At 71.9% G+C, this 48,915-nt stretch carries 47 protein-coding genes and 1 pseudogene; 15 read left to right on the top strand and 33 right to left on the bottom strand.

What is annotated here, in order from left to right; translation table 11 throughout:
• The 4 genes from EP26_RS20195 to EP26_RS20180 form a co-directional block, all read left to right on the top strand.
• Window positions 1-275 (top strand): transposase (locus EP26_RS20195; RefSeq protein ID WP_043341292.1); only part of this gene is annotated, 275 nt, incomplete at its 5' end.
• Window positions 276-493: 218 nt separating this feature from the next.
• Complete coding sequence (locus tag EP26_RS20190) at window positions 494-3,109, top strand: glycosyltransferase (protein ID WP_169747434.1); 2,616 nt, start codon at window positions 494-496, stop codon at window positions 3,107-3,109.
• The gene (locus EP26_RS20185) at window positions 3,106-5,151 is read left to right on the top strand and encodes a DUF6212 domain-containing protein (protein WP_157033639.1); all 2,046 of its coding nucleotides are present in this window, start codon (window positions 3,106-3,108) and stop codon (window positions 5,149-5,151) included. The genes EP26_RS20190 and EP26_RS20185 overlap by 4 nt, the downstream gene beginning before the upstream one ends.
• 67 nt (window positions 5,152-5,218) lie before the next feature.
• A complete protein-coding gene (locus EP26_RS20180) occupies window positions 5,219-6,520 on the top strand; it encodes an NAD(P)/FAD-dependent oxidoreductase (protein ID WP_043341287.1) in 1,302 nt (433 codons plus the stop codon).
• On the opposite strand, the gene EP26_RS20175 is transcribed toward EP26_RS20180, so the two are convergent.
• Both EP26_RS20175 and EP26_RS35020 read right to left on the bottom strand, forming a co-directional pair.
• Window positions 6,521-7,510, bottom strand: coding sequence for an alpha/beta fold hydrolase (locus EP26_RS20175; RefSeq protein WP_043341286.1), 990 nt, complete (start codon window positions 7,508-7,510; stop codon window positions 6,521-6,523).
• The gene (locus EP26_RS35020; protein WP_043341283.1) at window positions 7,507-7,707 is read right to left on the bottom strand and encodes a hypothetical protein; all 201 of its coding nucleotides are present in this window, start codon (window positions 7,705-7,707) and stop codon (window positions 7,507-7,509) included. The genes EP26_RS20175 and EP26_RS35020 overlap by 4 nt, the downstream gene beginning before the upstream one ends.
• A 118-nt stretch (window positions 7,708-7,825) precedes the next feature.
• Here EP26_RS35020 and EP26_RS20165 point away from each other — a divergent pair, with 118 nt between their 5' ends.
• Window positions 7,826-8,203 (top strand): hypothetical protein, encoded by a 378-nt coding sequence (locus EP26_RS20165; RefSeq protein WP_043341282.1) that lies wholly within the window; start codon window positions 7,826-7,828, stop codon window positions 8,201-8,203.
• Here the strand turns inward: EP26_RS20165 and EP26_RS20160 are convergent.
• The 15 genes from EP26_RS20160 to EP26_RS20090 all read right to left on the bottom strand — a co-directional run bounded on the left by EP26_RS20160 (window position 8,200) and on the right by EP26_RS20090 (window position 20,817).
• Window positions 8,200-9,042: a hypothetical protein gene (locus EP26_RS20160; protein ID WP_043341280.1), complete on the bottom strand. Its 843-nt coding sequence runs from the start codon at window positions 9,040-9,042 to the stop codon at window positions 8,200-8,202. The genes EP26_RS20165 and EP26_RS20160 overlap by 4 nt on opposite strands.
• 147 nt (window positions 9,043-9,189) lie before the next feature.
• Window positions 9,190-9,732, bottom strand: a complete 543-nt coding sequence (locus EP26_RS20155) for a bactofilin family protein (protein WP_052389423.1) — start codon at window positions 9,730-9,732, stop codon at window positions 9,190-9,192.
• Between the two features lie 271 nt (window positions 9,733-10,003).
• Window positions 10,004-10,729 carry a 3-oxoacyl-ACP reductase FabG gene (gene fabG, locus EP26_RS20150; RefSeq protein ID WP_043341278.1) on the bottom strand — a complete coding sequence of 242 codons (726 nt, stop codon included), beginning with the start codon at window positions 10,727-10,729 and terminating at the stop codon, window positions 10,004-10,006.
• Window positions 10,726-11,145 carry a hypothetical protein gene (locus tag EP26_RS20145; RefSeq protein ID WP_043341277.1) on the bottom strand — a complete coding sequence of 140 codons (420 nt, stop codon included), beginning with the start codon at window positions 11,143-11,145 and terminating at the stop codon, window positions 10,726-10,728. The genes fabG and EP26_RS20145 overlap by 4 nt, the downstream gene beginning before the upstream one ends.
• Window positions 11,139-11,930 carry a beta-ketoacyl synthase chain length factor gene (locus EP26_RS20140; RefSeq protein WP_211259489.1) on the bottom strand — a complete coding sequence of 264 codons (792 nt, stop codon included), beginning with the start codon at window positions 11,928-11,930 and terminating at the stop codon, window positions 11,139-11,141. The genes EP26_RS20145 and EP26_RS20140 overlap by 7 nt, the downstream gene beginning before the upstream one ends.
• On the bottom strand, window positions 11,927-13,135 hold the full coding sequence (locus tag EP26_RS20135; protein WP_043341275.1) for a beta-ketoacyl-[acyl-carrier-protein] synthase family protein: 1,209 nt from the start codon (window positions 13,133-13,135) through the stop codon (window positions 11,927-11,929). The genes EP26_RS20140 and EP26_RS20135 overlap by 4 nt, the downstream gene beginning before the upstream one ends.
• The gene (locus EP26_RS20130) at window positions 13,128-15,428 is read right to left on the bottom strand and encodes an MMPL family transporter (protein WP_043341273.1); all 2,301 of its coding nucleotides are present in this window, start codon (window positions 15,426-15,428) and stop codon (window positions 13,128-13,130) included. Before EP26_RS20130 ends, EP26_RS20135 begins: the two co-directional genes overlap by 8 nt.
• Window positions 15,425-15,985: a LolA-related protein gene (locus EP26_RS20125; protein ID WP_084112686.1), complete on the bottom strand. Its 561-nt coding sequence runs from the start codon at window positions 15,983-15,985 to the stop codon at window positions 15,425-15,427. The genes EP26_RS20130 and EP26_RS20125 overlap by 4 nt, the downstream gene beginning before the upstream one ends.
• On the bottom strand, window positions 15,982-16,893 hold the full coding sequence (locus tag EP26_RS20120) for an LpxL/LpxP family acyltransferase (protein ID WP_043341270.1): 912 nt from the start codon (window positions 16,891-16,893) through the stop codon (window positions 15,982-15,984). Before EP26_RS20120 ends, EP26_RS20125 begins: the two co-directional genes overlap by 4 nt.
• Entirely contained in the window at window positions 16,875-17,156 is a 282-nt protein-coding gene (locus EP26_RS20115; RefSeq protein ID WP_043341269.1) for a 3-hydroxyacyl-ACP dehydratase FabZ family protein, read from the bottom strand. Before EP26_RS20115 ends, EP26_RS20120 begins: the two co-directional genes overlap by 19 nt.
• Window positions 17,153-18,460, bottom strand: a complete 1,308-nt coding sequence (locus tag EP26_RS20110) for an AMP-binding protein (protein WP_052389422.1) — start codon at window positions 18,458-18,460, stop codon at window positions 17,153-17,155. Before EP26_RS20110 ends, EP26_RS20115 begins: the two co-directional genes overlap by 4 nt.
• Before the next feature lie 7 nt (window positions 18,461-18,467).
• Complete coding sequence (locus EP26_RS20105; RefSeq protein WP_043341266.1) at window positions 18,468-18,923, bottom strand: hypothetical protein; 456 nt, start codon at window positions 18,921-18,923, stop codon at window positions 18,468-18,470.
• A gap of 4 nt (window positions 18,924-18,927) precedes the next feature.
• On the bottom strand, window positions 18,928-19,227 hold the full coding sequence (locus EP26_RS20100; protein WP_245624460.1) for a phosphopantetheine-binding protein: 300 nt from the start codon (window positions 19,225-19,227) through the stop codon (window positions 18,928-18,930).
• Between the two features lie 136 nt (window positions 19,228-19,363).
• Window positions 19,364-20,005 (bottom strand): class I SAM-dependent methyltransferase, encoded by a 642-nt coding sequence (locus EP26_RS32165; RefSeq protein WP_052389420.1) that lies wholly within the window; start codon window positions 20,003-20,005, stop codon window positions 19,364-19,366.
• Window positions 20,002-20,817 carry a class I SAM-dependent methyltransferase gene (locus tag EP26_RS20090; protein ID WP_084112685.1) on the bottom strand — a complete coding sequence of 272 codons (816 nt, stop codon included), beginning with the start codon at window positions 20,815-20,817 and terminating at the stop codon, window positions 20,002-20,004. Before EP26_RS20090 ends, EP26_RS32165 begins: the two co-directional genes overlap by 4 nt.
• A 70-nt stretch (window positions 20,818-20,887) precedes the next feature.
• Here EP26_RS20090 and EP26_RS20085 point away from each other — a divergent pair, with 70 nt between their 5' ends.
• The gene (locus EP26_RS20085) at window positions 20,888-21,679 is read left to right on the top strand and encodes a lysophospholipid acyltransferase family protein (protein ID WP_052389419.1); all 792 of its coding nucleotides are present in this window, start codon (window positions 20,888-20,890) and stop codon (window positions 21,677-21,679) included.
• The gene (locus EP26_RS20080) at window positions 21,679-22,464 is read left to right on the top strand and encodes a glycosyltransferase family 2 protein (RefSeq protein ID WP_043341264.1); all 786 of its coding nucleotides are present in this window, start codon (window positions 21,679-21,681) and stop codon (window positions 22,462-22,464) included. Before EP26_RS20085 ends, EP26_RS20080 begins: the two co-directional genes overlap by 1 nt.
• On the opposite strand, the gene EP26_RS20075 is transcribed toward EP26_RS20080, so the two are convergent.
• From EP26_RS20075 to EP26_RS20025, 11 genes are all read right to left on the bottom strand, one after another.
• Window positions 22,352-23,257, bottom strand: coding sequence for a polysaccharide deacetylase family protein (locus EP26_RS20075; protein WP_043341263.1), 906 nt, complete (start codon window positions 23,255-23,257; stop codon window positions 22,352-22,354). The two genes, EP26_RS20080 and EP26_RS20075, sit on opposite strands and share 113 nt — an antisense overlap.
• Before the next feature lie 61 nt (window positions 23,258-23,318).
• Entirely contained in the window at window positions 23,319-23,837 is a 519-nt protein-coding gene (locus tag EP26_RS20070) for a hypothetical protein (RefSeq protein WP_043341262.1), read from the bottom strand.
• Window positions 23,838-23,962: 125 nt separating this feature from the next.
• Window positions 23,963-25,759, bottom strand: a complete 1,797-nt coding sequence (gene mutL, locus EP26_RS20065) for a DNA mismatch repair endonuclease MutL (protein WP_043341260.1) — start codon at window positions 25,757-25,759, stop codon at window positions 23,963-23,965.
• A gap of 93 nt (window positions 25,760-25,852) precedes the next feature.
• A complete protein-coding gene (locus EP26_RS20060) occupies window positions 25,853-26,602 on the bottom strand; it encodes a metallophosphoesterase family protein (RefSeq protein WP_043341258.1) in 750 nt (249 codons plus the stop codon).
• Window position 26,603: 1 nt separating this feature from the next.
• Window positions 26,604-28,238 (bottom strand): glucose-6-phosphate isomerase, encoded by a 1,635-nt coding sequence (pgi, locus tag EP26_RS20055; RefSeq protein WP_052389418.1) that lies wholly within the window; start codon window positions 28,236-28,238, stop codon window positions 26,604-26,606.
• A gap of 68 nt (window positions 28,239-28,306) precedes the next feature.
• Window positions 28,307-29,566, bottom strand: coding sequence for a M16 family metallopeptidase (locus EP26_RS20050; protein WP_043341257.1), 1,260 nt, complete (start codon window positions 29,564-29,566; stop codon window positions 28,307-28,309).
• Complete coding sequence (locus EP26_RS20045; protein WP_043341298.1) at window positions 29,563-30,957, bottom strand: M16 family metallopeptidase; 1,395 nt, start codon at window positions 30,955-30,957, stop codon at window positions 29,563-29,565. Before EP26_RS20045 ends, EP26_RS20050 begins: the two co-directional genes overlap by 4 nt.
• Before the next feature lie 105 nt (window positions 30,958-31,062).
• Entirely contained in the window at window positions 31,063-31,647 is a 585-nt protein-coding gene (locus tag EP26_RS20040) for a DUF3035 domain-containing protein (RefSeq protein ID WP_043341255.1), read from the bottom strand.
• A 2-nt stretch (window positions 31,648-31,649) separates the two neighbouring features.
• On the bottom strand, window positions 31,650-32,141 hold the full coding sequence (lspA, locus tag EP26_RS20035; RefSeq protein WP_043341254.1) for a signal peptidase II: 492 nt from the start codon (window positions 32,139-32,141) through the stop codon (window positions 31,650-31,652).
• A complete protein-coding gene (ileS, locus tag EP26_RS20030; RefSeq protein WP_043341252.1) occupies window positions 32,141-34,948 on the bottom strand; it encodes an isoleucine--tRNA ligase in 2,808 nt (935 codons plus the stop codon). The genes lspA and ileS overlap by 1 nt, the downstream gene beginning before the upstream one ends.
• A gap of 153 nt (window positions 34,949-35,101) precedes the next feature.
• On the bottom strand, window positions 35,102-36,040 hold the full coding sequence (locus EP26_RS20025) for a bifunctional riboflavin kinase/FAD synthetase (protein WP_043341251.1): 939 nt from the start codon (window positions 36,038-36,040) through the stop codon (window positions 35,102-35,104).
• A gap of 86 nt (window positions 36,041-36,126) precedes the next feature.
• Between EP26_RS20025 and EP26_RS20020 the strand changes: the two genes are divergently transcribed.
• The 5 genes from EP26_RS20020 to EP26_RS20000 all read left to right on the top strand — a co-directional run bounded on the left by EP26_RS20020 (window position 36,127) and on the right by EP26_RS20000 (window position 39,626).
• The gene (locus EP26_RS20020; RefSeq protein ID WP_043341249.1) at window positions 36,127-37,257 is read left to right on the top strand and encodes a M20 family metallopeptidase; all 1,131 of its coding nucleotides are present in this window, start codon (window positions 36,127-36,129) and stop codon (window positions 37,255-37,257) included.
• 12 nt (window positions 37,258-37,269) lie between these two features.
• Window positions 37,270-37,938 carry an SDR family NAD(P)-dependent oxidoreductase gene (locus EP26_RS20015; protein ID WP_043341247.1) on the top strand — a complete coding sequence of 223 codons (669 nt, stop codon included), beginning with the start codon at window positions 37,270-37,272 and terminating at the stop codon, window positions 37,936-37,938.
• 229 nt (window positions 37,939-38,167) lie between these two features.
• Entirely contained in the window at window positions 38,168-38,398 is a 231-nt protein-coding gene (locus EP26_RS20010; RefSeq protein WP_043341245.1) for a hypothetical protein, read from the top strand.
• Between the two features lie 246 nt (window positions 38,399-38,644).
• A complete protein-coding gene (locus tag EP26_RS20005; RefSeq protein ID WP_157033638.1) occupies window positions 38,645-39,010 on the top strand; it encodes a hypothetical protein in 366 nt (121 codons plus the stop codon).
• A gap of 82 nt (window positions 39,011-39,092) precedes the next feature.
• Complete coding sequence (locus EP26_RS20000; RefSeq protein ID WP_052389415.1) at window positions 39,093-39,626, top strand: YciE/YciF ferroxidase family protein; 534 nt, start codon at window positions 39,093-39,095, stop codon at window positions 39,624-39,626.
• 7 nt (window positions 39,627-39,633) lie between these two features.
• On the opposite strand, the gene EP26_RS19995 is transcribed toward EP26_RS20000, so the two are convergent.
• A complete protein-coding gene (locus tag EP26_RS19995) occupies window positions 39,634-40,947 on the bottom strand; it encodes an NAD(P)/FAD-dependent oxidoreductase (protein ID WP_052389414.1) in 1,314 nt (437 codons plus the stop codon).
• Window positions 40,948-41,080: 133 nt separating this feature from the next.
• Between EP26_RS19995 and EP26_RS19990 the strand changes: the two genes are divergently transcribed.
• On the top strand, window positions 41,081-44,317 hold the full coding sequence (locus EP26_RS19990; RefSeq protein WP_052389413.1) for a DEAD/DEAH box helicase: 3,237 nt from the start codon (window positions 41,081-41,083) through the stop codon (window positions 44,315-44,317).
• Here EP26_RS19990 and EP26_RS38495 read toward each other — a convergent pair.
• Window positions 44,256-44,813, bottom strand: a complete 558-nt coding sequence (locus EP26_RS38495) for an SLC13 family permease (protein WP_342669117.1) — start codon at window positions 44,811-44,813, stop codon at window positions 44,256-44,258. The genes EP26_RS19990 and EP26_RS38495 overlap by 62 nt on opposite strands.
• 384 nt (window positions 44,814-45,197) lie before the next feature.
• Window positions 45,198-46,079: pseudogene (locus EP26_RS38490) on the bottom strand (SLC13 family permease); the annotation flags it as partial.
• Window positions 46,080-46,141: 62 nt separating this feature from the next.
• On the opposite strand from EP26_RS38490, the gene EP26_RS19980 reads away from it, so the two are divergent.
• Window positions 46,142-46,501 (top strand): HPF/RaiA family ribosome-associated protein, encoded by a 360-nt coding sequence (locus EP26_RS19980; RefSeq protein ID WP_052389412.1) that lies wholly within the window; start codon window positions 46,142-46,144, stop codon window positions 46,499-46,501.
• 3 nt (window positions 46,502-46,504) lie between these two features.
• On the top strand, window positions 46,505-47,416 hold the full coding sequence (locus EP26_RS19975) for a cation diffusion facilitator family transporter (protein WP_043341244.1): 912 nt from the start codon (window positions 46,505-46,507) through the stop codon (window positions 47,414-47,416).
• Between the two features lie 215 nt (window positions 47,417-47,631).
• On the opposite strand, the gene EP26_RS35015 is transcribed toward EP26_RS19975, so the two are convergent.
• Both EP26_RS35015 and EP26_RS19970 read right to left on the bottom strand, forming a co-directional pair.
• Window positions 47,632-47,781, bottom strand: coding sequence for a hypothetical protein (locus tag EP26_RS35015; protein WP_157033637.1), 150 nt, complete (start codon window positions 47,779-47,781; stop codon window positions 47,632-47,634).
• 99 nt (window positions 47,782-47,880) lie between these two features.
• Window positions 47,881-48,417, bottom strand: a complete 537-nt coding sequence (locus EP26_RS19970; RefSeq protein WP_043341243.1) for a hypothetical protein — start codon at window positions 48,415-48,417, stop codon at window positions 47,881-47,883.
• Between the last annotated feature and the right edge of the window lie 498 nt (window positions 48,418-48,915).

The raw sequence follows: 48,915 nt of genomic DNA, 5'->3' as shown, positions 1-48,915 counted from the left end.
AGCTCTACGCCGATGGCGGGTACCAGGGCGCCAACTTCCAGGCCGGGCTGCGCGCGACCTGCCGCCACATCAACCTGGAGATCGTCAAGCGATCCGAGTTACGCAAGTTCGTCGTGCTGCCGAAGCGCTGGATCGTCGAGCGCACCATCGCCTGGCTCAACCGCTGCCGACGATTGGCCAAGGATTGGGAGTGCCTGAACCGTCGCGCGCTTGCCTTCCTGCAATGGGCCTCCGTCCGACGTATGCTTCGAAGGCTATGTCAGAGAACAGAATGATCCCGGATGGACTCTAAGCTTGACGACTCACGCGTCCGTGATATTAAGCAAAGCGACGAATTTAGCCCTCCGGGTCGATGCGGCTGAAGCGTGTGCAACGAATTACGGCACACAGCAGATGCTCAGCCGCTACTTCATGCTCCTGCGTAGTCTTCCCGCAAGGCATGGACGATACGGTTCAAGCTGAAACGACTTAACGCGGACGCTGACCGATGCAGATGATGCGGACCGTCCAGAAACCCGTCGAGGCGAACTGGACCGCCGCCGTCGAGGTCGCCGTCGTCATCCCCGCCTATCGCCAGCCGGGCCTGCTGCCGGAAGCCATCCTTTCCGTCCTCGACCAACAGGGCGGGCCGCCCGCCGCCGTGATCGTCGTCGATGACGGCTGCCCATTCCCTGAAACCTCGGAGACCGCCCTCGCCTTCGCCAGGCTGCATCCCGGCCGCGTCTTCCTGCTGCGCCGGGCTAATGGCGGGCTGTCCGCTGCGCGCAATGCCGGCATCGACTTCGTCCTCGGCGCCCTGCCCGGCTGCCGGGCGCTGCACTTCCTCGATGCCGACAACCGCCTGCACCCGCATTACTTGGCCCGTGCGCTGGCGGCACTGGCCTCGGCGCCGGCGGAGGTTGGTTGGGTCTACCCGGATATCGACGAATTCGGCGGGCATGAGCACTGGACGACAGGCGGCGCCTTCTCGCTGCTGCAATTGCTGACCTGCAACTACTGCGAAGCCGGCAGCGTCATCCGTCGCGAGATGGTCGAAGGTGGCCTCCGCTTCGACGAGACGATGCGGGACGGCTTCGAGGACTGGGATTTCTGGCTCTCCGCATCCGCCCGCGGCTGGCGCGGCCAGCATCTGCCGCATGCCGGCTTCCGCTACCGGCGCCGTCCGGAGAGCATGCTGTCCTCCTCCGAGCGGCTGCGACCGCTGCTGCTCGGCCAGATGCAGCGCAAGCATGCGGCGCTGTTCGCACCGAAGCGGCTGCTGGCGGCGGAGGCGCAGGAAGCTCCGCGCTTCGCCCTGCACATGCCGGATGAGGGCCAAGTCCGCTTGGTGGTCGATCCGGCGGCCGAGGGCATCGGCCTGACCCCCAACCAGGCCCGCGAGGGGATGCTGGCGGCGATGGAGCAGCCGAGCGCCTGCCACCATCCGGACATCCTCTGCTTCACCGAGGCACCGGTACTCGACCTGCTGGCGCGGACCGGCGTGCTCCACATGGTCTTCTGGTGGGCCGAGCGGATGCTGCGCGACGCGCATGTCGTCGCGCTCGAGATCGTCCCGACCGAGCAGCCGATGCTGGCCCTGGAGCGCCCGGGCCCGACCTGCGGGCAGGTGGCGACGGCGCCGCTGGTCTTCGTCCGCAGCCAGGTGATGTGGGCGGCGGCCGGCGATCCTTCTCCGGTCTGGATCGAAAGCCTGCTGGGGCCGGCGCCGCAGCCCATCACCGCGCTGCTGCGGCTGCGGCTGCCGGTGCCCGGCTCGCTCGCCAGCCCCTTGCCGCTACGGCTGCTGCTGCTGGAGGTGGCGGCGCTCGCCCGCCTGCGTCGCCGGCGGAGCACCCTGCCCACCGGCTGGAAGCGGGAGTATCGCCCGCCGCGCAGCCGCATCGCCCAGGATGCCGAGGCCACCATCGGCATCGGCCGCATCCTGCCGCGCCTGCCGCGGCCGGGGATGCGGGACATCGGCTTCCTGCTGCCGCTCTTCGCCTTTGCGGGGCTGGAGAAGGTGATCCTCAACCAGGCCGCCGTGCTGCGACGGCGGGGCTGGCGGACGCATCTGGTCGTGCTCGGCCAGGGGCGGATCGACCATGGCGTGGAATTCGCCGGAGCCTTCGATTCCGTCATGCTGCTCGAAGGCCTGGGCGAGACGGCGGTCGCCTGGGAGGGCGGCTATTTCGGCGCCGGCGTCTCGCATTTCGGCGGCTCCCAGGCGTCGCGGGACGTGCTCGGCGTGCTGGCGGGGCTCGACGTGGTGGTCAATGTCCACTCGCTCGCGGGCCAGGCGCTGATGGCGCCGCTGCGCCGGCTCGGCATCCGCGTCTTCGGCGGGCTGCACCTGATCGAGCACGGGCCGCATGGCGAGCCGCGCGGCACGCCGCATGTCCAGGCTGCCTATGAGCATGCCTATGACGGGATCATGGTGATCTCCCGCCAGCTGCGCGACTGGTGCATCGGCGCCGGCATCCCGGCCCGGAAGATTCATCTGGTGGAGAATGCGCCGGGCTATGCGACGCGGCGATCGCGCGTTGCCGGCGTGCTCGCCGCCCGGCAGCGGCAGCGGCGGCGACCGCTCCAGGTGCTCTTCCTCGGCCGGATGGACTGGCAGAAGGGGCTGGACCGGCTGGCCGCCATCATCGGCCGCAGCGCGCCGCTCGGCCTGCGCTGGCGGGTGGTGGGGCGGGCGGTGCTGGCCGATGCCGCACAGCCGGAGCTCGGCGTGCCGATCGAGCCGCCGGCCTTCGAGCCGGCGGCGCTGGATGATCTCTATGCTTGGGCCGATGTGCTCGTCCTGCCCTCGCGCTTCGAGGGCGTGCCGCTGGTGGTGCTGGAGGCTCAGCGCATGGGCTGCGCCGTCATCGCCACCGATGTCGGCGCCGTGCCGGAGGCGATCCGGCATGGGGAGGATGGCTTCCTCATCCCGCATCGCCAGACGGATGAGGCGGTCATCACCGGCTTCATCGAGACCCTGGCGCTGCTCTCCACCGACCGGGCGCTGCTGGCCGGCGTCGCCAGCGCCGCCGCGGCGCGGTTGGCCAAGGCCACCTGGCCGGCGCGGATGCAGGAATTCCTCGACCATCTCGACCGGCTGGTGCCGGTGCAAGGGCTGCCCGGATGACAGTGCTGATCGCGCCGGCCGAACTCACGGAACTCTATGACGGCAGCCCCCTGCTGCTGGCGCTGGAGGGGGTGGAGCTCGCCCCTTTCGCTTTGCCCGGCCTCTCCGCCTGGCAGGTGACAATGCGAGGCGGCGACCTTCGCCTGCAGCGCCCGGGCGCGGCGGCGGAGGCTGCGACGCAGCCGGTCCCGGTGCCGCCGGCCCAGGTGCTTGCCCTGCTGACGCCCAATGCGGCGGCGGCCGCGCCGCTGCTCGCCTGGTGGTCCGCCACCGGGCCGGATCTGCCGCCGGTTATCGAGGCGGCGGAGGCCACGACGGCGATGCCCGAACTCGTCCGCCTTGCCCTCGGCGCGCTGGGCCGGCAGGTCACGGCGACCGCCGTGCTGCATCGCGCCCTCGTCGCTGCCCGGCAGGAGGCCGAGGAAAGCCGCGAGGCCATGGTCTCGCTGATCCAGCATGGCAGCCGCCAGGGCGCGCCGGCACCGCTCAGCCAGGTGCTGGCGCTGGACCCCGCACCGGCCGGTGAGGCGGCATCGGCCGAGGAGGGACGCTTGGCAGCCGTCCAGGTGCTCGGCCTGCGGTTGGAGGGGATCGCGAGCCTCGCCCTGCACGTGCAGGAGGCCCATGTCGGCCCGGCCGGCTTGCTCCGCCTGCGGCTCTACGGGGCGGAGAGCGGACGCGTTCATGGCGCCTGGCTGGTCCCGGGCGAGGCGCTGCAGCCGGGCTGGCTGGTGCTCGACCTGCCAAGCCCTGTCGGTCCGGTGCGGGAGACTGCCTGCCTCGACATCGCGGTGGAAGTGGAGGCAGGCGACAACCTCGCCCTCTCCCTCGATGCCGGTGTGACGGCGCCGGAGCAGGCGCTGGCGGTGAAGGGCGGGCGGGCGCCGGAGCGCGGCCTTGCGCTGCGGCTCTGGACGGCGCCCTTCGGCCGGCGCTTCACCGTGCCGCCGCATTGGGATGCCGAGGCGATCGGGCTCGACCTCGGCTGGCCCGGCGTGCCGATGCGGCTGCCGGCGCAGGTCTGGGAGGCGGCGCGCTTTCCGGTCGGGCAGGTGGAATGGGTGGCGCTCGGCAGCGAGGCGCCGCGTCTGCTGGCGAGCTTCGGCCCGGGCAAGCGGCTGGCCATCGTCCTGCCGACGGTGCCACTGAACGGGCTCGATCTGTTGCAGGCGGAGGTCGCGGTCGCCCGCGGCGATGCCGGGCTGCTCGAGGCCGCGCTCTGGCTGCAGCCGGAAGGCGCGCCGCTGGCGCTCGAGAGCGACTTGGTGCTGGATGCGCCCGAGACGCGCTGGAGCGGCTGGCGGAAGGCGCCGCTGGAAGGCGGGCCGCTGCTGTTGCCCATCGCCCTGCCGCTCGACGGCCAGCGCAATGCGGCGGTGGTGCTGGTGCTGCGCCATGCCGGCAAGCCGCCGGGCCAGCCGCTGCGGGTGGAGTGGTCCGAGTTGCTTGGCTTCCGCACCCTCGGTGCCGCGCCGCGGCCGGAGCCGGCCAATCCCTTGCCGGCCCCACCACCGGTGGAGCCGGTGCAGGCCGCGCCCGTCCCACTCCGCCGTGCCGCCACCACCGCCCAGGCTACCCCGCTGATGACGATGGCCGGGCCGCATGCCGCGCTCGTCCGCCTGCAGGAGTATTTCGCCACACCGGATGGCGGCTATCGCCACCTCGATATCTGGCTGGAGGAGGCCAGCGACGGGCCCTGGAGCTGGCCCGTGCTGCGCTTCAAGCTGGCGCAACGGGGCGATGGGCCGGTACTGGAATTCCGCAACCGCGACGGCTGGCCGAGCCTCTTCTCCACCTGGCCGGGGACGGATGCGGATGGTTGGGGCCCGTATCTGCTGGTGCGGGAGTCGGATCTCGCCGGCGAGATGCTCGACCGCCTGCCGCAGGAGCGCGACCGCCGCATGCTGACCGTCCTGGTGCAGTTGCTGCCCGAGGTGGTCGCCCGCGCCGTACGGGAATCGCCCGAGGCGGCAGCCCAGGACAGGCTGTGGCTCGATCTCGCCCACCGGCTGGCCGGAGCGTTGAAGGTGCCGGCCGGGTAGCGTGCCGGCCAGGCGTTATCATCGGGCGGCTTGACGCTGGCCGCCCGGCTTTGGAAATCTCGTCCGCATGCAAAACACCTTCGAACCCGATGTCCTCGTGATCGGCGGCGGCCCCGCCGGCTCCACCGCCGCCGCGCTGCTCGCCCAGCAAGGCCGCGAGGTCACGCTGGTCGAAAAGGAAAGCCACCCCCGCTTCCATATCGGCGAGAGCCTGCTGCCGCGGAACCTCGACATCCTTGAGCGCCTCGGCGTGCTGGAGCAGGTGCGCGGCATCGGCGTCCACAAGCCGGGCGCCGAATTCGTCTCCGACCGCACGGGGCGGAGCTGCGCCTTCCCCTTCGCCCAGGCGCTCGACCGCAACCGGACCCATGCCTGGCAGGTGCGGCGCTCGGAATTCGACCGGCTGCTCTTCGCCAATGCGGCGCGGCTGGGTGCTGCGACGATGGAGCGCACACGCGTCACCGACATCCAGTTCGCCGCCCCCGGCGAGCGGGCAACGGTGACGGCCGAAGGGCCGGAGGGTGAGGCGCTCACCTTCCGCCCGCGCTACCTGCTGGACGCCTCGGGCCGCGACACCTTCCTCGCCGGCCGGCTGAAGGTGAAGACCAGCAACAAGTACAACAACACCGCCGCCTGCTACGCACACTTCCGCAATGTCGAGCGGCGCGAGGGCGAGCTGGACGGCTATATCAGCATCCACCTCGCCGAGGATGGCTGGTTCTGGCTGATCCCGCTGCCGGGCGACGTGATGAGCGTCGGCTTCGTCGGCAACCAGTCGGCCTGGAAGGGGCGGCAGGGCAGCGCGCAGGATCTTTTCCTCCAGCGTATCGCCTCCAGCCCGACGGTCGCGGCGCGGATGCGCAATGCCGAGATCGCTTCCGAGATTTACGCCACGGCCAACTACAGCTACCGGGCGCGGCAGGGAAATGGCCAGGGTTACCTGATGATCGGTGACGCCTATGGCTTCGTCGACCCGATGTTCTCGACCGGCGTGCTGATGGCGATGACCGCCGGCGAGCTCGGCGCGAAGACCGCCCATTGCTGGCTCGACGACCCGGTGCGCGGCCAGCGCCTGGCGGACCGCACCAACCGCGAGCTCGCACGGGCGATGGACCGCATCTCCTGGCTGATCTACCGGGTGAACGACCCGGTGCTGCGTTCGCTCTTCATGGCACCGAAGAACACGCTCTGGATGCGCGACGGCATCATCAACATGCTCGCCGGCAACCTGCGCGGCTCCTGGCGGGCAGCGGTGCCGATCCTGAGCTTCAAGGCCGTCTACCATATGTTCTCGGCCCTGCACCGCGTCGGGCTCGGGCCGAGGATGCCGGAAGAGGGCCCGCCGCCCGCCCTCGCCCCGGCGGAGTAGTCAGCCCGCTTTCGTCAGCCAGGCTCGCCCGGCCGTCTCCGCTCCCGAGGGCAACGGCTCGGCCGGCGCCTCCATCCAGGCGGCGATGTCGCGGGCGACCACGGCGCGTTCCTTGTCGCGTAGCAGCAAGTGATGCCCCTTCGGATAGAAGCCGAGACGGACCGGCGCCGCCGGGCCGAAGGCGGCGAGCAGCCGCCGCACCGGGCCTTCGGACACGATGCGGTCCTCGCCGCCATAGAGCAGCAGCGTCGGCGTGCGGAGGCGCGGCGCCGCCTCCAGCGCGCGGTCCATCAGCTCGACGAGACCATAGACGAGATCGACCCGGAAGGTGCGGAGCGTCAGCGGATCGCGCCCCCAGCGCCGCATCGCCTCCTCGTTGTCGGTTGGCGTGAAGCCGGGGGCGGAGCCGCTGAAGCCGACCGCAGGGATCGCATGCGCCGCGACCTCGAGCGTCTGCCGCGCGAAGGCACCCATGGAGGCCCGGCCGCGCACCCCGGGCGCCAACAGGATCAGCCCGGCGACCGGTGGCGGATCGGCGACGGTCATCGTCACCAGCGCGACGGCTGCGCCCATGCTCTCGCCGGTGAGAAAGACGGGCACGTCCGGGTAGCGCGCCGCCAGCAGCCGGGCGATGGCGGCGGCATCGGCGATCAGCGTCGCCGTCCCCGGCCAGTAGCCGCGATGCGGCGCCGCGCCGAAGCCGCGCTGGTCATAGGCGAAGACGCCGATGTCCATCTCGGTGAAGAGCGGCGCCGGGATGTCGAAGAAGTTGAAGGAATAGTCGCCGAAGCCATGCAGGGCGAGGAGGATCGCCCGTGGCCGCCCTGGCGGCAGCCAGGAGGCATAGGGCAGCCGCGCCCCATCGGCGGTGACGAAGGTCTTCTCGGCGATGGCGGGGTCGCGCTCGGCCAGGCCGGCCGGCATCACCACCGGCGTGCAGCCCGCGGCCCCGAGCAGGCCGAGCAGGCAGAGTCGGCGGGAGAGGCTCACTCCGTGCGCCGCTGCATCCAGGTGCCGGCGCGCTCCAGCGCATTGCCGGTGGAATTCGCCGCACGGCCCAGGGCTCGGCCGGTCTGGGTGCCGGCGCGGTCGATCGACTCGCCGGCCCGCGTCGCCGGCTGGCGGCTCTGGCAGGCGGCCATGCCGATCAGGCAAAGCGCGAGCAGCGTGCGGAGGAGGGCGGACATCGGTTCGGCGGCTCCGTTCGGCAACGATCATGGGATATGGCGCGCCCCGCCCAGTGGCAAGGCCGCTGCGGTTGCGCTAGCTTCCTGTAACGGTAGGAAACACAGGAGACAGCCTCCCATGATCCAGCGTCGCCTGATGGCCTTCGGCGCCATCCTCGCCCTCGCCGCCTGCGCACGCCCGGCGCCGCTTCAGGAAGGCAGCGGCGAGTTCATCGGCCGCGGCACTCTCTCGCAGCGCGCCGCGGAGATCAGGCGGGCCGGCGCCGGGCTCGGCTGGGTGATGCAGGAGCAGGGGCCTGGCCTGATGCGCGGCACGCTCAACGTCCGCAGCCACCAGGCGGTGGTCGACATTCCCTACGACACGCGGCGCTTCAGCATCCGCTACGTCACCAGCACCAATCTCGACTACAACGGCGGCACCATCCACCGGAACTACAACAACTGGGTGCGCAACCTGCAGAACGCCATCGTCGTGCAGTCGGGCGCACAAAGCTAGGCTTGGTCGATCAGGCTGTCCTGCCCGGTATAGGGCTCGGTCGCCAGGGTCTCCGGCTCGATGATCTCGCCATGGTTGGGGCGCGGCAGCAGAGCCAGCCGCGCATCGAGCTGGCCGTAGATGAGCTGGCGGAAGGCCGTCTTCGACACCTTACCGGTCTCCGGCACCTGCTCGAGGAAGGCCTGGAACACCGCGCGGTAGCGCGCCGCCTGGCGGACGAAGCGCTCGTCGATGTCGTATTTCGCCATCTCCTTCGGCGTCACCGGCAGGATGCGGAGGATGTGCAGCGGCAATTCCTCCGGCGGCGGCAGGGACGAATAGCGCGCCTCCGCCCCCGGCTCCGTCCAGCCATGGATCAGCCGCCACATGGCGACGAGGATGCCGCCCAACTCGCTGACGACGAGATTCCACTCGGCAGTCAGCCGCAGCAGCCGCGTCTCCTGGAACAGCAGCTGCGTCATGCGCCGCTCCGTCACCCGGTCGGCGGCGGCGGTGCGCAGCTGCTCCTGCATCAGCGCCGATTGCGCCCGCACTTCCTCCACCAGCGTCTCGGACAGGGCGCGCTGGTTGCAGAAGATGGTGGTCTGGCGCAGCAGGTTGTCGGTCAGCGTTCCGAGCTCGATGCGCTGCGTCAGCCAGGTGAAGATCAGCATCAGCAGGCAGGGCGGCAGGAAGAGCGCGGCCAGCATGATCGAGAGGTGCAAGGGCGGCAGGGCGAGGAAGGCCTCCGGCCCCTGCAGCCGCATCAGGACGAAGCCGGCGGCCGGCACGAAGAGGCTGGCTAGCACCGTCACGCCCCAGGCGGCGACATGCATCATCTTGCCGGTGGTGCTGGTCATCCGAAGCTCTCGTCGCGGCGTGGGAAACGGGGCGATGACCGAAGGATAGGAAACGCCGGGGCGGCAACGCGCCGGCCCGGTGGAGGTGGGCGAGGCGGAAGCGCGCCCACCTTGCCTGGCATGGGTTTGACGCGCCTATCAGGTGGTTCAGCCGCCGGCCTGAACCGCCGGCTCCGGATGGAAGGCGCGCTTGGCCGGTGCCTCGCCGATCATCTCCATCTGCGCCGTGAGCTGCCCGCCTTCCTCGACCGAGAGGCGATGGCAGCGCGCGGTGCCGGTGACGATGCCGGTCTCGCGGATGACGAGGCGCTTGCGCGCGGTGATCGAGCCCTCGAAGCGACCGGCGACATGCGCGACGTCGACGGTGATCTCGCCGCGGAAGGTGCCGCCGGCGGTGACCATCAACTCGGTCGCTTCCATCCTGGCATCCACCGTGCCCTCGACGACCAGGCGCTCCGCATCGGCGACGGTGCCTTGCAGACGGATGCCGCGGCCCACGACGAGGGTTCGCAGGTCGATCGGTTCCGGCACGATGGCCGGAGTGGTCGCGTCGGGGTGGACGGAGGCGTTCGGCGGCTTGTTGCCGGCCGGGCGGAAGACCGGGATAGCGGCGTCGGCCTCGCGCGGCTTCGCTGCCGGCTCCGGCATGGGGTTGGCATCTTTCGTGCGGTTCAGAATGCCGAATGACACAGGGATTTTCCCTTCCTTTGCATATATAACAACAACAAATCGAGAGCCGCGCTGTCCATCAAAATCACGGGCAGGGGATGAGCCTGGCCCGGCGCGTTGCGCCGCAGACGCACTCACCCCGACAGGCTCGCGCCGCGCGATTGTTAATTCCTTAATCAAAACGAAACTAGGTCTGAATTCCAGGCAGGTGACATCGTGCGGTCGCAAGCATTCGCTTGACCGGCCAACAGGTTAGAGCGGGCTCCGTGAGCCAGTATGAACCGATGCCGCCTTAACCAAGCCCGCCCGAGATGGCGATCGCCTGACCGGTGATGTAGCCGGCCTGGTCCGATGCAAGGAAGCCGACGAGATCGGCCACTTCCTCCGGCCGCCCGGCGCGCTTCGCCGGCACGATCTGGGCGATGCGCTCGCGCGGCATGGCCGCCGCCACGGCCGGACTCTCGATGATGCCAGGTGCTACCGCATTCGCGGTCACGCCGCGCGAGGCGTATTCGAGCGAGAGCGTTTTCACCGCCCCGATCAGCCCCGCCTTGGCTGCAGCGTAGTTGGCCTGCCCGCGATTGCCCATGATCCCGCTGATCGAGGAGATGGCGATGATCCGCCCCCAGCGCGTGCCGATCATCGGCAGGATCAGCGGGCGCAGCGCGGCGTAGAAGCCGTTCAGCGAGACATCGACGACGCTGCGCCATTGCTGCTCGCTCATGCCGGCGAGCGGCGCGTCGTCATGGGTGCCGGCATTGTGGATGAGGATCTGGATCGGCCCAACCGCCAGCAGCGCCTCCACCGCCACGGCCGTCGCCGGCATGTCGGTGAGGTCGGCGGCAAAGGCGCTGGCACGATGGCCCGCGCCGCCAAGCTCCGCCGCCAGCGCCTCGGCGCGGCCGAGCCCGGCATGGGCGTGGATCAGCACCTCATGCCCCTCGCCCGCGAGGCGACGGGAGATGGCGGCGCCGAGCGGGCTCGCTCCACCGGTGACGAGGGCGCGCCGCTGGTTCATGGCAGGATCACCGCCGCCTGTCCGGCGAGCAGGCTCCGCCCCTCGCCGGCGATGTCGAAGCGGTAGATGAAGCCGGACTCTTCGGCGACCAGCGCCACCGCCTCGATCCGGAGCGGCCCGGCGACGGTGTCGAGCCGCCCGGTTGTCATCCTCACATCGCGCAGGCTGCTGACGAAGCCGGCCCGCTGCGGAACCCCGCCGGCCGAGAGCGCGCCGTGCAGCGCCATGGCCTGGAGGGCGAATTCGAGGCCGCAGACCGCCGGCAGCATCCCGTCCCGCCGCAGCGGGTTGCCGGGCGCGGCATGGCTCTCCGCCTCGCAGAGGATGCGCCTGGCATCCCATTCCAGCGCGCGGTCGAGCAGGCACATCGCCCCTTGATGCGGCACGAGGGCGACGATCGCCTCGCGGTTCAGCACGGGTCCAGCTCCAGGGCGAGATGGGTGTCGGCAGTGAGCGGCAGGCCGATCCGCGCCAGGCGCCGCGCCGCCAGCGCCCGCAGCAGCGGCAGGGCGCGGGCGGCGGGGTTGCCCTCGGCGAGTGCGTCGAGCGCATCGCTTGGCGGCGCGGCGGGTGCCGGCTCCGCCACATGCCGGAGCGAGAGCCGCGCCATTGCTCCCGCGACAGGCTCCGGCCGCAGCACCAGCGCAGTGGCGAAGCCGGGTCCAGTCGGTCGCACCGCAGCGAGCGGCACCGGCAGCGGCAGGTCATAGGCGCACAGCAGCACCGAGGTTCCGCGCGTTGCAACGGCCATCACCGCCGCCAGCAGCCCCGTGGCGAAGCTGCCGTCATGCCCGCCGAGGCTGATCGAGGGCGCCGTCGAGCCGACCGCGATATGCCAGTAGCCGGCGGCGGAGTTATGCACCGAGTTGTGGAACTGCGTCGGCGAGAGCGCGATGCCGGCCGGGTCGTGCAGCGCCTCCAGGATGCCGCCGACCACCGCGCCATCGCCATTGCTGCTAGCGAAGACGGTCTCAAGCGCCGCCCGGTCCTCGATCCCCGCCGTCGCCTCCGCCGCGACGGCGAGCGCCAGCCGCACCGCCGGGCTGGTCCGGCGCCGCTCGGTCGGCGGCAGCAGGGCAGGGGGCGGCGGCACCACGTCGCCCATGCACCAGGGCGCGGTGCCGGCCAGGGCCGCCTCGCCCGCCGTCCAGCCCGGCAGGCCGGCGCCGAGGACCGCGACCCCCGCTATCCAGCACTTCACGCGGCCTGGCCGATCAGCAGGCAGCAATTGCTGCCCCCGAAGCCGAAGGAGTTGCTGGCGATGCGCCGCACCGGCCGCGCCTGATTGGCGATGGCGATGGCGCTGCGGAATTCAGGGTCGCGCTCGGCGACGCCGAGGCAGCCGGGCACCAGCCCATCCTCGAGGCAGAGCATGGCGATGACCGCCTCCACCGCCCCCGAGGCGCCAAGCGCATGCCCCGTCCAGCCTTTGGTCGAGCTGCAGGGCACGTCATCGCCGAACATGTGGTGGACGGCGCGGTCTTCCATGGCGTCATTGGCGCGGGTGCCGGTTCCATGGAGGTTGACATAGTCGACCTCCCCCGGCGTCAACCCCGCCGCGTCCAGCGCCGCCCGCATGGCGCTGACGGCGCCGAGACCCTCCGGGTGCGGCGAGGACATGTGGTGCCCGTCGCTGCTGGCGCCGGCGCCGAGCAGCAGCGGTGCGCCGGGCGGCGCATGCTCCGGCCGGGTCAACAGGACGAGGCCGGCCGCCTCGCCGATGGAGATGCCGTCGCGGTCGGCGGCGCAGGGCCGCGTCGGCCGCCCGCGGCTGAGCAGTTCGAGCGAGGCGAAGCCGTGCAGCGTCAGGCGGCAGAGGCTGTCGACGCCCCCCGCCACCACCGCATCGGCAAGCCCCGAAGCGATCAGCGAGGCCGCCTCCAGCATCGACCGCGCACCAGAGGTGCAGGCGGTGGAGACGGCGAAGGCCGGCCCGCGCAGGCCGAGCCGCGCCCGCACATAGGCTGGCAGGCTTTGCAGGTCATGCGACCCGGCATAGTCGAAGCTGGCCGGCAGGGCGCCCGCGCCATCTCGGCGGCTGTAGGCCTGCTCCGTCTCCTCGATCCCCGCCGTGCTGGTGCCGAGGACGACGGCAACGCGCTCCGGCCCATGCCGCGCCACGGCGGCGGCGACCGCCTCGGCGAAGCCATCGCTGGCGAGCGCCATCTCCGCCAGGCGGTTGTTGCGGCAGGCGAAGCGGGCGAGGCCGGGCGGCAGCTCCACCGCCTCCACCCCCGGCACCTGTCCGACCCAGATATCCTCCGGCCCGCCAGGGAATTCGCTCGGCCGCAGCCCGCCCTCCCGCGCATGCAGCGCCCGCCGCAGCGGCGCGATGCCGGCGCCGAGGGCGGTGACGGTGGTGGCGGCCGCGAGGCTCAGCGGCCAGAGGGGGGAGCGGTCAGGCATGGAGAAGGGGCCTCGGAGCCATGGCGCAGGCGAGGAGGAAGGCGCTTGCCACGCCGATCGAGACCGTCAGCCCAATCCCGTGCAGCACCGGCGTTCCACAGAAGGCGAGCAGCCCGAAGGTGAGCAGGGTGGAGACGGCGCAGTTCAAGATGGCTCCCATCGTGTCGTCGGTCGCGTCACCGGCGAGGAAAAGAGAATAGTCAATCGCCAGCCCCGCGAGCAACAGCAGCGAGGCGAGGTGGAAGAGCGTCAGCGCCTCGCCGAGCGCCGTGAGCGCCGCCAGGGTGACGAGCAGCGCCCCACCGATCGGCCCGGCCACGCGGAAGGTCCGTCTTACCCCGCCGAGGCCGAGCGCGAGCAGGCCGAGCACCAGCCCGGCCCCGGCCAGCGCCCAGAGCAGCGTCGCACGGCTATAGGCATCGAGCAGCCCCTCCGTCTCCGCCTTCACATCGATGAAGAGGATGCGCGGGTCACCGAGCCGCTGCGCCATCGCGGCCAGGGCGGCCGGATCCCGCACCCCTTGGGCGAGGGCAACGCCCTGCGCCGCTTCGCCCCGCCGGAAGAGCAGCGGCGAGAGCCGGGCCGCGAGGGTCGGCGCCTCGGCGGCAAGGGCAGCGGCGGTGAGTGGCGCCAGGGCACGGCTCTCGCCGAGAGCGGCGAGAAATGGGGCAAAGGCGGTCGGGCGGAAGGGCAGGCCCGCCATGGCCTCGGCAAGCGCGGCCTGCGCCATCCCGGCGGCAGGGAGGGCGGCCTGCCGGGTGCGTTGCGTCGCCTCGCTCGGCAGGTAGCGGCTCGGCAGGTCGATCCCTTGCAGCGCTTGGCCGAGCAGCGGCGCCACCGCCTCGGCCAGCCGCTCGGACGCCGCCAGCACCTCCGCCTCCGTCCCCGGGCCGAGGGCGAAGAGCACGCGCACATCCGGCGCACCGAGTTGGCGGCGCAGCTCGCCGTCGAGGGCCTGCGCCTCGCGCGGCACCGGGCTCAGCGCCGCCAGGTCGCGCTGCCAGGCCGGCCCGCCAAGCGCCAGCAGCAGCAGCCCGGCGCCGAGCACCACCCCGCCCGCCAGCCGCCTCCGCCCCCGCAGCATGCCGAGCCCGGCCCGGATGGGCCCGGGCAGCGGCCGTGCCGCGATCCGCGCCTCTGGCAGCAGCCAGGGCAACACCCAGCGCGTCGTGGCCGCGGCCACCAGCAGCCCCGTCCCGGCGAAGACGCCGAGCTGGACGAGGCCGGGGAAGCCGGAGCCGAGCATCGCCGCCAGCCCCGTCGCGGCCGAGGCGGCGGCAAGGCGGAGCGTCGGCCAGATGCGCCGAGCCGCCGCCGCCAACCCCTCCTCCGGCCGGCGCAGGCTCGCCAGCAGGATCGGATAATCAACGGTCACGCCCAGCATCGTCATCCCGAAGCCGAAGGCGATGCCCTGCACCTTCCCGCCGAAGACCAGCGCCGTCACCGCGAAGCCGGCGATCGTCCCCGCCGCCAGCGGCACCGCGACCAGGCCGAGCAGCATGAGCGAGCGGTAGCGCCAGAGCAGGAAGGCCGCGAGCAGCCCACCCGAGGCCAGGGTGATGAGCCGCACATCGGCCCGGATCGATGCCGCTGCCTCGCTGGCGAAGACGCCCGGCCCGCTCAGCAGCAGCTGCGCCGGGCCAGGCTTCGCGGCCTCGAAAGCGGCGCGGAAGGCGGCGATCGCCTGCCTCTGGGCCTCCGCATCCAGCCCCGCCCCGCTGCGGGCGCGGGCAATCAGGAGGGCGCGCGGCGGTCCCTCGGCGGCGAACCAGGCGCCATCCCGCACCTCCAGCCGGCTCTCGGCGAGGAAGGCGTGGGCCAGGCCGAGGAAGGCCCCGGTCGGGTCGGTGAAGCCGAAGCGCGCCAGCAGCGGCGAGGCGGCGCTGCGCAGCCCCTCAAGCAGCGCCTCCAGCTTCGGCCGCAGAGCGGCGGCGGTGAAGGCTTCGGGCCGCGTCTCGGGCGAGAGCAGGTAGCGGTAGCGGAAAAGCAGCGCCTGCTCGCCCTCGCCGAGTGTCACCGTCCCGTCGCCGACGAAATCGAACAGGCCGGAGGCGCGCAATCCCGCCGCTGTTTCCCGTGAAACCCTCGCAAGCTCCGCCGGCTCGGCGCCCTCCATCCCGGCGAGCAGGAGCGTCGTCGCCGCGCCACTCTGCAACTCGCGGAACAGGAAGGTGCTGGCCGGGCTGCGGCCGGTCGGCAGGAACTCGGCGAGGTCGGCCCTGACGCCGACCAGCGCCCCAAGCCCCCCGCCCAGCGCCGCCAGCAGCAGCAGCGCCGCGAGGAGGCGCCTCACGGGCTGATCTGCATACGCGTCACGCCGCCGCCGCCTTCGGTCTCGATGCTCCGCACCTGCGCGCCGCGGCCGCTGACGGTGATGCGCTGCACCGCCGCCCGCAGGCGGATGGACAGTGGGCTCAGCACCATCCGCCAGGGCGTCCCGGCACCTTCCGGGGTGAAGCCGATCTCGTAGTAGCGGTGCAGCGTGGCCAGGTCGCCGGCCAGCGTGCCGCGCACCGCCTCGACCAGTGCCCGCATCTCTGGCTGCTCTTCCAGGCCGAATTCGCGGCGGATGCCCCGGTCGGGCCGCTCATAGAGCAGCCGCCCTCCCTCGACCCGCAGCATCTCGTCGATGGGGGAGGTGGTGTGCTTCTCCAGCCGGTCCGGCGCCTGCCAGCGCAGCAGGCCTTGGCTCGGCAATGGCAGGTCGAGCTCGGGGATGACCTTATCCTCAGTGAAGCGGGCCTCGGAGCGCGGCTGGGCGGCGAAGCCCTGCATCAGGCGCAGCAGTGCCGGATCCTCCGCCCGCGCCGGCATCGCAAGCGCGAGGAGCAGCAGCAGGGCCCATCTCAACGCCCGCACTCCTGCCAGAAATCATAGAAGTTGAACCAGTTGTACGGGTGCCGCCGACAGACCGCCTCGATCCTTGCGGCGTAGCGGCGGACGCGCTCCTCAACCAGCGCCTGCCGTCCGGCGCGGCCGGGCGGCGTGGCATCAGCGAAGGGCTCGAACCTCACCTCGTAATGCCTCGGTCCGCGCCAGAGGCCGAAGGCGAGCATCACCGGCGCGCCGAGCACGGCGGCCAGCACATGCGGCCCGGTCGGCAGCGGCGCCTCCTGCCCAAGGAAGGGGACGGGCTGCATCCGCTCGCCCCGCGGCGCCCGGTCGGCCAGCAGCCCGACCAGCCCGCCGCGCTCCAGCACCTCGCGCGCGCGGAGCATGGCATCGGTGGTGCCGAGGGGGATCACCACTTCCTGCCGCTTCGCCCCGCCGAGCGCGTCGAACACCGCCTTCAGCCGCGCCGCATTCGCCTCATGCATGAGGACGGCGACCTCGACCGGGCTGCCGGCATCGGCGACGGCCCGCAACGCCTCGAAGCTGCCCATATGCGCACCCAGCAGCAGGCAGCCACGGCCCTCGGCGATGCGGGCCTTGAGCGCCTCCAGCCCGTGCACCTCGATGTGGTAGTGCGCGGTGCGCCCTGTCACCAGGAAAGCGCGGTCGAGGATGGTGGAGGCGAAAGCGAAATAGAGCCGGAAGACATCGCCGAACCCCGCCTTGCGCCCCAGCGCCCGGCCGAGAAAGCGCCGCGCCACCCGCCGCTGCCGGGGCGAGAAGAGCATGAAGTAGAAGGCGATCGGGTAGAGCAGCGCATGGCCCGGCCACCAGCCGATGGTATGCACCAGCCAGACCATGAAGCGGGCGAGGCGCACGCTGCCCCGCTCTGGCGCATCGACCCATTCTAGGGCGCCGGTGCGCATGCCAACTCCCCGGAGAGCACCGTCCTGCCCCCGCTCACGCAGGTGAAGCCGACCCGTCCGCCGGCGCGCGGGGCGAGGCTGATCTCGACCGCATCCCCCGGCAGGACGGGCGCGATGAATTTCGCCCGCAGCAGATGCGCCTGGCCGAGCCCGGCCGCCTGCAGCACCGCATCGAGCAGCACGACGCCGGGCAGGATCGGCCGGCCAGGGAAATGCCCGGGGAAGGCCGGATGGTCCGCTGGCACCTCGAAGCGAGTGGTCACGGCGCCGCCATGGCCAGGCGCAGCCCGTCCAGCGCCGCACGGGTCAGCTTGCCGAGGCCGTTGCGGGGCAGGGCGGGCACCAGCACCAGCGGCCGGGGCAGGAAGACCGGTTCCAGCCGCAGCCGGAGCGCGGCCAGGATCTCCTCCGCGCTCCGCCCCGGCGCGACCACATAGGCGCTGAGCCGGGCGGCCGGATTGCGCTCGATATCCTCCGGCGCAACGAAGACGCCGTCCTCGACGCCCGCCACCTCCGCCAGCACGCGGTTGAGCTCGGCGAGCGAGGCCCGCCGGCCGCCGAGCTTCACCAGATCGGCCCGCCGCCCGAGCAGGCGGAAGCGGCCGCCCGGCGCCGGCTCCACCGCATCGGCCAGCGGCACGACGCCGAGGCCGGGCACATGGACCTCGCTTTGCCCCATGCGGATGCCGGAGTAAGGCAACCAATCCGGCTCCAGCGCGGTGCGGCGGCTGGCCATGGAGCCGGCCTCGCTGGCGCCGTAGATCTCGAGCATCGGCGCGCCCCAGTCGCGCTCTACCGCCTCGGCCATGCTCATGGCCAGTGGCGCGGTCGCCGAGATGACGGCGGCGAGCGGCGCCGGCCGGCGCCGCTCGGCCAGCAGGGCGCGGAGATGCAGCGGCGTCGTTACCAGCAGCCGGCGCTCGGGCAGCCCGTCCAGCGCATCCAACACGTCGGAGGGGAAGAAGGCCTCGCCCGCATGGCAGGCGAGCGCGGCCTGCAGCGGCAGCATGATTGTGGTCTCGAAGCCGTACATATGCTGCGGCGGCACGGTCGCCAGCACACTGCTCGCCGGCCCGTCGCCGGGGCGGAGGGCGAAGCGCTCGGCGGCGGCCAGCGCCGCGGCGACCAGCGCATCCCAGGGCTTGAGATGGGCCGTCGGCTGGCCGGTGGAGCCGGAGGTGAAGGCGATGGCGGCCAGCTGCCGGGCGGGCAGCATCGGCACAGGCCCCGTCCACTCCTCCGCCGCGCCATCCTCGACGAGGACCAGCGGCATATCGGAGGCGACCGGCTTGTCCGCCAGCAGATAGGTCCCCAGATAGGCCTCGGCCAGCGCCCGCAGCCGGTGCGGCGAGGCATCGGCATTGAGCAGCGTCGGGTGCCCTCGCATCAGCGCGGCGACGAAGCCGAGCAGCATGCGGTAGCGGTCGGCGCAGAGATTGATCGGGTGCCCCGTCGCCGGCAGCCGTGCGGCGAGCGCCCGCGCCTCGCCGAGCAGGCGGCCGACCGTCACCGGTCCGGCCGGGCGATGGCAGATCACCTCCGCAAGCTCGCGGTCGACGAGCGGCAACGCTGCCTCAGCCCGCATGCCGGACTAGCCCATGCGCGAGCCCGATCGCCCGCAGCGTCCGCAGCGGCGTCGCCCGCCCGTGCTGCGGGAAGCGGCGGTTGCGCAGCCCATGCTCACCGAGGAAGAACAAGGCGCAGACCAGCGGCTCGACGATGGCGAGCGGCACGTCATTCCGCCCGGTGGCGGCGAGGGCGCCATGAGCCAGCGCGAAGCCGCCGAGCAGCAGCGCCCAGGCGAGCGTCAGCGCCCGCGTATACCCGCCCTCCGGCGGCCCCGCCCAGTCGAAGCGGCTGTAATGGGCGATCAGCGGCTCCCGCCCCGGCAGCAGCGTCAGGCCGAAGCGCAGCGCCACCGCCGCATTCCCGAGCGCCGCCGCCACCGGGTTGCCAACCAGCAGCACCGCCAGCACGACCGAGGCGGCGATCAGCAGCAGCAACCGGAGGAGGCTGCGTCCGCGCGGCATGCGCTCAACGCGTCCGGTGCTTTTCGATATGCGCCGTGAGGCTTCGCAGGGAGGCGAAGATGCGGTGGTTGCGCTCGTCATCGGAGCGGAGCTTCACGTCATAGGCCTTGGAGACGGCCAGGGCCATCTCCAGCGCATCGATCGAGTCGAGGCCAAGCCCCTCGTTGAAGAGCGGGGCCTCCGGCTCGATCGCTTCGGGCGCGACCTCGAGCGACAGCGCGCTCACGATCAGCCGCGCCACTTCGAGTTCCTGCGCGGTAAGGCCGGGCGCAGTGAAAGTGGGAGTCATGGTGCCGTCAGGCATGGAGCCGTGAAACCTTGTTGTGGCGCTGGTGTTAACGGGTGTTGCTCAACCTGACTCTCGATATCAGACGGTTGCCCGCCGAGGCAAGGAACCGGGCGACACAGTTCGCGGAACATTCGAAGCGAGGCCGCCTGCCTTACCGCTCCGCAACCAGCAGCACGTTCGGCAGGGGTGTCCCTTCCCAGCAGGGCGTGACGGCGACGGCGAAGCCCGCCGCCCGAAAGGGCGCCGCCAGCTCTTCCATCGGCAGCGGGGCGATGGCATTGCCGTCGCCCCGGACGAGGCGTCCAGCCCGCTCCATGGCGAGGCCGAAGGCGCTGCGCCAGCCGCGCGCCGGGTCGAAGGCACGGATCAGCACGCGCTGCCGCGCCCGCGCCGCCACCGCCGCCAGCACCGGCCGCTGTACCTCGGCGGGGAGCTGGTAGAGCACGTCGATCAGCAGCGCGGTGTCACAATCCGGCACGCTGTCCGCGGTGAGGTCACCCGCCGTGAAGCGCGCCGGCAGCCCTGCCGCCGCCGCCTGGGCCTCGGCGATCTTCCGCGCATCGCGGTCGAGGCCGATCACCTCCCGCGCCCGCCCCGCCATCAGCAGGGCGAGACCGAGCTGCCCCCGGCCGCAGCCGAGATCGGCCACCATCCCGAATGGCCTGGCCGCCGCCCGCTCCAACACCGCCCGGCTCGCCGGATCGGTACGCAATTTGCCACCAACATAGCCCTGGGCGAAGCGCGAGGCGCCGGCATAGAGCCCCGCCACCTCACGCGCCAGCGCCGCGCTCATGCCGGACTCCCGGCCATGTAGGCGCGGAACAGGCCGAGCTGCGTCTCGCAACGCGTCCCGTCGAGCCCGGCCGTCCGCAGTGCCTGGAGGATGGTCGCGGGCGGCACGCAGGCATCGATGGTGTCCCAGTAGTACTGCATCATCAGCCCGGCCCGCGCCCCGTCGCCGGTCAAGCGGCTGAGCGCCGGCACCACCCGGCCGAGATAGAAGCGGGCCGCCCGGTAGGCGAGCGGCCCTTCCGGCCGGCCGATCTCGAGCAGCAGCAGCCTGCCACCCGGCCGCAGCACCCGGCGGTACTCGGCGAAGGCGGTGACGAGGTCGGGCACATGCCGCAGCGCATAGCCCATGCTGAGGAAGTCGAAGCTCGCATCGGCGAAGGGCAGCGCCTCCGCCCGCCCGCGGATGAGCGGGATGGCGAGGCTCCGCCGCGCCTCGGCCAGCATCCCGGCGCTGAGGTCGATGCCCGTCACCGCCTCCGGCCGGCCGAGGATGCGCACCCCCTCCCGCGCCACGAGCCCGGTGCCGATGGCGACATCCAGCATGCGCTGCCCCGGCCGCAACCCGGCCTGCCACAGCGCCCGCCGCCGGTACCAGGCTCCGGAGCCGAGGGAGAAGGCGGTGTTGATCCGGTCGTAGGAGCCCGCCGCCTGGTCGAACAATTGCCGGACGAAGCCATCGCGGGCGTCGGCGTTCTGGTAATATTCGGTTAAAGTCGGATGCGGTACGGGGCGGGCCTCGTCCTCCCGGCCGCTTGGCGTGCTAATCTCCGCAGGCGGCCGAACCGCAGCCTGCAACCCCTGTTTCCCTGTCACGGTCCGGCCGGCTCCTGGACGTCAAGCATCACGCAAGACTATATTACGCGAACAGGAAGGCCCGGAAAAGATGCAGCCGACAACGAGTCTGCGGCACCCGCGCGAGAGCCTCTCGCCTCTCGATTGGCTGGCCGCGATCTACTATCCGGTCGCTTTCTATTTTTGCGTGATGCTGTTCGGCCTGAGCTGCTTCTTGTGGAGCATGCCGGCGGGACTTCTCTATCGCGTCCTGCCGAAGCGCTCCGGCGAGGCCTTCGGCCAATTCATGATCATGCTCGGCTTCCGCTGGTTCATCGGCGTGATGCGGCTGAGCGGCGTGCTGCGCATCGACTTCTCCGAACTCGACCGGCTGAGCCGGGAGCGTGCTCTGGTCATCGCCCCCAACCACCCGACGATGCTGGATGCGGTGCTGCTCACCTCCCGCCTGCCGCGCGTCGTCTGCATCACCAAGGCGGCGCTCTGGGACAACATCTTCTATGGCGGCAGCGTGCGGCTGGCGGCCTATATCCGCAACGATGCGCCGCTGCCGATGATTCGCCGTGCCGCCCAGGCCATCCGCGACGGCGCCCAGCTCGTCATCTTTCCCGAGGGCTCGCGCACGTCATCGCCGCCGATCGATGCCTTCCACCGCAGCTTCGCCGTGATGGCCAAGGCCGCCGGCGCCCCGGTGCAGACGCTGCTGATCGAGGCGGACAGCCCATATCTGCGCAAGGGCTGGCCGCTCTTCCGCCGGCCGCAGCTGCCGCTGGTCTACCGCATCCGCCTCGGCCGTCGCTTCGAGGTAGGGGAGGACCCGCAGGGCTTCGTCACCGGGCTCGAGGCCTATTTCCGCGAGGAATTGCCGGTGCAGGCCTCGCGCTGATGCCGCGGGAGACGCGGCTGGTCCTGATCCCCAGCTACAACACCGGGCCGCGCGTGCTGCAGACCGTGCGCGAGGCCCGCGCCGCCTGGACCCCGGTCTGGGTCGTCGTCGATGGCAGCACGGACGGCACCGATGCCCTGCTGCTGGCCGAGGCCGAGCGCGATCCCGGCCTCGAGGTGATGGTCCTGCCGCGCAACGGCGGCAAGGGCGGGGCGGTGCTGCACGGCCTCCGCGAGGCGGCGCGGCGCGGCTTCACCCATGCGCTGACCATGGATGCCGATGGCCAGCACCCGGCCGACCGCATCGGCGCGATGATGGCCGCCTCCCGCGCCGCGCCGGAGGCGATGATCCTCGGCCGTCCGGTCTTCGGGCCGGAGGCGCCTCCGCTCCGTGTGCAGGGGCGGCGCATCTCCAACTGGCTTGCCAATGTGCAGACACTGGGCGGCGGCATCGGCGACTGCCTCTTCGGCTTCCGCCTCTATCCGGTGGCGCCGCTGGTCGCGGTGATGGAGCGGCATCGCTGGATGCGTCGCTTCGACTTCGACCCGGAGGCCGCCGTCCGCCTCAGCTGGCACGGCCTGCCGGTGGTGAACCTGCCGGTGCCCTGCCGCTACCTGTCGAAGGAAGAAGGCGGTGTCTCGCATTTCCACTATGCGCGGGACAACCTGCTGCTCACCTGGATGCATACGCGGCTGGTGCTCGGGATGCTGCCGCGCCTGCCGACCCTGCTGTGGCGGCGGCATCGCGTGGCGCCTCCTCCGGTGGCGGCAGTGCGACGGCGCTGAGGCCGGCAGCCGCGATCCGGTCCAGCAGCGCCGGCAGCACCTCGAGCACCACGGCCCGGCCCGGATAGCCCCGGGCCGAGCGCCCGTCATGCAGCAGCAGCACGTCGCCCGGCCCGAGGCCGCGGCTCAGCCGGGCCAGCACCCGCCCGGGATGCGGCGAAACCGCGTCATAGCCGCGCCGCGTCCAAGCCGCGAGGGAAAGCCCTGTCAGCGACAGCACCGGGTCGAGCAGCGGGCTGCGCAGCCCCGCCGGAGGGCGAAAGAGGCACGGCGCTTGGCCGCAGGCATCGGCGATGGCGGCCTGCGCGGTCTCGATCTCGCGCAGCATCGCTCCCGGGCCGAAAGCGGCGAAGCCGAGCGGGTGGCGATGGGTATGGTTCTCGACGCCATGGCCGCGCCGCAGCATCTCCCGCAGCAGGGCCGGGTGTCGCGCCGCCCGCTCGCCAATGACGAAGAAGCTGGCCTTGGCCCCCCAGGCATCGAGCAGGTCGAGGACGCGTGGCGTTACCTCCGGGTCCGGCCCATCATCGAAGGTGAGGGCGATGCGCGGCTCCGCCCCGTCAAGGCGCGTCAGCACCGGCCCGAGCAGGCCGCAGCGTGGATGCATGCAGCCGGTAAGCGCCAGATGATTGGCGGCGATGGCCGAGAGCGTCTCCGGCCAGCAGCCCGGCTCGGCGGCCATGGCAAGCAGCCCGCCGGCATGCAGCCCGAGCGAGGCTCGAATCGCGGGGCTCGGCGACCAGGCGAACAGGCCACGCCACCGGCCCGCCGCGGCGAGATGGAAGGGCGGCATCGCGGAACCTCTCCCACGGATGCCGCCCGCGCTCAAGCCGTGACGTTTCGGACTCGAAGCCCTATCGCGCCGAGGCGATGATTTGCCGTGCAGCCTCTGCCTGGCGTTCCGAGGCGGCCATCCGGTGGCGCTGAAGGGCGTTGCGGGCCTGGCCGAGGGGCTTCATCGCATCCTCCGGCACCGCCTCGCCCGCGGCCTTGCCGTTCAGCAACGCCGTTTCGGCCCGTTCCAGCGCGGCCTCGGCCTGGCGCGCATCTTGGGCGCGGATGCGGGCCTCCGCCTCCTGGATCAGCAAATCCGCATCGTGCAGTACGTTCATGCGGGTCGAAACCGGGGTGGGTGCCGGCGGGGCAGCGGGCATCGCCGGCGCCGGGGCGTCGGCGACGCGCGGCGTGGAGGCCGGAGCAGCCCGGTTCATGAAGGGCCGCATCTCCGGGTTCTCGTGCATCGGCCGCTCGAAGGTGGCGGAGCGCCGGTTGATGCCCGGGATGTCGCTGTCATCCGCAAGGGCCTTGCCGCCGGGCGGCATGGCGGCGAGCAGGGCCGCCGCGCCGATCGAGGCCATGGACGCGAAACGCATGGTCGCTCTCCCTGTTGCTTGTAGGCGCCGAGCGCCTGCCGGGAGCTTGCGATCACGCGGATGAAGCCATCATCCACGCCGGGTGACGCATCGGTCAAAGAAGGACACCCCGTCGCGACTGTCCCTCAACGCCGGCCGAACAGCTTCTCCAGATCGGCATTGCCGAGGCGGAGGAAGGTCGGCCGCCCATGCGAGCAGGTGGCGGCGCGCGGCGTCGCCTCCATCTGCCGCAGCAACGCATCCATCTCGGGCGGGGTGAGCCGCCGCCCGGCCCGCACCGAGCCGTGGCAGGCGAGCCGCGCCACGGCGGCATCCAGCTTGCGGTCGAGCGCCGTCGCCTCGTCATAGGCGGCGAGTTCCTCGGCGAGGTCGTGCAGCAGCGGCCCGGGATCGGCCGGGCCGAGCAGCGCCGGCAAGGCGCGGACCAGCACCGCGCCCGGTCCGAATCCCTCGACCTCCAGGCCGAGCCGCGCCAGCTCCGCGGCGAAGCCGAGCAGCCGCGCCGCATCCGCCGGCGGCAGGTCCACGACCGAGGGCAGCAGGAGCGGCTGCGCGCGCACCCCGCCCTCGATGAGCTGGGCCCGCAATGCCTCATGCGTCAGCCGCTCATGCGCCGCATGCTGGTCGACCAGCACCAGCGCCCCGTCCGGCGCCTCGGCGAGGATGTAGGTCTCCATGATCTGCGCCAGCGCCCGCCCGAGGGGATGTGCGGCGGGGGCGGGCGCCGGCGCCGGGGCAGGAGGCCGCGGCGGAGCGAAGCCAAGCGGCAAGGCGAGCGCTGGCTCAGGCGCCGGCTCGGGCGGCGGCGGCGTCAGGGCGAGCTGCATCTCGGCGAGGCCGATCCGGTCCGGCAGCGGCGCCGGTTCCGGCCGCCGCCAGCCGCCCGACCAGCCGCTGCGCGGCGCATAGGCGGTGAGCGCCGGGGCCGGCGCCGCCACCCCCGCGCCGGCCGAGAGCGTCCGCCGCAGCGCGCCGATCAGCAGGCCGCGCACCCCCGCCTCGTCGCGGAAGCGCAGCTCGGTCTTCATCGGATGGACATTCACATCCACCGCCTCATGCGGCAGGTCGAGGAAGAGTGCCGCCACCGGATGCCGCCCCGCCGCGATCAGGTCGCGATAGGCCACCCGCAGCGCCGTCCGCAGCAGCTGGTCCCGCACCGGCCGCCGGTTGACGACGAGGTGCTGCTCCATGCCCGTCGCCCGCGTATAGGCCGGCTGGGCGGCCAAGCCGGAAAGGGCGAGGCCGCTCCCCTCCGCTGCCACCGGCAGGCTGGCCCCGGCGAAATCCACCCCGAGCAGGTCGGCGATGCGTGCATCCCGCTCCGCAGGGGCGAGGGCCAGCACTTCCCGCCCATCCTGCGTCACCCGGAAGCCGACCTCCGGCCAGGCGAGGGCCAGGCGCCGCACCGCCTCCACCGCCTGGTCGGCCTCGGTACGGGGGGATTTCAGGAATTTCCGCCGGGCCGGGACGGCATAGAACAGGTCCCGCACCTCGATCCGCGTGCCCGGCGCGCCGGAGGCCGGCACCACCGCGCCCTTCCGCCCGCCCTCGACGATCAGCGCATGCGCATCCCCGCCCTGTGGCCGCGAGGTGATGGAGAGCCGCGCCACGGCACCGATCGAGGGCAGCGCCTCACCACGGAAGCCGAGCGTGGCGATGCGGAAGAGCATCGCCTCCTCCGGCAGCTTGGAGGTGGCGTGTCGCTCGACGGCGAGGCCGAGATCCTCCGGCCCCATTCCATGCCCGTCATCCTCGACGACGACGCGCTCGATCCCCCCGCCCTCGAGCGTGACGACGACGCGCCGCGCCCCGGCATCGAGGGCATTCTCCACCAGCTCCTTCACCACGGCGGCCGGCCGCTCCACCACCTCGCCGGCGGCAATGCGGTTGGCGGTGGTCTCGGAGAGGAGGCGGATGGGCATCAGCGGGGGCTCGGCACGGGAGCGGTCATGGGGGCGAAGCGAACCTCCACCCCGAAAGATAAGGCGCCGCCGCACCGCCCGCCAGGGCGCGGCTCAGGGATAGTCGAGCTGCCCCGTCGCAAGCGCCCGCGCCCAGTCCGCCCGCCCCGCCGCGCGGGCATCCGCGGCTGCGGCATCCCAGTCGTAGGGGATGGCATGGAATTCGGCGCTCCACCCCGCCGGCCCGCGCTCCACCACCGCATAGCGCGCATGCGGCGTGCCGGCGAAGACGACATGCGGATGCGGCTCGGTATCCCAGTAGCCCGGCTGGCCGACGCTGCCCGGATTGACCACCAGCCGCCCATCCGGCAGCCGCGCCATCCGCGCCAGATGCGAATGGCCGCAGAGGACCAACCCCGCCCCCGGCGTCGCTCCGATCCGCTGAGCGGCCTCTGCCGCCGTCGCCGGGCGCAAATGATGCGGCCCGGCCACCACTTCCAGCGCATAGGTCAGGTCGTCGGACGGCGTGCCATGGCAGGCCAGCACTCCTTCCGCCGGACGCAGCACCGCCGGCAAGCCGCCCAGCCAGTCCCGATGCGCCGGCGTCAGCCGCGCGGCGCTGAAGGTATCGGAGGGGATCATCGCCTCGACCGGCCGGTCGAGCAGCTGCCGGTCATGGTTGCCGCGCACGGTCGGCCAGCCGAGCGCCATCAGCAGGTCCGCCACCTCCGCCGGCTGCAACGGCCCGGAGAGGCAGTCGCCGAGATTGATGACCAAATCGGCCCCGTGCCGCGGCAGGTCCGCCAGCACCGCATCCAGCGCACGGAGATTGCCGTGGATGTCGGCGATGACGGCGATCCGCATCTCAACCCTCGCGCAGCGCCGCCAGCAGGCCGAGGGTCGAGCCGTCCTGTCCTTCGGCCGTGTCGCCCTCCAGCGCCTTGAGAATCGGTCCGGTCAGCTGCTTGCCGAGCTCCACCCCCCATTGGTCGAAGGCGTTGATGTCCCAGAGGATGCCGAGCGAGGCGACCTTGTGCTCGTAGAGCGCCACCACCTGTCCGAGGGTGAAGGCATCGAGATGCGGCAGCAGCAGCGTCGCGGTCGGCCGGTCGCCCGGGAAGACGCGATGCGGCAGCAGCCGCTCGATCTCCGCCGGCTCGGTGCCGGCCGCCGTCATCTCGGCCCGCACCTCCGCCTCGGTCTTGCCCCGCATCAGCGCCGCCGACTGGGCGAGGCCATTGGCCAGCAGCTTCCGGTGGCTGTCCGGGTGCGCGTGATCTGGCCGCTTCACCAGGATGATGTCGGCCGGCACCGGCCGCGTGCCCTGGTGAATCAGCTGCATGAAGCTGTGCTGCGCATTGGTCCCCGGCTCGCCGAAGACCACCGCCCCCGTGTCATGCCCGACCGGCTTGCCGGCCAGCGTCACCCGCTTGCCGAGGCTCTCCATCTCCAGCTGTTGCAGATGCGCCGGCAGCCGGGCGAGGCGCTCGTCATAGGGCAGCACCGCCCGCGTGGCATAGCCGAGGCCGTTGACGTGCCAGACCTCCGCCAGCGCCAGCAGCACCGGGAGATTGGCCTCGAGCGGCGCCGACAGGAAATGCGCATCCATCGCCCGCGCCCCGGCCAGCAGCCGGTCGAAGGCCTCCCAGCCCAGCGCGACCGCCAGCGACAGCCCGATCGACGACCAGAGCGAGAAGCGCCCGCCCACCCAGTCGCGGAAGGGGAAGACCCGGTCCTCGGCGATGCCGAAGCCGGCCGTGGCCTTCAAATTGGTGGAGAGCGCCGCCAGATGCCCGCCGACCGCCGCCTCGCCCACGCCCTCGGCCAGCCAGGCGCGGACCAGAGCGGCATTGGTCATGGTCTCCTGGGTGGTGAAGGTCTTGCTCGCCACCAGCACCAGCGTCCGCCGCGGGTCGAGCCGGGGGCGGATTTCCTCCCAGGCATGGGCATCGACATTGCCGAGATAGTGCGGCCTGAGCGGCGAGGCCGGTGTCCACAGCGCCCGCGCCACCATGGCCGGGCCGAGATCGGAGCCGCCGATGCCGATATTCAGCACATCGGTGAAGCGCTCGCCCGTCGCCCCGCGCAGCCGGCCCTCGGTCACGGCCTGGGCGAAGTCCCGCATCCGCCCGAGCACGCCCGCCACCTCGGCCGAGGCATCCTCCCCTCCGGCGCGGAAGCCGCCTTCGCCGCGCAGCGCCATGTGCAGCGCCGCCCGCCGCTCGGTGACATTCACCGCCTCGCCCCGCGCCATGGCATCGCGCCGCCCGGGCAGGTCGGCGGCGCGGGCGAGGCCGAGCAGCGCCGTCCGCACCGCATCGCTCATCGCGGTCTTGGAGAGGTCGAGCAGCAGCCCGTCAGCGGCATGGGAGAAGCGGCGGAACCGCTCCGGATCGGCGGCGAAGAGCGGGCGGATCGAGGCAGGGGTGCTGCCATCCGGCCGCGGCGTCCGGGCCAGAGCCATCACCGCCGCCCAGGCGGCCGCCAGTTCCTGCGCCATGCGCCTCTCCCCCGCTTCGACCGTTCTGGCTTAACGCAAAGCGGCCGGGCGGGGAAATCGTCGCCGGCTCACAACCCCGCCGGCTGCCCCGCCACCACGACCGAGAGCCCATCCGGCGTCAGCATCCGCGCCGCCACCTGGACCAGCCGCTCCCGCGTCAGCGCCCGGAGCCGCGCCGGCCGGCCGGAAAGCCAGTCGGTCGGCCGACCGTTCTGCCGCAGCATCAGCAGCGTCTCCGCGATCCGCCGGCTGTCGGTGAATTGCAACGGCATGGAGCCGGTGAGGAAGGCGACCGCATCGGCCAGCTCCGTCTCGCTCGGCCCCTCCGCCGCCATGCGCGCCCACTCCTCCCGCGTCACCGCCAGGGTTTCGGCGACGCGGGCATTCTCCGTCGCCACCGAGCCGATAACGACGCCATGCCGGAACAGCAGGTCGAGCCCGGCGCCGATGCCATAGGAGAGGCCGCGCTGCTCCCGCACCGACTGCATCAGCCGGGAGGAGAAGCCGCCCCCGGCCAGGATGCGCAGCACGACCTGCGCCGCCTCCCAATCCGGGTCGGACGAGGCCAGCCCGTCCTGGCCGAAAATCACCGCCGATTGCGGCGAGGCGACGGGCAGCACCTGCTGGCCGAAGCCACGGAAAGCCGGCAGCGGCGCGATGGCCTGCGGCGCCCCGCTTGGCAACCCGCCGAACAGCGCCGGCAGCAGGCCGCGCAACTCGGCCGCCGTGATGGCGCCGCTCGCCGTCACCAGCAGCCCTTCATGGTGGATCTGCCGGGCAAGCGCCGCCCGCAGCGCCTCCACCGGCAGGGCAGCCAGGCTCTCTGCCGTGCCGCCGCTCGGCCGCCCCGCGGAATGCTCGGGATAGGCATTCGCCCAGAAGGCCCGCACCGCCTGGCCGCGCGGCGTCTCCAGCGCGCGACGGGCGGCGGCGATGGAGCGCGCCCGTACCCGCTCCACCGCATCCGCATCGAGCCGTGGCTCCTGCATGGCGAGGCGGGCAAGGCGCACCGCTTCCGGCAGAGCGGTGGTGAGCGCCCGGAAGCCACCCTCGAAACTGTCCCGGTCGGCGGAAAAATTGAGGCTGATCGCCTGGTCGCGCAGTGCATCGCCGAACTCGACGGCCCGCAGTGAACCCGCCCCTTCGGTCAGCAGGGAGGCCGCAAGCGCCGCCACCCCCTCCTGCCCCGCTGGATCGAGCGCCGCCCCGCCGGCCCAGGACCAGGCGACCGAGACCACCGGCACCGACTGGTCCTCGACCAGCCAGGTGGAGATGCCGCCCGCCTCGACCACCTGAATGGGGAGCGAAAAGCCCTGCTCGCCGGTCATGCCGGCGCCCCCGGCAGCAGCCAGCCCGTGGTGCCGACCGGTTGGCCGAGCACCGCCCGCGCCGCCGCTGCCACCTGCTCTCGCGTCACCGCCTTCAGGTAGCGCGGCCAGAATTCCACCATCTCCAGCGGCAGGCCGATCGCCAGCACGCCGCCGAGCATGCGCGGCGCGGCGCCGATGCCGTCGAGCGACAGCATCGCCCCCGCCGTGAGCTGGCGGATCGAGCGCGTCACCTCCGCCTCGCTCGGCCCGTCCTGCAACAGCGCGGCGATGGCGGCATCCACCGCCGCCTCCAGCCGCTCCGGCGGCACGCCCTGCCGCGCCGTGGCGGAGATGCTGAAGCTACCCGGCCCCACCGTCTCGCTGTCGTAGGAGGCACTGGCACTTGTCGCCAGCCCGGTCTCCACCAGCGCCTTGTGCAGCCGGCTGCCGGCGCCGCTGCCGAGCAGATGCGCCAGCAGCTCGAGCGGCCAGGCATGGCGCGTCTCGCCCCAGGTGAGGCTCGGTGCCATAGCGCTACGCATGAAGCTCGCCTCGCGCACCGCCGGGTCGTGCTGGACGAAGCGCGGCTCGGCCGCGGCCGGCACCGGCTCCGCCCGCTGCCGCGGCGTGAAGGGCCGGGCCGGCACCACGCCGTAGAACTCTTCGGCCAGCTTCCGAACCTCCGCTTCCCGCGCATCGCCGGTGACGACGAGCACGGCATTGCCCGGGGCATAGCGCCGCTCATGAAAGTTGCGGAGATCCCCGAGCGTGATGGCGCGGATCTCCTCCTCCCACCCGATCAGCGGGCGGCCGTGCCAGTGCTGCGGCCCCCACATGGCGGCCTCAAACCCTTCCCAGAAGCGGCCGCGAGGGTTGCTGCTGGTGCGCTGGTTGCGCTCCTCCAGGATCACCGCCCGCTCCGGCTCGATCGTGCCCTCGGGCAGCAGCGGATAGGCGAAGCGGTCCGCCTCCATCCGCATGACCAGCGGCAGGCGCGAGGCCTCGACCGTCTGGTAGTAGGCGGTGACATCGCGCGAGGTGAAGGCGTTGTCCTGCCCGCCCTCCCGCGCCACGGCCAGCGACAGCGCGCCCGGCGCCACGTTGCGGCTGCCCTTGAACATCATGTGCTCGAGGAAATGCGCGGTGCCGGACCGGCCCGCCGGGTCCTCCCCCGCGCCCGCGCCATAGAAGAGGTAATGCGAGACGACCGGCACCCGCCGGCTCTCGGCCAGCACCACGCGCAGCCCGTTCGCCATGGTCCAGCTCACCGCGCCGAAGAGCGGGCGCTCGGCGAGCTGTTCGGTCGGCGGGGCGATGGCAGGCTGGGCAAGGGCGGGGGGAGTGGCGGTGGCGGCCACCGGCAGGGCGGCGGCGGAGCGGAGGGCGGTACGGCGTGTCACGCTGGGCATGCCTCCGATGTGGGGATGCCGGTGGCGTTCCGCCAGCATCGCACGGGGCCCATGGGGGCAGGGAGGCCAATCATGACGGCTCGGCCCCCGAGGGCCAAGCCGTGTTCAGAAGATGCTCTCGAACAGCGCCGTGACCGGGTTGCTGCTGCGGGTGCGCTGGATCACCGGCGTCTCGCCATCCGTCACATCGCGGCCTAGCGCCGCATTCTCGCGCAGCCGCTGCGCCTCGCGCCGCGGGTCGAGGGCGGTGCCGGCCGGCTCCGGCCCGCGCCAGAACATCAGCCGGTCCACCAGCGTTCGCTGCGGCTGGTCGAGCTTCAGGCTCTCCTCGTCCACCCGGCGGCGGATGTCGTCGCCGACCGGGCGGCCGGCCTGGCTCAGCAGCGCGCTCTCGGCGGTGCTTGGGGCGCTGGCGGCGACCGGGCCACTGAGCACCGCACCCGGCACCAGCGTCGCCTCCGCCGCCTGGCGGGTCGAGACCTCCTGCGGCCGGTCGGCGCCGGGGCGGGGCGCCGGCAGCGGGCCGCCGAGCGAGGGCGGCATCGAGAGCGGCGCCCGGGTCGTGACCTGGAACTCATCCGGCGCATCCCGGGTCAAGCCAAAGGTGCGCGCGGTGTCGCCGCCGCAGCCAGCGAGGGCGGTGGCAAGCAGAATGGACAGGGCCATAGCCTGGCCCGCGGGGCGGCGCATCCTCATGCCGCCTCTCTACTCGCCGGCGGCTTGCGGAACAAGGCATCCGCGAGAAGGACGAAAACCCCGCATACGATCCCCGCATCCGCGATGTTGAACACGTACCAGTGCCAGCCCCAGCCATGGGCATCGACGAAATCGACCACCGCGCCGAAGCGCAGCCGGTCAATGACATTGCCGATCGCACCGCCGACCACCGCACCCAGCGCGGTTGCAACCGTGCGGTTCTCCGCCCGTGCCATCCAGCGCAGCAGAAAGGCGGCGATGACGGCGGCGAGGACGGCGAGGATGATGTGGTTCAGCGACCCCTCGCCCGAGAGCAGGCCGAAGGTGACGCCGCGGTTCCAGACCATGGTGAGGTCGAGGCCGAGCGGCCCCGCCTCGACCAGCGGCACCGTGCGGCGGTTGGGGAGGTCCAGCACCTCCAGCACCCACCACTTGCTGAGCTGGTCCGCCACGAGCAGCAGCGCCGCCATGGCGAGGCCGAGGCGCATCACTGGCCTGCCACCACGGCCTCGCAGCGGCGGCAAAGGGTCGGATGGGCGGCGGATTGGCCGACTTCCTCCAGCACGCGCCAGCAGCGCTCACATTTGGCGCCGGGGGCCTTTACGACACGGAAGCCCGCTTCGAACGGCTCGGGCTCAGCTTCGACCTTGGAAACGATCAGGAATTCTTCCCAAAACGATGAGTCGAACGACTCATCGCCCATAGGGTTGACGGTCACCTTGGCCTGCAGCGATGAGCCGATCTCCCCATCCCTCCTGAGACGTTCCAGCAGGTTGGTCGCCAGGGCGCGGCGGGCGCGCAGCGCCGCCCAGCGCTCGCCCAGCGCCTCGTCCCGCCACTCGCCGGGCAGCTCCGGGAAGTCGTGCAGGTGGATGCTGTCATTCTCGTCGGGGAAGCGGGCGAGCCAGGCCTCCTCCGCGGTGAAGACCAGCACCGGCGCCAGCCAGGCGCAGAGGCAGCGATGCAGCATGTCGAGCACCGTACGCGCGCTGCGCCGCCGGTGGCTGTCCGCGGCATCGCAGTAGAGGCTGTCCTTGCGAATGTCGAAGTAGAAGGCCGAGAGGTCGGTCGAGCAGAAGGCGTGGATCTCGGGATAGACGCCCGTCCAGTCGTAATCATTCGCCGCCTTGCGCAGCTTCGCATCCAACTCGGTCAGCCGGTGCAGCACCCAGCGCTCCAGCTCCGGCAACTCGCTATGGGGAACGCGCTCGGCCTCATCGAAGCCGGCGAGGTTGCCGAGCAGCCAGCGCAGCGTGTTGCGCAGGCGCCGGTAGAGCTCCGCCTGCTGCTTCAGGATCTCCTTGCCGATGCGGAGGTCCTCGGCGGTGTCCGAGTTCATTACCCAGAGGCGCAGGATGTCGGCGCCGTATTGCTGCATCACCTCCTGCGGGGCGGTGACGTTGCCGAGCGACTTCGACATCTTCCGGCCCGACTCATCGAGCACGAAGCCATGCGTCAGCACCGCCTTGAAAGGCGCGACGCCGTTGGTGCCGACGCTCTCCAGCAGCGATGAATGGAACCAGCCGCGATGCTGGTCGGAGCCCTCTAGGTAGAGATCGGCCGGGAAGGGCATGCCGCGGTCGCGCAGGACGAAGGCATGGGTCGAGCCGCTCTCGAACCACACATCGACGATGTCCATCACCTGCTCGTAGTCCGCCGGATCGCGTCCTTCTCCGAGGAAGCGCGCGGCGGCGCCCGGCTGGTACCAGGCATCCGCGCCCTCCACGCGGAAGGCCTCCACAATGCGCTCCATCACCGCCGTGTCGCGCAGCGGCTCGCCGGTGCGGCGGTCGACGAAGACGGCGATGGGCACGCCCCACGCCCGCTGGCGGCTGATGCACCAGTCGGGCCGCGCCGCGACCATGCTGCCGATGCGGTTGCGCCCCTGGTCGGGGACGAACTGCGTGGCGTCGATGGCGGCGAGCGACTTCTCGCGGATCGCATTGGCATCGTCCATGGCGATGAACCATTGCGGCGTGGCGCGGAAGATCACCGGCTTCTTCGAGCGCCAGCTATGCGGATAGCTGTGCGTGAGCTTCCCCTTGGCGACCAGCGTGCCCGCCGCCTCGCAGGCGGCGTAAACGGCGTCATGCGCCTTGAAGACATGCAGGCCGGTGAAGCCCGGCGCCTGCAGGGTGAAGGTGCCGTCGTCGTTGACCGTCTCCGGCACCGGCAGGCCGTTCTCCCGCCCGAGGTTGAAGTCGTCCTCGCCATGGCTCGGGGCGATGTGGACGAAGCCGGTGCCGGCCTCGGTGGTGACGAAATCGCCCGGCAGCAGCGGCACGTCGAAGTCGTAGCCGGCGCCGCGCAGCGGATGCGCAGCGATGGCGCCCGTCAGCTCCTCGCCCTTCAGCACCCGCACGACACTATGCGCGCCGAGCCCCGCATCCTTGCTGAACTGCGGCAGCAGGGCGAGGGCGACGAGGAGCCTTTCGCCGGGGACAAGGTGGCTGCCCTCGGCGACGCCATCGACATGCACCAGCGCGTAGTCGATCTCGGCGCCATAGGCGACGGCGCGGTTGCCGGGGATGGTCCAGGGCGTCGTCGTCCAGATCACGACGCTGGCGCCGGCCAGGTCCTCGGCGCCGGCCTTCACCAGGCGGAAGCGCGCCCAGAGCGTCGGCGAGACATGGTCGTGATACTCGATCTCCGCCTCGGCCAGCGCCGTCTTCTCGACCGGACTCCACATTACCGGGCGCAGGCCGCGATAGAGCGAGCCGTTCATCAGGAACTTGCCGATCTCGGCGACGATGGTCGCTTCCGAAGGGAAGTCCATCGTCGCATAGCGCCCGGCCCAGTCGCCGAAGACGCCGAGGCGCTTGAACTCCTCCCGCTGCACGTCGAGCCAGCGCGTGGCATAGGCGCGGCACTCGGCGCGGAATTCGAGTACGGGCACATCGTCCTTCTTGCGGCCGCCCTGGTACTTGCCCTTGGGGTCGCGGTACTCCTCCTCGACCTTCCACTCGATCGGCAGGCCGTGGCAGTCCCAGCCGGGAACGTAGTCCGCGTCATGCCCCGCCATCTGGGCGGCGCGGTTGATGACGTCCTTCAGGATCTTGTTCAGCGCGTGGCCGATATGCAGCGGGCCGTTCGCGTAGGGCGGGCCGTCATGCAGGATGAAAGGCGTCCGCCCCTTCGACTGCTCGCGCAGGCGGGACCAGAGGCCGAGCCCCTCCCAGCGCTTCAGCCAGTCCGGCTCGCGCTTCGGCAGGTCGCCCTTCATCGGGAAGGCGGTCTGCGGCAGGAAGACGGTGCCGCGGTAGTCTCGGGGCGCGGGGGCTTCGGTGTCGTTCATCGGGGCGGTCTCCGGCCGCCGGCGGCGCGGCGGCGGGTCAGCGGTGGCGGGTGCGCGGCGGTCCCGGCCCTCAGGCGAGGGCCGGGCGGCTAATTCGCGGATGGGCCACCGGGCGATGCATGAGGGGCTTATGGGGATCGGAGGGCTAAGGGGTCAAGTATCCTGGGCCAGCACCGCCCGCGCATCCTCGGCATCCCGGGCGATGGCCGTCTTCAGCGCCTCCAGCCCATCGAATTTGGCATCCGCCCGCAGGAAATGCCGCAGCCGCACGCCGATCTCCTGCCCGTAGAGATCGCCCGAGAAGTCGAAGAGATAGGTCTCGAGCCTGGTTTCCGGGTCGCCGCCGAGGGTTGGCCGCCGGCCGATGTTGGAGACGCCCTTCACCTCCCGCCCGTCCGGCAGCATCGCCGTCACCGCATACACCCCGCGCGCTGGCTCCAGGTGCCGGCCGAGCCAGAGATTGGCCGTCGGCCAGCCCAGCACCCGGCCGAGCTTGTCGCCATGCACCACCTCGCCGCGAATCTCCCAGGGGCGGCCGAGCATGGCCGTCGCCCGCTCCGGATAGCCGTCCTGCAAGGCGCGGCGGATGCGGGTGGAGGAGATCGGCCCCTGCGCGTCCGTGACGGGCGGCACGATGGTCAGCCCGATGCCCGCCGCCTCGGCCAGGCCGGTGAGCGTGCCGGCATCCCCACCGCGCCGGTGGCCGAAGGCGAAATCCTGCCCGCAGGCCAGATGCACGGCGCCGAGCCCGTCCCGCAGCACCTCAGTGAAGAAGCGCTCCGCCGACATGGTGGCCAGCGCCGCATCGAAGGGCAGCGCCACCACAAGCGCCGCGCCGGCCGCCCCCAGCGCCTCCGCCTTAGCGGGCAGGAGGGTCAGGCGGAAGGGAGGGTCCTCCGGGCGGAAATGCTCGCGCGGATGCGGCTCGAAGGTCAGCACCGCGAGCGGCGCCGAGGGCCGCGCCGCATGCGCCGCCGCCAGCACTGCCCGGTGGCCGATATGCACCCCGTCCATGTTGCCGAGTGCGACGGTCGCCCCGCGCAGCCCGGGCGGCAGGTCACGCCAGTCGGATAGGACGAGGGGCTGGGTCATGCCTCGGCGGTCTAGCGAGGCCAGGGCGGGTGGACAAGCGCCACGCCATCGCCAGAGTGGATCGAGACCGCAGCAGGACCGACCCCATGCCCCAGACCGATATCGGCAGCTCCGACCGCCTTCTCGCCGAGCTCAGGACCTGGGTGGAGCACGAGACGCCCACCACCGACGCCGCAGCCGTCAACGCCTTGCTCGACCGCTGCCAGGCCGACCTGGCGGGCGCCGGCGCTGCCATCGAGCGCCTGCCCGGTCGCGACGGCTTCGGCGACACGCTGATCGCCCGCACCCCGGGCGAGGGCGCGCCGGTGGTCGTCGCCGGCCATCTCGACACGGTCTGGGACCACGGCACCCTGGCGAAATCGATGCCTTGGCGCGTCGAGGGCGAGCGTGCCCATGGTCCCGGCATCTACGACATGAAGGCCGGCAGCTTCTTCGCCTTCCACTCGGTGCGCGAGATCCTGCGCCAGGGGGTGGAGACCCGTCGCCCCATCACCCTGCTGCTGACGCCGGACGAGGAGGTCGGCAGCCCGACCAGCCGCGCTCCCATCGAGGCCGCCGCCCGCGGCGCCTGCGCCGTGCTGATCCCGGAGCCCGCCGGCGGCAACCAGGGCGCCTGCGTCACCGGCCGCAAGGGCACCGGCGGCTTCACGCTCACCGTCGAGGGTCGCAGCGCCCATGCCGGCGGCAATTGGTCCGAGGGACGGAGCGCCGTCGTTGCCCTCGCCCAGGCAATCCTCAAGGTCCATGCCCTGACCGACCTGGAGCGCGGCGTCACCACCAATGTCGCGCCGATCTGGGGCGGCACCCGGCCGAATGTCATCCCGCCCGAGGCCGGTTGCCGCATCGACTTCCGCGCTCCGAGCCTCGCCGAGGCGGAGCGCATGGTTGCTGCCATCCGGGCGCTCGCCGGCGAGGCGGACGGTATCCGTATCACCGTGGAGGGCGGCCTGAACCGCCCGCCGCTGGAGGAGAGCCCGGCCAACCTCGCCCTCTACGAGACGGCCCGCGCCATCGCCGCCCGCCAGGGCTATGACTTGCCGAAGCAGCATCGCGGCGGCGGGTCGGACGGCAATTTCACCGCCGCCATGGGCATCCCGACACTGGACGGCCTCGGCTGCACCGGCGCCGGCGCTCATGCGCCGGAGGAGCATATCCGCTGGCCCGACCTGGCGCCGCGCTGTGCCGTGCTCTGCGAGCTGCTGGAAACCCTGGGATAAGGAGCGAAACAAATGCCGAAAGCCCTGATCATCGGCGCCGGGGACGGGCTCTCCGCTTCCCTCGCCCGGCTCCTCGCGCGGGAGGGCTATGCCGTGGCGCTGGCCGCCCGCAACACCGCGAAGCTTGCCGCGCTCGCCGCCGAGGCCAATGCCACCACCCATACGTGCGACGCCGCCGACGCCGCCCAGGTCGCCGCGCTGTTCGAGGCCGAGGGCGATGCCGAGGTCGTCGTCTACAACCCGAGCTACCGCACCCGCGGCCCGATCGCCGAGCTGGACCCGGCCGAGGTGCAGAAGAGCCTCCAGGTCTGCGCCTTCGGCGCCTTCCTCGCGGTGCGCGAAGCGGCCCGGCGCATGCTGGCCACCGGGCGCGGCACCATCCTGCTGACCGGCGCCTCGGCCGGGGTGAAGGGCTATCCGCTGAGCGCTCCGTTTGCGATGGGGAAATTCGCCCTCCGCGGCCTCGCCCAGTCCGCCGCACGGGAGCTGCATCCGCAGGGCGTGCATGTGGCTCACATTGTCATCGATGGTGGCATCCGGAGCACACCCCGCAAGGATAGCGGGCAAGACAGCCTGCTCGACCCCGATGCCATCGCAGCAAGCTACCTTCAGCTCATTCGCCAATCACGAAGTGCGTGGAGCTGGGAGCTGGAAATTCGTCCCTGGGTTGAGAGCTTTTGAAATGCTTCCGAATATTACGAGATTTGTAAAGTGTTGATTACAAATATACCGGCCACGTTAAATCAATAAGTAGAATTAAGGCGGCGCGATATCGCCGCAGAATGCGCCGCATGCGCTTTCTCATCGGTGTACAGGCGAGCCTACACAACCCTGAAACGATTTCCATGTTGCTGTCCCGCACGGTCAATAGTATGTGTGCTATGCAATCACTTTAGCCGGAGCGTGCTGGATGCGTGCCGCGTTTAAGCCTCTTGAAACCGAGGCCGAGCCCGAATCTCCTGACCAATCCGCCCTCCGCCTCATGCTCTCCTATGTGGAGGCCGAATGCCTGCGGCTCGGCGCGACGGAGGCCGCACGCCATGTCGCCCTCGCCGTCTCCAACCTCCCGGAGCCGGTTGCCACCGCTGCCGCCTCGCATCCGCCAGCCCCCGTCCGCCCACGCAACGCCCGTCTCCATTAAGCCTGGGATTGCCTTGGGTGGGGGAGACAGGGCGACTCCGGACTGAGCCGCCTCGGATCATGGCCAGCAGGCTGGGCTTACGCCTCCAAACGGCCTGACCCCCTGCGATTCCGCATGGCAATCCGCTCGGCCGTCCTCCTCCGCCTTTCGGCCCGGACGCCGAACTTGCCGATGGTCCGGCCCGAACCAGTCCGATGCCCGGACGTTACGTCATCCGCGCCGCAGCGTTGAAGGATGATGCCGCCGATGCCCCTGGTGACCCTGGTGCTGGCCAATGGCCCCGGCTTCCCACAGGGCAGCGCGGATCGCCGCTACGAAATGTCGGTGACGCTGACCCAGGGCGGGCATCTCGACCCCGGCGCCTGGCTCGCGGACCCGGCGCCCTGGCCGGCCGTGCGCTTCCGGCCGGACGGGCCGCCGCAACCCGGCACGGTACAGTGGAATGAGCAGACCGGCTGGTCGCTCGCGTTCTCGCCGGCCGAGGGCGAGGCCGCGGATGCCGCGCCGCATGTGCTGATCGGTCAGGCGGGGCAGCTCCGGCCCGGGGAGTACGTCACCATACGTGAGCCGAACGGCCGCGATTACGGCTTCAGGGTGGTGGGCGTCGGGTGAATGATGTTCCGCCGGGGATGGGCAACTGGCCCCTCCCTGGCCCCGTTCCTCCAGGCGAGACCATACCCAGGGGAACGCCGCCATGGCCGAGACCATCAAGGATCTGCTCGAACTCTCCCTACAGGACACCTACAGCGCCGAGAATCAGATCCTCGCGGCCCTCCCCGAATTGGAGGATGTAGCCAGTTCGCCCAAGCTGAAGCAGGCCTTCCGCGAGCATATTGAGCAGACCGAGCGCCAGGTGGAACGGCTCGAGGAGGTCTGCGAGATGCTCGGCATCGAGCCCGACGGCGAGAGCTGCGCCGCCATGGAAGGCTTGGTCGAGGAAGCCGACGACCTGATGGAGGAGCTGGAGGAAGGCCCGGTGCTCGACGCTGCGCTGATCGGCGCTGCCCAGAAGATCGAGCATTACGAGATGGCCGCCTATGGCACGCTCTGCTCCCTGCTGAGATCCATGGGCCAGACCAAGGCCGTCGACCTCCTCGCCCAGACGCTGAAGGAGGAGAAGGATACCGACGAACTGCTGACCCGGATCGCCGAGCAGGAGGTCAATCCGGCCGCGATGCAGACCCTGCCGGCCAACGAGCAATCGGGCGGCTCGCGCGGCGCGGCCTGAACGGCCGCTATGCCCGCTCCAGCGCCCGTGCCTGCCCAGGCACGGGCGTCGCGTTGCCGCCCTTCGGCTCGCGCCCGGTGATGAGCCGGGCACCGCGTTGGAAGGTCAGGTAGCTCCAAAGCCACTCGAAGGAGACGACGATCCGGCTGCGGAAGCCGATCAGGTACCAGACATGGGCGAGGCCCCAGAACCACCAGCCGACCAGGCCGGTGAGGCGGATGCGCCCCAGCTCCACCACGGCGGAGCGGCGGCCGATGGTGGCGAGGTCGCCATGGTGCCGGTAGCGGAAGGGCGGCGGCTCCGCCTGGCCCGCCGCGCGGGCCGCCAGCAGCCGGCCGACATGGCGCCCCATCTGCTTCGCCGCCGGCGCATTGCCCGGCACCGGCTTGCCCTTGCCATCCGTGACCGCGGCCGTGTCGCCGAGCGCGAAGATGTCCGCCCGGCCGGGCACCGACAGGTCCGGCCCGACCTTGATGCGGCCCGCGCGGTCCCGCTCTGCCCCGATCCAGGCCCCGACCGGCGAGGCGACGACGCCCGCCGCCCAGACGATGGTGCTGGCGGCGATCCGCTCCTCGCCGCAATCGATGCCCGTCGCATCGCAGCCGGTGACGCGGAGGCCCGTCAGTACCTGCACCCCCATCCGCTCCAGTGATTGCCGAGCCTTGGCGCCGAGCTCCTCCGGGAAGCTGGGCAGCAGGCGCGGCCCCGCCTCGATCAGCACGATGCGCGCCATGGCCGGGTCGATGCGGCGGAATTCGCGCGGCATGGCGTGGCGGGCGAGCTCCGCCATGGCGCCGGCGAGCTCCACCCCCGTCGGCCCGCCGCCGATGACGGTGAAGGTCAGCAGGCGCCGCCGCTCCGCCTCGTCCTCCGTAAGCTCGGCCCGCTCGAAGGCGAGCAGCAGGCGGCGACGGATATCCGTCGCATCCTCGATGGTCTTGAGGCCAGGCGCGACGGGCGCCCAGTCGTCACGCCCGAAATAGGAATGGGTCGCGCCCGTCGCCAGCACCAGCGCATCGTAGGGGATGCGGAGGCCGGGGCCGGCCGCAACCTCGCGCGCCGCGGTGTCGATGCCGGTCACCTCCGCCATCATCACCCGCACATTGCGCTGGCGGCGGAAGATCGTGCGGACCGGCCAGGCGATGTCGCCCGGCGACAGCGCCGCCGTCGCCACTTGATAGAGCAGCGGCTGGAAGAGATGGTGGTTGTGCCGGTCGATCAGGGTGATCTCGGCCGGGGCCCGGGCCAGGGCGCGCGCCGCCTCCAACCCGCCGAAGCCGGCACCGATGATGACGACGCGCAATGGCGTGCTGGCGGACATGCGGCATCTCCATGGTGAGCGGTGTCCTTCGACGCCGGGTCAGGCCGGTAACGCGGGCGGTGGCGCGGGACCACATGAACAGGCCGCGATTGCCCGGCCGAGCGTTGCGGCTGCGGGTCGGCAGCCTTCCTCGATGCGTGGCGTTCTGCGCATCCGTGTGGGGGACTACCAGGTGATCGTGGAACCGGAAGGGTTGCTGGCCGTCTGCCTCGTCGAGCGCATGCTGGCGGCGGGCGAGGCGGGACTCGTCTTCGTGGCGCGGAGCGAGGGACGGGCGGCGCGGCTGCATCGTGCGGTGCAGGCGCTGGCGCCGGCGGATGCGGCGGTGTCGCTGCTGCCCGGCTGGGACTGCCTGCCCTATGACCGGGTCTCGCCCTCGCGGGCGGTGATGGGGCAGCGGATGGCGCTCGTCGCCGGGCTGCCGCCGGGGCTGCTGATCGCCTCGGCGGAGACGATCGGGCAGCGCCTGCCGCGGGTGACGGAGCGGCTGCGGCTTGCCTGTGACGATGCGCTGGATACGGACGCCCTGCGCCGTGATCTGCTCCGCCTCGGCTATGCGCTCGACCAGCGCGTCGACGAGCCGGGCGAGGCGGCGCTGCATGGCGAGGTGATCGACCTCTGGCCAGCCGCTGGCGAGACGGCCTGGCGGCTGCGCCTGGAGGAGGGGCGCATCGCCGGCATCCACCGGCTCGACATCCTGAGCCAGCGCAGCCTCGAGGAGGAGGTCGGGGCGCTGGAATTCGGCCCCGCCTCCGAAGTGGTGCTGGCGGCGGACGACCCGCTGCTCGAAGCCCGCCCGCCGGGGCTGGAGCATGCGCTGCCCGAGCATGCCGCATCGCTGATCGCACCGCTCGACCTGCTGCCGCGGGCCATGGTGCTGCTGGATGCCGGGGCCGAGGCGACCCTGGCGCAGCGCCGGGCGGAGGTGGCGGAGGCCTTCCGCACCCGCATCGCGCTCGGCCCAGCGGGGTCGCCACCAGAGGCGCTCTATGGCGGCGAGGATCTGCTCGACGGCCGCCAGCTAGAACGCGTCTCGCCGGAGAAGGGCACCGCCCCGCCGCGCTTCGCCGAGGCGGAGGACTCGGAGGCCGCCTTCCTCGACTATGCCGAGGTGCAGCGCGCGGCCGGGCGCCGCATCGCCATCGCCGGCGGGCGGGGACGCGGGGCGCGCAGGCTCGCCCGGCGGCTCGACGAGGCCATGACGGTCGCCGACTGGCCGGCGCTGCTCGCCCTGCCACCGGGCAGCGTCGCCCTGCTCGCCGCCGATGTCCCGGGCTTCGAGGCCGAGGCGGCGGTGGTGGTGCCCTATGCCTCGATCCGCGCCGTCAGCGGGGCAGGGCGGGACCGCGGCGCGGAGGCGCTCTTCGCCGCCAGCGCGCGATTGCAGCCGGGCGATGCGGTGATCCATCTCGACCACGGGCTCGGCGCGCTCGAGGGCGTGGAGCAGGTGGATACCGGCGAGGCCCGCGTCGATTGCCTGCGCCTGCGCTATGCCGACGCGACGCAACTTGTGCCCTTCGACGAGCTGGACCGCATCTGGCGCTACGGCGCGGAGGCGGAGGGTCTCTCCCTCGACCGGCTCGGCGGCGAGGCCTGGCCGAAGCGGCGCGCGGAGGCGGAAGCCGCGGTGGCCGAGAGCGCGCGGGCGCTGCTCGAACTGGTACGGGCCCGTGAGCAGGCCCGCGCCCCGGCGCTGCGGCCACCGGCGGAGGAGTATGCCCGGCTCGCCGCGCGCTTCCCGCACGAGCTGACGGAGGACCAGGCGGCGGCGATCAACGCCGTATTGGGCGACCTCGCCTCCGGCCGCCCAATGGACCGGCTGGTCTGCGGCGATGTCGGCTTCGGCAAGACGGAGATTGCCATCCGCGCCGCGGCGGTGGCGGCGCTCGGCGGGCACCAGGTGGCGCTGCTGGCGCCGACCACGGTGCTGGTGCGCCAGCATCTGGAGAGCTTCCGCCGGCGCTTCGAGGGCTTCGGCCTCCGCATCGAGGCGCTGTCGCGGCTGACGCCACCCGCCGAGGCGCGCGAGATCAAGGCGGCCGTGGCGCGGGGCGAGGTGGCGATCGTCATCGGCACCCAGGCGCTGGCGGCCCGCGGCATCCGCTTCCGCGACCTCGCCCTGATGATCGTCGATGAGGAGCAGCGCTTCGGCGCGGCGCAGAAGGAGCAGCTGCGGCGCCTCCGCCGCGGCGACGGCCTGCACGTGCTGACGCTGACGGCGACGCCCATCCCGCGCACCTTGCAGGCGACGCTGGTCGGGCTGCGCGAGCTGAGCGTCATCGCCACGCCGCCCGCGCGGCGGCAGCCGGTGCGCACCATCCGCGCGCCGATCGAGGATGCGCTGCTGGCCGGCGCGCTGCGGCGCGAGGCTGGGCGCGGCGGGCAGAGCTTCTGCGTCTGCCCGCGCATCGAGGACATCGCGCCGATGCGCGAGCGCCTGGCCGGGTTGGTGCCGGACCTCGACCTGATCGAGGCGCATGGCGGCATGCCGGCGGCGGATGTCGATGCCGCCATGGTGCGCTTCGCCGGCGGCGAGGGCGATGTGCTGCTCTCGACCAACATCGTCGAGGCCGGCCTCGACGTGCCGCGGGCGAATACCATGCTGGTCTGCCGGGCGGACCGCTTCGGCCTGGCGCAGCTGCACCAGCTGCGCGGCCGGGTCGGGCGCGGGCGGGTGCGGGGCGTCGCCTACCTGCTGACCGACGCGAAGGCGCGGATCGGCCCGGCGACGGAGCGGCGACTGGCGATGCTGGAGGCGCTCGACCGCGTCGGCGCCGGCTTTGCCATTAGCGCGCGCGACCTCGACCTGCGCGGCGCGGGCGATCTGCTGGGCGAGGAGCAGGCCGGGCATCTGAAGCTCGTCGGGCTGGAGCTCTACCGCCACCTGCTCGACTGGGCGCTGGCCGAGGCACGGAACGAGGCGCCGCCGGAGGCCTGGAGCCCGGGCCTCGCCATCGGCGTCGATGCCTATGTGCCGGAGGAGCACGTGCCGGAGGAGGCGTTGCGCGTCTCCCTCCATGGGCGCCTCGCGGGCCTGCTCCGCGCCGGGGACACCGCCGGGGTGGAGGCGCTGGAGGATGAGATGGAGGACCGCTTCGGCCCCGCCCCGGCGCCGCTCGCCAACCTCTTGGCCCTGGCACGGATCGCGGCGCGCTGCCGGCGGCTCGGCATCGAGAAGCTTGAAGTGGGCCCGAATGCCGCGGCGGCGACGCGGCGCGGGCAGGAGACGGGCCGGCTGCTGCTGCGCCGCGCGAGCGCAACACCCGAGGAGCGGCTGGCGACGGCGGAGGCGCTGCTCGCCTCCCTCGTCAAGGCCCGCGCAGAGGCCAGACGAGAGCGATCATCGGCACCCCGACGAGCAGCACGATGAGCGAGAGCGGCAGACCGAGCCGCCAGTAATCGCCGAACCGGTACCCGCCAGGCCCCATCACCAGCGTGTTGCAATGGTGCCCGATGGGGGTGAGGACGTCGCAGGCGGCGCCGAGCGCGACCGCCATCAGGAAGGCATCCGGGCTCATCCCCAGCCGCTGCGCCAGGCTGCCGGCGATGGGGCCGAGCATCAGCACCGCCGCCGCGTTGTTGAGGAAGGGCGTCACCGCCATCGCCGCCACCATGATGAGCGCGAGCGCGTCCATCGGCGGCAGGTGCTCGACGGCGCCGGAGAGCCAGCCGGCGATCAGCTCCGTCCCACCCGTGCTGCGCACTGCCTCGGAAACGGGGATCAGCGCGCCGAGCAGTACGATCACCGACCACTCGACAGCGTTGTAGGCCTCCTGCGGCGTCAGCGCGCGGATCAGCAGCAGCAGGACCGAGGCGGCGAAGAAGGCGACGGCCACCGGCAGAAGGTTCAGCGCCACGGCGGCCATCGCCACGGCCAGGATGATCGCCGGCAGCCAGCTCCGCCGGCTGCGGCCAAGCGCGATGCCACGCTCCGCCAGCGGCAGGATGCGCAGCGCGGCCAGCGTGTCGGGCAGCCGTGCCGCCTCGCCCTTCAGGATGGCGACATCGCCACGGCGGAGCTTCAGCGTGTTCAGGCGCTCGGCGATACGCGACCCACGGCGGCTGACGGCGAGCAGGTTGACGCCGAAGCGCCCGGCCAGCGAGGCGCCGGCAGGCGTCGCACCGACCAATGGGGATTCGGCGGTGATGACGCCCTCCACCACCGTCTTCTCGTCCTCCGGCACCTCCTCGCCGCCGGTCGGCTTCTCGCCGACCAGGGTGGGTCCGGCCTGGGCGACGAGGGATCCCAGCTCCTCCGGGTCGCCATCGAGGATCAGCAGGTCGCCGGCCTTCAAGACGACCTCGCCCGGCAGCGCCTCGCGACGGAAGCTGTAGCGCAGCATGGTGCCGATGGTGATGCGCCCTTCGCCCGTCGCCACGAGATCGGCGATGGTCCGGCCGATGAGCGGGCTCTTGGCGGGGATGCGTGTTTCCGTCATGTAGGATTCGATCGCCATCGTCGCCTGGCCGGCGCTGCCCTGCCGCCCGCGCGGCAGCAGCCGCCACCCGATGCCGAGGAAGACGAGCCCAGCCACCGCGATTGCCGCGCCGACCGGTGCGTAATCGAACATTCGGAAGGGTCCGCCTGTCACCTACTCCCTGACGCGGGAGACCATGATGTTGGGCGAGGTGCCAATCAGCGTCATGAGCCCGCCGAGCAGCGAGGCGAAGGCCATCGGCATCAGCAGGCTGGAAGGCGAGGAGCCGGTACGCCGCGCAAGTTGCAGCGCAACCGGCATGAAGATGGCGAGCGCGCCGATATTCTTCGTCACCACCGAGGCGGCCATGACGGCGGCGACCAGCGCCGGCACCTGCGTCCTGACGCTGGTGAGGTGCGGTAGCAGCGGCCGCATCAGGCATTCCACCGCGCCGGACCGGGCGACGGCAGCGCTGACCAGCAGCGCGGAGGCGACGATGATGACGATGTCGTCGCTGAAGCTGGTGAAGGTCGCCTCGGCCGGCACGATGCCGGTGGCGAGGCCGGCGAGCAGGGCCAGCATCGCCACCAGGTCATAGGGCAGCCGGCCCCAGGCGAAGAGGCCTACGGTCACACCGAGGATGTCGAAGGCGAGGGCTTGGTCGAGGGTCACGGGGGCACCGACAGTCCGAAGGCCGCTTCGGTTCCGCGCCATGGTGCAACGGGCCCGCTCGCCCGGCGTTCGCCCACGGCACGACAGAGACGAGAGGGAGATCGATGCGCCCCGACGAGAACAATGCGGCGGACAGCCCGGCCATCGCCATCCATGGCCACCAGATGGATGTGGGGGAGGCGCTGCGCACCCATGTGACCGACAAGCTGACGGCAGTGGCGCAGAAGTATCTCGGCGCCGAGGACATGACAGCCCGCTTCTCCCGCACCGGCCATGGCGGGTTTTCCTGCTCGGTGCGGATCCATGCCGGCAAGGGCCTCTTCTTCGACGGCTCCGCCGAGGCAGCGGAAGCGCCGATTGCCTTCAACGAGGCGCTGGAGCATGTGGCGAAGCAGCTGCGGCGGCGGAAGCGGGAGCTGCGCGAGGACAAGCCGGTCAACCCGGACAAGGAAGGCCTCATCTAACTCGTGGCCCATGGCGGCTCCCGCCGGGTGATCCTGGCGGCGCTGGCGGGCAACCTCGCCATCGCCGCCACCAAGCTGGCCGCCGCGCTCTACACCGGCTCCAGCGCCATGCTGAGCGAGGCGATCCATTCGGCCGTCGATACCGGCAACCAGGGGCTGCTGCTGATCGGGCTGCGGCGTGCGGCGCGGCCGCCAACGCCACGGCATCCGCTCGGCCATGGGATGGAGCTGTATTTCTGGGCCTTCGTCGTCGCGCTGATGATCTTTGCGCTCGGCGGCGCCGTGTCGGTCTATGAGGGTTGGCGGAAGATCGTGGCGCCGGAGCCGGTGGAGAGCGCCTGGGTCAATTTCCTCGTGCTCGGCGCCTCGGTCGTCTTCGAAGGACTGTCCTTCCGCGTCGCATTCCGCGAGTTCCGCCGCAGCCACGCGGGCGAGCCCTTCTGGCAGGCGATCCGCGCCAGCAAGGACCCGGGCGTCTTCGCCGTGTTGCTGGAGGATGCGGCGGCGCTGGCTGGGCTGTCCATCGCGCTCGCCGGCCTCGGCCTCGCGGCCTGGCTCGACATCCCGGAGCTGGACGGCGCGGCCTCCATTGGCATCGGCCTGTTGCTGGTCCTCACCGCCGTCTTCCTCGCCAACGAGACGCGGAGCCTGCTGACCGGCGAGGCCGCCTCGCCGCGGCTCATCGCCGATGTGCGGGCGATGCTCGTCGCCGACCCACGGGTGAAGACGGTGGAGGAACTGCTGACCATGCATCTTGGCCCGGCCGAGGTGCTGATGGCGGTGACCATTGACCTGGCCGACGAGCTGCCGGGCGCAGGCGTGGAGCAGGCGGCGCGGGAGCTGACCCGCCGCATCGAGGACCGGCACCCGGAGGTGACGCGCATCTTCCTGCGGCCGAAGCGAATGGCTGCCTGAAACGGCAAGCCGCCCGCCGGGAGGGAGCAATCCCCCGGCGGGCGGCTCTATGCCTTGACGTGTCGGCCCGGCGTCCGGCCGGGTGGGGGATACGCCCCCACCACGCGGCGGGGCTCACCCCCGCGGATGCCGGATGGTATGAAGCGCCGCCCGGATCGCGTCCAGGACCAACCGGGCAGGCGGCCAGGGGTTTCGCAGCCCCTGGTCAAATCTTGTCAGACCACGTCCAGCGCCGCACCGGCCGGCATCAGCCCGGCCCCGTGCAGGACGCCGTCCCGCTCCATGCCGCGGCGAACCGCGACGCCCCAAAGCACCAGCACCACACCGGCGCCGAGACCGAGGACGCCGAAGACTGCGGACAACATCACTTTCCCCTTTCGTATCTTCCGTGACCGTATCTGGGGTTTGCAGGCGCCAGCGAGCAGCGGCGGGATATCCCCCCAGCCATGCGGCGATTGCGCTGCTCATCGCCGCAGCGTCGCATGCCAGCGGCGAAGGCCGATGGCGCCGCCGCTCAGCAGCCGGTGGCGCAACAGCCAGAGCTCCGCCTCCTCGATCAGGCCGGCGGCGGCGCCGCGCAGCTGCCCGGCCCCGGCGAGGCGCAGCTCCTCGATCAGCCGAACCCAGCTTTCGGTGATGGCGGCGCATTGGCGGGGCGCAGCATCCTCCCCGACATGGATCTGAAAGCCAGCAGCCTCGAGCGCATTCTCGGCCTCGCGGCACTCGGGTGGCGGGGCCGGGCGGCCCTCGAGGGCGAGCCAGCGGTCGAGGCTCGGGCGGGAGGCGGGGCCGTCGCCGCGGACGACCTCGAGCATGACGAGCTGCGCCTGCGGCTTCAGCGCCGCGGCCAGGGCATGGGCGATGCTGTCGAAGGAGCCGCCGCCGGCCAGCGGCTCCAGCGCCAAGGCATGGTGATGGTAACGGGCGCGGAAGGCCGGCGCCTCCGGCTGCCAGGGCAGCACCGTGGCGCGGCGGCCGAAGGGGCGGAGGCGGAGCGACATCCGCTCGGCCAGCAGCGGATCGTGCTGATGCGCGGCGACCCAGGCGCCGCAGCCGCTGATAATGGTGCCGGCCGCCCCCCCGGCATCGCGGCCGACCAGCAGCAGCGTCGTCGCGGGCGACAGAGGCAGCAGGCTGGAAAGACGTTCGATCTCCCCCGGCCCGCCGGGGATGAGGCAGCCGTCCTTCTCTAATCGTGGGCACGTGCGTCAAGCAGTGGTGCTGTCCCGCGTGGGTTTCACGCTTCTCTTCGGGGTCGGCGCATCGGCCGCCCCAGGATGGGGTTCTAAAAGGGGGGGCGGGACCAATCTCCCTTACGCGCCCTCGGCACCCAGGGATGCCCGGAGCAGGAACGGCTTCGTCCTCGCCTCACCCTCGTCCCCACGGGGACACCACTCCGCGACGCGCGCGGATCTCGTTGGAGCGGCTGGTCCGATTACGCGGCGGCCCTCCCGAGCGGTTGGAACGTGGTTCCGTCGGACCACATGCGGTGCAGGACC

The sequence above is a fragment of the Belnapia moabensis DSM 16746 genome (assembly GCF_000745835.1).
GTDB classification, from domain to species: Bacteria; Pseudomonadota; Alphaproteobacteria; order Acetobacterales; family Acetobacteraceae; genus Belnapia; species Belnapia moabensis.
The sequence above is the reverse complement of the archived record's forward strand: the minus strand, read 5'-3'. Positions and strand labels throughout refer to the sequence as shown.

Bases quoted from the DNA above. Each gene is read 5' to 3' on its own strand.
- EP26_RS20190 (WP_169747434.1), top strand. From the start codon at position 494: ATGATGCGGACCGTCCAGAAACCCGTCGAGGCGAACTGGACCGCCGCC.
- EP26_RS20185 (WP_157033639.1), top strand. From the start codon at position 3,106: ATGACAGTGCTGATCGCGCCGGCCGAACTCACGGAACTCTATGACGGC.
- EP26_RS20180 (WP_043341287.1), top strand. From the start codon at position 5,219: ATGCAAAACACCTTCGAACCCGATGTCCTCGTGATCGGCGGCGGCCCC.
- EP26_RS35020 (WP_043341283.1), bottom strand. From the start codon at position 7,707: ATGTCCGCCCTCCTCCGCACGCTGCTCGCGCTTTGCCTGATCGGCATG.
- EP26_RS20165 (WP_043341282.1), top strand. From the start codon at position 7,826: ATGATCCAGCGTCGCCTGATGGCCTTCGGCGCCATCCTCGCCCTCGCC.
- EP26_RS20160 (WP_043341280.1), bottom strand. From the start codon at position 9,042: ATGACCAGCACCACCGGCAAGATGATGCATGTCGCCGCCTGGGGCGTG.
- fabG (WP_043341278.1), bottom strand. From the start codon at position 10,729: ATGAACCAGCGGCGCGCCCTCGTCACCGGTGGAGCGAGCCCGCTCGGC.
- EP26_RS20135 (WP_043341275.1), bottom strand. From the start codon at position 13,135: ATGCCTGACCGCTCCCCCCTCTGGCCGCTGAGCCTCGCGGCCGCCACC.
- EP26_RS20120 (WP_043341270.1), bottom strand. From the start codon at position 16,893: ATGCGCACCGGCGCCCTAGAATGGGTCGATGCGCCAGAGCGGGGCAGC.
- EP26_RS20105 (WP_043341266.1), bottom strand. From the start codon at position 18,923: ATGCCGCGCGGACGCAGCCTCCTCCGGTTGCTGCTGCTGATCGCCGCC.
- EP26_RS20100 (WP_245624460.1), bottom strand. From the start codon at position 19,227: ATGCCTGACGGCACCATGACTCCCACTTTCACTGCGCCCGGCCTTACC.
- EP26_RS32165 (WP_052389420.1), bottom strand. From the start codon at position 20,005: ATGAGCGCGGCGCTGGCGCGTGAGGTGGCGGGGCTCTATGCCGGCGCC.
- EP26_RS20085 (WP_052389419.1), top strand. From the start codon at position 20,888: ATGCAGCCGACAACGAGTCTGCGGCACCCGCGCGAGAGCCTCTCGCCT.
- EP26_RS20080 (WP_043341264.1), top strand. From the start codon at position 21,679: ATGCCGCGGGAGACGCGGCTGGTCCTGATCCCCAGCTACAACACCGGG.
- EP26_RS20075 (WP_043341263.1), bottom strand. From the start codon at position 23,257: ATGCCGCCCTTCCATCTCGCCGCGGCGGGCCGGTGGCGTGGCCTGTTC.
- EP26_RS20070 (WP_043341262.1), bottom strand. From the start codon at position 23,837: ATGCGTTTCGCGTCCATGGCCTCGATCGGCGCGGCGGCCCTGCTCGCC.
- mutL (WP_043341260.1), bottom strand. From the start codon at position 25,759: ATGCCCATCCGCCTCCTCTCCGAGACCACCGCCAACCGCATTGCCGCC.
- EP26_RS20060 (WP_043341258.1), bottom strand. From the start codon at position 26,602: ATGCGGATCGCCGTCATCGCCGACATCCACGGCAATCTCCGTGCGCTG.
- pgi (WP_052389418.1), bottom strand. From the start codon at position 28,238: ATGGCGCAGGAACTGGCGGCCGCCTGGGCGGCGGTGATGGCTCTGGCC.
- EP26_RS20050 (WP_043341257.1), bottom strand. From the start codon at position 29,566: ATGACCGGCGAGCAGGGCTTTTCGCTCCCCATTCAGGTGGTCGAGGCG.
- EP26_RS20045 (WP_043341298.1), bottom strand. From the start codon at position 30,957: ATGCCCAGCGTGACACGCCGTACCGCCCTCCGCTCCGCCGCCGCCCTG.
- EP26_RS20040 (WP_043341255.1), bottom strand. From the start codon at position 31,647: ATGCGCCGCCCCGCGGGCCAGGCTATGGCCCTGTCCATTCTGCTTGCC.
- lspA (WP_043341254.1), bottom strand. From the start codon at position 32,141: ATGCGCCTCGGCCTCGCCATGGCGGCGCTGCTGCTCGTGGCGGACCAG.
- ileS (WP_043341252.1), bottom strand. From the start codon at position 34,948: ATGAACGACACCGAAGCCCCCGCGCCCCGAGACTACCGCGGCACCGTC.
- EP26_RS20025 (WP_043341251.1), bottom strand. From the start codon at position 36,040: ATGACCCAGCCCCTCGTCCTATCCGACTGGCGTGACCTGCCGCCCGGG.
- EP26_RS20020 (WP_043341249.1), top strand. From the start codon at position 36,127: ATGCCCCAGACCGATATCGGCAGCTCCGACCGCCTTCTCGCCGAGCTC.
- EP26_RS20015 (WP_043341247.1), top strand. From the start codon at position 37,270: ATGCCGAAAGCCCTGATCATCGGCGCCGGGGACGGGCTCTCCGCTTCC.
- EP26_RS20010 (WP_043341245.1), top strand. From the start codon at position 38,168: ATGCGTGCCGCGTTTAAGCCTCTTGAAACCGAGGCCGAGCCCGAATCT.
- EP26_RS20005 (WP_157033638.1), top strand. From the start codon at position 38,645: ATGCCCCTGGTGACCCTGGTGCTGGCCAATGGCCCCGGCTTCCCACAG.
- EP26_RS20000 (WP_052389415.1), top strand. From the start codon at position 39,093: ATGGCCGAGACCATCAAGGATCTGCTCGAACTCTCCCTACAGGACACC.
- EP26_RS19995 (WP_052389414.1), bottom strand. From the start codon at position 40,947: ATGTCCGCCAGCACGCCATTGCGCGTCGTCATCATCGGTGCCGGCTTC.
- EP26_RS19990 (WP_052389413.1), top strand. From the start codon at position 41,081: ATGCGTGGCGTTCTGCGCATCCGTGTGGGGGACTACCAGGTGATCGTG.
- EP26_RS38495 (WP_342669117.1), bottom strand. From the start codon at position 44,813: ATGGCCGCCGTGGCGCTGAACCTTCTGCCGGTGGCCGTCGCCTTCTTC.
- EP26_RS19980 (WP_052389412.1), top strand. From the start codon at position 46,142: ATGCGCCCCGACGAGAACAATGCGGCGGACAGCCCGGCCATCGCCATC.
- EP26_RS35015 (WP_157033637.1), bottom strand. From the start codon at position 47,781: ATGTTGTCCGCAGTCTTCGGCGTCCTCGGTCTCGGCGCCGGTGTGGTG.
- EP26_RS19970 (WP_043341243.1), bottom strand. From the start codon at position 48,417: ATGTCGCTCCGCCTCCGCCCCTTCGGCCGCCGCGCCACGGTGCTGCCC.